Annotated in this window: 57 protein-coding genes; 33 read left to right on the top strand and 24 right to left on the bottom strand. The window is 36.5% G+C overall.

The window, feature by feature from the left end:
- The 20 genes from BT999_RS06225 to BT999_RS06320 all read right to left on the bottom strand — a co-directional run.
- Window positions 1-704, bottom strand: a 704-nt coding sequence (locus tag BT999_RS06225) for a DUF1045 domain-containing protein (protein WP_072696905.1), incomplete at its 3' end; no start/stop codon positions are given.
- A gap of 49 nt (window positions 705-753) precedes the next feature.
- Window positions 754-1,551 (bottom strand): phosphonate ABC transporter, permease protein PhnE, encoded by a 798-nt coding sequence (gene phnE, locus BT999_RS06230; RefSeq protein WP_084650615.1) that lies wholly within the window; start codon window positions 1,549-1,551, stop codon window positions 754-756.
- A gap of 69 nt (window positions 1,552-1,620) precedes the next feature.
- Window positions 1,621-2,625: a phosphonate ABC transporter substrate-binding protein gene (gene phnD / locus BT999_RS06235; protein WP_072696906.1), complete on the bottom strand. Its 1,005-nt coding sequence runs from the start codon at window positions 2,623-2,625 to the stop codon at window positions 1,621-1,623.
- A 44-nt stretch (window positions 2,626-2,669) separates the two neighbouring features.
- A complete protein-coding gene (gene phnC / locus BT999_RS06240; protein WP_072696907.1) occupies window positions 2,670-3,509 on the bottom strand; it encodes a phosphonate ABC transporter ATP-binding protein in 840 nt (279 codons plus the stop codon).
- 218 nt (window positions 3,510-3,727) lie between these two features.
- Window positions 3,728-4,276, bottom strand: a complete 549-nt coding sequence (gene phnN, locus BT999_RS06245) for a phosphonate metabolism protein/1,5-bisphosphokinase (PRPP-forming) PhnN (RefSeq protein WP_072696908.1) — start codon at window positions 4,274-4,276, stop codon at window positions 3,728-3,730.
- 74 nt (window positions 4,277-4,350) lie between these two features.
- On the bottom strand, window positions 4,351-5,544 hold the full coding sequence (locus tag BT999_RS06250; protein WP_072696909.1) for an alpha-D-ribose 1-methylphosphonate 5-triphosphate diphosphatase: 1,194 nt from the start codon (window positions 5,542-5,544) through the stop codon (window positions 4,351-4,353).
- On the bottom strand, window positions 5,537-6,253 hold the full coding sequence (gene phnL / locus BT999_RS06255) for a phosphonate C-P lyase system protein PhnL (protein WP_072696910.1): 717 nt from the start codon (window positions 6,251-6,253) through the stop codon (window positions 5,537-5,539). The genes BT999_RS06250 and phnL overlap by 8 nt, the downstream gene beginning before the upstream one ends.
- A gap of 55 nt (window positions 6,254-6,308) precedes the next feature.
- On the bottom strand, window positions 6,309-7,136 hold the full coding sequence (gene phnK / locus BT999_RS06260; protein ID WP_084650616.1) for a phosphonate C-P lyase system protein PhnK: 828 nt from the start codon (window positions 7,134-7,136) through the stop codon (window positions 6,309-6,311).
- A complete protein-coding gene (locus BT999_RS06265) occupies window positions 7,129-8,052 on the bottom strand; it encodes an alpha-D-ribose 1-methylphosphonate 5-phosphate C-P-lyase PhnJ (protein ID WP_084650617.1) in 924 nt (307 codons plus the stop codon). Before BT999_RS06265 ends, phnK begins: the two co-directional genes overlap by 8 nt.
- Before the next feature lie 29 nt (window positions 8,053-8,081).
- Entirely contained in the window at window positions 8,082-9,203 is a 1,122-nt protein-coding gene (locus BT999_RS06270; protein ID WP_072696911.1) for a carbon-phosphorus lyase complex subunit, read from the bottom strand.
- On the bottom strand, window positions 9,194-9,859 hold the full coding sequence (gene phnH / locus BT999_RS06275) for a phosphonate C-P lyase system protein PhnH (protein ID WP_072696912.1): 666 nt from the start codon (window positions 9,857-9,859) through the stop codon (window positions 9,194-9,196). The genes BT999_RS06270 and phnH overlap by 10 nt, the downstream gene beginning before the upstream one ends.
- A complete protein-coding gene (gene phnG / locus BT999_RS06280; protein WP_072696913.1) occupies window positions 9,856-10,350 on the bottom strand; it encodes a phosphonate C-P lyase system protein PhnG in 495 nt (164 codons plus the stop codon). Before phnG ends, phnH begins: the two co-directional genes overlap by 4 nt.
- A 398-nt stretch (window positions 10,351-10,748) precedes the next feature.
- The gene (locus tag BT999_RS06285) at window positions 10,749-10,985 is read right to left on the bottom strand and encodes a glycine zipper domain-containing protein (RefSeq protein WP_072696914.1); all 237 of its coding nucleotides are present in this window, start codon (window positions 10,983-10,985) and stop codon (window positions 10,749-10,751) included.
- A 43-nt stretch (window positions 10,986-11,028) separates the two neighbouring features.
- Entirely contained in the window at window positions 11,029-11,517 is a 489-nt protein-coding gene (locus BT999_RS06290) for a hypothetical protein (RefSeq protein WP_072696915.1), read from the bottom strand.
- A gap of 110 nt (window positions 11,518-11,627) precedes the next feature.
- Window positions 11,628-12,056 carry an aspartate 1-decarboxylase gene (panD, locus tag BT999_RS06295; protein ID WP_072696916.1) on the bottom strand — a complete coding sequence of 143 codons (429 nt, stop codon included), beginning with the start codon at window positions 12,054-12,056 and terminating at the stop codon, window positions 11,628-11,630.
- A gap of 137 nt (window positions 12,057-12,193) precedes the next feature.
- Window positions 12,194-13,450, bottom strand: a complete 1,257-nt coding sequence (gene qrcD, locus BT999_RS06300; protein ID WP_072696917.1) for a menaquinone reductase integral membrane subunit QrcD — start codon at window positions 13,448-13,450, stop codon at window positions 12,194-12,196.
- Between the two features lie 6 nt (window positions 13,451-13,456).
- Window positions 13,457-14,233: a menaquinone reductase iron-sulfur cluster-binding subunit QrcC gene (gene qrcC, locus BT999_RS06305; RefSeq protein WP_072696918.1), complete on the bottom strand. Its 777-nt coding sequence runs from the start codon at window positions 14,231-14,233 to the stop codon at window positions 13,457-13,459.
- A 2-nt stretch (window positions 14,234-14,235) separates the two neighbouring features.
- Window positions 14,236-16,305: a menaquinone reductase molybdopterin-binding-like subunit QrcB gene (gene qrcB, locus BT999_RS06310; protein WP_072696919.1), complete on the bottom strand. Its 2,070-nt coding sequence runs from the start codon at window positions 16,303-16,305 to the stop codon at window positions 14,236-14,238.
- A gap of 11 nt (window positions 16,306-16,316) precedes the next feature.
- A complete protein-coding gene (gene qrcA, locus BT999_RS06315) occupies window positions 16,317-16,973 on the bottom strand; it encodes a menaquinone reductase multiheme cytochrome c subunit QrcA (RefSeq protein ID WP_072696920.1) in 657 nt (218 codons plus the stop codon).
- Window positions 16,974-17,225: 252 nt separating this feature from the next.
- The gene (locus BT999_RS06320; protein ID WP_072696921.1) at window positions 17,226-18,461 is read right to left on the bottom strand and encodes a BaiN/RdsA family NAD(P)/FAD-dependent oxidoreductase; all 1,236 of its coding nucleotides are present in this window, start codon (window positions 18,459-18,461) and stop codon (window positions 17,226-17,228) included.
- Window positions 18,462-18,566: 105 nt separating this feature from the next.
- Between BT999_RS06320 and BT999_RS06325 the strand changes: the two genes are divergently transcribed.
- The 10 genes from BT999_RS06325 to BT999_RS06370 all read left to right on the top strand — a co-directional run bounded on the left by BT999_RS06325 (window position 18,567) and on the right by BT999_RS06370 (window position 27,167).
- Entirely contained in the window at window positions 18,567-19,232 is a 666-nt protein-coding gene (locus BT999_RS06325; protein WP_072696922.1) for a class I SAM-dependent methyltransferase, read from the top strand.
- 212 nt (window positions 19,233-19,444) lie between these two features.
- Window positions 19,445-20,911, top strand: a complete 1,467-nt coding sequence (gene guaB / locus BT999_RS06330) for an IMP dehydrogenase (protein WP_072696923.1) — start codon at window positions 19,445-19,447, stop codon at window positions 20,909-20,911.
- A 90-nt stretch (window positions 20,912-21,001) separates the two neighbouring features.
- Complete coding sequence (gene guaA / locus BT999_RS06335; RefSeq protein WP_072696924.1) at window positions 21,002-22,552, top strand: glutamine-hydrolyzing GMP synthase; 1,551 nt, start codon at window positions 21,002-21,004, stop codon at window positions 22,550-22,552.
- 124 nt (window positions 22,553-22,676) lie between these two features.
- Window positions 22,677-23,099, top strand: a complete 423-nt coding sequence (gene tatB / locus BT999_RS06340; protein ID WP_072696925.1) for a Sec-independent protein translocase protein TatB — start codon at window positions 22,677-22,679, stop codon at window positions 23,097-23,099.
- Window positions 23,100-23,311: 212 nt separating this feature from the next.
- Entirely contained in the window at window positions 23,312-24,052 is a 741-nt protein-coding gene (gene tatC, locus BT999_RS06345) for a twin-arginine translocase subunit TatC (RefSeq protein WP_072696979.1), read from the top strand.
- A gap of 63 nt (window positions 24,053-24,115) precedes the next feature.
- The gene (locus BT999_RS06350) at window positions 24,116-24,703 is read left to right on the top strand and encodes an imidazoleglycerol-phosphate dehydratase (RefSeq protein WP_072696926.1); all 588 of its coding nucleotides are present in this window, start codon (window positions 24,116-24,118) and stop codon (window positions 24,701-24,703) included.
- Window positions 24,700-25,347, top strand: a complete 648-nt coding sequence (locus tag BT999_RS06355; protein WP_072696927.1) for a hypothetical protein — start codon at window positions 24,700-24,702, stop codon at window positions 25,345-25,347. The genes BT999_RS06350 and BT999_RS06355 overlap by 4 nt, the downstream gene beginning before the upstream one ends.
- Window positions 25,344-26,078, top strand: coding sequence for a 1-(5-phosphoribosyl)-5-[(5-phosphoribosylamino)methylideneamino]imidazole-4-carboxamide isomerase (gene hisA, locus BT999_RS06360; RefSeq protein WP_072696928.1), 735 nt, complete (start codon window positions 25,344-25,346; stop codon window positions 26,076-26,078). Before BT999_RS06355 ends, hisA begins: the two co-directional genes overlap by 4 nt.
- An 87-nt stretch (window positions 26,079-26,165) precedes the next feature.
- Window positions 26,166-26,819: an endonuclease III gene (nth, locus tag BT999_RS06365; RefSeq protein ID WP_072696929.1), complete on the top strand. Its 654-nt coding sequence runs from the start codon at window positions 26,166-26,168 to the stop codon at window positions 26,817-26,819.
- A 105-nt stretch (window positions 26,820-26,924) separates the two neighbouring features.
- The gene (locus BT999_RS06370; protein WP_072696930.1) at window positions 26,925-27,167 is read left to right on the top strand and encodes a HypC/HybG/HupF family hydrogenase formation chaperone; all 243 of its coding nucleotides are present in this window, start codon (window positions 26,925-26,927) and stop codon (window positions 27,165-27,167) included.
- A 12-nt stretch (window positions 27,168-27,179) separates the two neighbouring features.
- Here BT999_RS06370 and BT999_RS06375 read toward each other — a convergent pair whose 3' ends face one another.
- Together BT999_RS06375 and BT999_RS06380 are read right to left on the bottom strand one after the other, a co-directional pair.
- Window positions 27,180-28,187: a glucokinase gene (locus BT999_RS06375; RefSeq protein ID WP_072696931.1), complete on the bottom strand. Its 1,008-nt coding sequence runs from the start codon at window positions 28,185-28,187 to the stop codon at window positions 27,180-27,182.
- 35 nt (window positions 28,188-28,222) lie between these two features.
- Window positions 28,223-29,368: a calcium:cation antiporter gene (locus BT999_RS06380; protein ID WP_072696932.1), complete on the bottom strand. Its 1,146-nt coding sequence runs from the start codon at window positions 29,366-29,368 to the stop codon at window positions 28,223-28,225.
- 566 nt (window positions 29,369-29,934) lie between these two features.
- Here BT999_RS06380 and BT999_RS06385 point away from each other — a divergent pair.
- Window positions 29,935-31,116: an iron-containing alcohol dehydrogenase gene (locus BT999_RS06385; protein ID WP_072696933.1), complete on the top strand. Its 1,182-nt coding sequence runs from the start codon at window positions 29,935-29,937 to the stop codon at window positions 31,114-31,116.
- Window positions 31,117-31,297: 181 nt separating this feature from the next.
- On the opposite strand, the gene BT999_RS06390 is transcribed toward BT999_RS06385, so the two are convergent.
- On the bottom strand, window positions 31,298-31,639 hold the full coding sequence (locus BT999_RS06390) for a carboxymuconolactone decarboxylase family protein (protein ID WP_072696934.1): 342 nt from the start codon (window positions 31,637-31,639) through the stop codon (window positions 31,298-31,300).
- 451 nt (window positions 31,640-32,090) lie between these two features.
- Here BT999_RS06390 and BT999_RS12510 point away from each other — a divergent pair, with 451 nt between their 5' ends.
- The 22 genes from BT999_RS12510 (at window position 32,091) to fabG (ending at window position 50,784) form a co-directional block, all read left to right on the top strand.
- A complete protein-coding gene (locus BT999_RS12510) occupies window positions 32,091-32,252 on the top strand; it encodes a hypothetical protein (RefSeq protein WP_178139323.1) in 162 nt (53 codons plus the stop codon).
- Window positions 32,224-32,409: a hypothetical protein gene (locus tag BT999_RS06395; RefSeq protein ID WP_072696935.1), complete on the top strand. Its 186-nt coding sequence runs from the start codon at window positions 32,224-32,226 to the stop codon at window positions 32,407-32,409. The genes BT999_RS12510 and BT999_RS06395 overlap by 29 nt, the downstream gene beginning before the upstream one ends.
- A gap of 73 nt (window positions 32,410-32,482) precedes the next feature.
- Window positions 32,483-33,706: a beta-ketoacyl-[acyl-carrier-protein] synthase family protein gene (locus BT999_RS06400; RefSeq protein ID WP_072696936.1), complete on the top strand. Its 1,224-nt coding sequence runs from the start codon at window positions 32,483-32,485 to the stop codon at window positions 33,704-33,706.
- A 5-nt stretch (window positions 33,707-33,711) separates the two neighbouring features.
- A complete protein-coding gene (locus tag BT999_RS06405; protein ID WP_072696937.1) occupies window positions 33,712-35,205 on the top strand; it encodes a phytoene desaturase family protein in 1,494 nt (497 codons plus the stop codon).
- Window positions 35,196-36,434, top strand: coding sequence for a beta-ketoacyl-[acyl-carrier-protein] synthase family protein (locus BT999_RS06410; protein WP_072696938.1), 1,239 nt, complete (start codon window positions 35,196-35,198; stop codon window positions 36,432-36,434). The genes BT999_RS06405 and BT999_RS06410 overlap by 10 nt, the downstream gene beginning before the upstream one ends.
- Window positions 36,427-36,681 (top strand): acyl carrier protein, encoded by a 255-nt coding sequence (locus BT999_RS06415; RefSeq protein WP_084650619.1) that lies wholly within the window; start codon window positions 36,427-36,429, stop codon window positions 36,679-36,681. The genes BT999_RS06410 and BT999_RS06415 overlap by 8 nt, the downstream gene beginning before the upstream one ends.
- Window positions 36,682-36,692: 11 nt before the next feature.
- A complete protein-coding gene (locus BT999_RS06420; protein ID WP_072696940.1) occupies window positions 36,693-37,466 on the top strand; it encodes a lysophospholipid acyltransferase family protein in 774 nt (257 codons plus the stop codon).
- Window positions 37,463-37,870 carry a hypothetical protein gene (locus tag BT999_RS06425; protein WP_072696941.1) on the top strand — a complete coding sequence of 136 codons (408 nt, stop codon included), beginning with the start codon at window positions 37,463-37,465 and terminating at the stop codon, window positions 37,868-37,870. Before BT999_RS06420 ends, BT999_RS06425 begins: the two co-directional genes overlap by 4 nt.
- A gap of 31 nt (window positions 37,871-37,901) precedes the next feature.
- Window positions 37,902-38,345, top strand: a complete 444-nt coding sequence (locus BT999_RS06430) for a hotdog family protein (protein ID WP_143145502.1) — start codon at window positions 37,902-37,904, stop codon at window positions 38,343-38,345.
- Window positions 38,346-38,354: 9 nt separating this feature from the next.
- The gene (locus tag BT999_RS06435; RefSeq protein ID WP_072696943.1) at window positions 38,355-38,975 is read left to right on the top strand and encodes an outer membrane lipoprotein carrier protein LolA; all 621 of its coding nucleotides are present in this window, start codon (window positions 38,355-38,357) and stop codon (window positions 38,973-38,975) included.
- A gap of 59 nt (window positions 38,976-39,034) precedes the next feature.
- Complete coding sequence (locus tag BT999_RS06440; RefSeq protein ID WP_143145503.1) at window positions 39,035-41,311, top strand: MMPL family transporter; 2,277 nt, start codon at window positions 39,035-39,037, stop codon at window positions 41,309-41,311.
- A 4-nt stretch (window positions 41,312-41,315) separates the two neighbouring features.
- Window positions 41,316-41,819, top strand: coding sequence for a hypothetical protein (locus BT999_RS06445; RefSeq protein ID WP_072696945.1), 504 nt, complete (start codon window positions 41,316-41,318; stop codon window positions 41,817-41,819).
- Window positions 41,816-42,181: a 3-hydroxyacyl-ACP dehydratase FabZ family protein gene (locus BT999_RS06450; protein WP_072696946.1), complete on the top strand. Its 366-nt coding sequence runs from the start codon at window positions 41,816-41,818 to the stop codon at window positions 42,179-42,181. The genes BT999_RS06445 and BT999_RS06450 overlap by 4 nt, the downstream gene beginning before the upstream one ends.
- A 3-nt stretch (window positions 42,182-42,184) precedes the next feature.
- Window positions 42,185-42,652 (top strand): acyl-CoA thioesterase, encoded by a 468-nt coding sequence (locus tag BT999_RS06455; RefSeq protein ID WP_072696947.1) that lies wholly within the window; start codon window positions 42,185-42,187, stop codon window positions 42,650-42,652.
- Window positions 42,652-43,998 carry a lipid biosynthesis B12-binding/radical SAM protein gene (locus BT999_RS06460; RefSeq protein WP_072696948.1) on the top strand — a complete coding sequence of 449 codons (1,347 nt, stop codon included), beginning with the start codon at window positions 42,652-42,654 and terminating at the stop codon, window positions 43,996-43,998. Before BT999_RS06455 ends, BT999_RS06460 begins: the two co-directional genes overlap by 1 nt.
- A 149-nt stretch (window positions 43,999-44,147) precedes the next feature.
- Window positions 44,148-45,410 (top strand): DUF2062 domain-containing protein, encoded by a 1,263-nt coding sequence (locus BT999_RS06465; protein WP_072696949.1) that lies wholly within the window; start codon window positions 44,148-44,150, stop codon window positions 45,408-45,410.
- Window positions 45,403-46,296 (top strand): lysophospholipid acyltransferase family protein, encoded by an 894-nt coding sequence (locus BT999_RS06470; RefSeq protein WP_178139324.1) that lies wholly within the window; start codon window positions 45,403-45,405, stop codon window positions 46,294-46,296. Before BT999_RS06465 ends, BT999_RS06470 begins: the two co-directional genes overlap by 8 nt.
- Complete coding sequence (locus tag BT999_RS06475; protein ID WP_072696951.1) at window positions 46,296-46,562, top strand: phosphopantetheine-binding protein; 267 nt, start codon at window positions 46,296-46,298, stop codon at window positions 46,560-46,562. The genes BT999_RS06470 and BT999_RS06475 overlap by 1 nt, the downstream gene beginning before the upstream one ends.
- Window positions 46,559-47,725, top strand: coding sequence for a beta-ketoacyl-[acyl-carrier-protein] synthase family protein (locus tag BT999_RS06480; protein ID WP_084650621.1), 1,167 nt, complete (start codon window positions 46,559-46,561; stop codon window positions 47,723-47,725). Before BT999_RS06475 ends, BT999_RS06480 begins: the two co-directional genes overlap by 4 nt.
- A gap of 19 nt (window positions 47,726-47,744) precedes the next feature.
- Window positions 47,745-48,767 carry a beta-ketoacyl synthase chain length factor gene (locus BT999_RS06485; protein ID WP_072696952.1) on the top strand — a complete coding sequence of 341 codons (1,023 nt, stop codon included), beginning with the start codon at window positions 47,745-47,747 and terminating at the stop codon, window positions 48,765-48,767.
- Entirely contained in the window at window positions 48,764-50,053 is a 1,290-nt protein-coding gene (locus tag BT999_RS06490; RefSeq protein ID WP_072696953.1) for an AMP-binding protein, read from the top strand. Before BT999_RS06485 ends, BT999_RS06490 begins: the two co-directional genes overlap by 4 nt.
- Before the next feature lie 2 nt (window positions 50,054-50,055).
- On the top strand, window positions 50,056-50,784 hold the full coding sequence (fabG, locus tag BT999_RS06495) for a 3-oxoacyl-ACP reductase FabG (protein WP_072696954.1): 729 nt from the start codon (window positions 50,056-50,058) through the stop codon (window positions 50,782-50,784).
- 206 nt (window positions 50,785-50,990) lie between these two features.
- On the opposite strand, the gene BT999_RS06500 is transcribed toward fabG, so the two are convergent.
- The coding region (locus tag BT999_RS06500) for an autotransporter outer membrane beta-barrel domain-containing protein (protein ID WP_143145504.1) at window positions 50,991-51,924 on the bottom strand (934 nt) is incomplete at its 5' end.

The raw sequence follows: 51,924 nt of genomic DNA on the forward strand, positions 1-51,924 counted from the left end.
AACACGGTATGAACTTTAAATTTATTATCTGTTTCTTCGCTTTGAACACAAAGAGTAATATTATCAATAAACAACGCTTGGTCTAAAACTTCTTTAAGGTAAGTTTGAAACACATTGAAAAAGATTTTATTCTTTTCTGTGTCAAGAATGCGTGAGGTTAAAGTGAGATGAAACCTGTATTCATCAGCCACAAAAGGATAACCAAAACGCTCTAAATATTCTAATTGTTTTAAACTTAAGAGTTGTTTTTTTCGGCGTATTAAATCAGCTTCTGATAATTCAGCTCTAAATTTATCAAATTCTTTTACAATATTAAAAGCAAAACAACTTATCTCTTCTTGTGCGTTTATTTCTGATTTTGTTAAAACAGCTGGTGTTAATCCGAGGAAGTTATCAATGTTTTTTAGATTCAGCTTAGGGCAGTAAACACTGCTTTGCTTTTTGCTAAATTCTTCTAATGCGAGGCATAACCCCTGTTCCGTCATATTATCTTTTAAATAAAAAGGAGCTTTTAGAGTAGCGTGTAGACCATATTTGCGTGGTTCTTCCGTTGCTATTTCTAATTCTTGTTGAGATATTTCTTTGAAACAATGAAAAGGCACTGAGGTATTTGAAAAAATATCTCGCCCCAATAGACCGTTAGCTAAAGCTGAGAGTAAGGTCTTTTGTTGGGGAACAAAATAAAGGGCATAACGTTTGGGCATAGGTTTATTCAATAATTATTGTTAAAAGTTATCAGGGCGTTAAGTATATTTATACAAAATATTTGCGTATGCGTTGAGAAATCATATCAAAAACAATAACAACGACGATAATAATAAACATAACGGCAGCAGTTTGGGCGAAGTAAAATCCACGAATAAGCTCCCATAAAATAACACCGATACCGCCAGCTCCAACCATACCAACAACAGTAGCCGATCTTATGTTTGATTCAAAGCGATAAAGTGTAAAAGAAATCCATAAAGGCAATACTTGTGGAATAACTCCATAAATTACTTCTTCAATGCCGACAGCACCTGTGGCTCTAATGCCTTCTACCGGTTGAGGGTCTATCGCTTCTACCGCTTCAGAAAAAAGCTTGGCTAAAACGCCGGTTGTATGCACAAATAAAGCTAAAACACCGGCAAAAGGCCCTAAGCCAACGGCTACAACAAAAAGCATAGCAAATACCATTTCATTAATAGCGCGACAAGCGTCCATCAAACGCCTGACAGGTTGATAAACCCACCAAGGTACAATATTTTCTGAGCTTAATATCCCAAAGGGAATAGCGAAAATTACAGCCAAGACAGTACCCCAAATAGCGAGTTGTATAGTAATTAACATCTCTTCTACATATAATTCCCAATCACGAAAATCAGGTGGGAAAAATTCTTTTGCAAGATGTGCCATGTTACCGGCATCATTAAACAAAGCTAAAGGGCGAATATCTGCCCCATTATATGCCCAAGCTAAAATTGTAAAAAATATACCCCATAAAAACAATTTTGAATAAGAAAATTTTTGAGCATTCATAGTTGTTAACATCTTTTTTTCAGTAGTCGTCATTATTTAAAGTCCTTTAAACTAAACAGCTCCTATAAGTTATATAAGAGCTGTTTTGTTACAATCTGTTATTTAGCTTTTACCAAGTTCTTTTAAGCGTGCGTTTAATTTATCTAAAGCAAGGTCAATTTCTTTAATTTTAGCTGCTTTTTCTTCAGGAGCCATTTTAGTGTCGCCTTCATATTTTAATTTAGTTTTAAATAGTTCGAGCTGACGAATAGGGAGAGAGTGGTCGTTTGTAGCGGCTTTAAATGGTGCCCATTCAAGTTTTTTAAGAATTTCTTTGTCTTCTGCATATCTCTTATCTTTACCTTCTACTCCAAAAGTTATGAAAAAGTTTTTAATTTTTTCTTTTACGTCGGCAGGTAAGTCTTTACGATATACTAAAGGATCGCTAGGAATTAAAGGAGAAGTCCAGATTTCTTTGATTTCGGCTAATTTGGCTGGTTGTCTGTTACCAATATTGGTTAAAGTTTCGTTGTTACAAGTAGCGACATCAACTTGTTTGTTCGCAACAGACAAAGCATTGGTTTCGTGGTTTGCACTTAAAGTACGTTTAAATATTTTTTTAGGGTCTACGTTATTTTGAGCAAAAACATAATAACCAGGCACTACAAAGCCAGAGGTTGAGTTTGGGTCGCCATTGCTAAAAGTAAGATTTTTTGCATTCTTAAGAACATCTTCAACTGAATTTAAAGGAGAGTTTTTATTAACAATCAGTTTAGCATAATATCCACCTACGCCGGCTACGTCCATGCTTTGTGCGAATATTTCGCCATCAGCACGGTCAACAGCTTCAATAGCTGATTTGTTACCAAACCAAGCTAATTGTACTTTACCGTATTGCATAGCTGTAATAATACCGGCATAATCAGGAGCAAAAAAAGCATTTATTTTATAGCCAGTCTCTTCTGCCATTCTTTTTAAAAGAGGCTCCCAGTTCTGCTTAAGGTTTTGAGATGATTCGGTACTAATAATACCAAAGTTTAATTCCTTTATCTCTTTTGCAATAGCGATACCGGAAAAAACAAAAGTTGCTACTAAACAGACAATAGAAAATATCACACGTTTTAACATAGTTACTCCTTAATTAAGTACTATAATTTGGTTAAAAGAAGAGATTACACAGCTAATAAAGATAGCTCGTGTTTAGCTTTTAAACGCTCAAAAGAAGAAGATTCATTATTATCGACTGCTGATGCGAACATTTCTTCACTAGCAGCACCATAAATTTCTTTTAAAAAAGCTGGTGTTAACGCACTCGAATCACCATCATAAACAACCTTGCCGTCTTTTAAAGCAATAGTTCTAGGGCAGTATTTTATTGCGTAATCTACTTGGTGTAGAGTAACAAGCACTGTAATACCATCACTTTTATTAATATCAGCGAGTATTTCCATCACCTTACGAGAAGATTCAGGATCAAGAGAAGCGATAGGTTCATCAGCCAACAATAATTTTGCATATTGTACTAAAGCCCTAGCTATGGCGGCTCTTTGTTGTTGTCCGCCTGAAATTTTTGATGCTCTGTTAAAAGATTTTTCTACGATGCCCACTCTATCTAAAGATTGGAACGCAAGTTCTTTTACATCATTAGGAAATAAACCCAAACAGCTACGCCATAAAGGCAGTCTGCCTAAAGCACCAAGCATGACATTTGTGTGAACTGATAAGCGTTCTACCAAATTAAACTGTTGAAAAATCATACCAATATCTGTGCGACTTTTACGCACTGTTTTTGAGATTTTCCCACCTTTTTGGATGTTTTTACCTAAAACGCTAATACGCCCATTATCTTTATCTCCAGCCATAATGCCGGCAATATGTCTTAATAATGTCGATTTTCCTGAGCCTGATGCACCAATTAATGCGACCATTTCTCCGGCTTTAATGTTAATATTGACGTTATCAAGGCCTTTGTGAGAGCCAAATGTACGAGAAAAATTACTTATTTTAATCATTGTAGTTACCTTTTTATAGTCAGATTAGTTTTACGAATTTCCGTATTCAGCTTAAAAAACTTTTTTTAAGTTACGGAGTCATAAACATAACGAATTATGTTTTTAATCTTTTCTAATAAGGAAACTACAAGATGATTGTTACGGAATTTTGTCAGCTTTATTGTTTTTGTGTTCTTAAAGGTATTTTTTACAAAATATATGCTAAATTATTTACTGATTTATTCTAAGGCTTGTATAAATAATTGTTGTGCGTCTTTGAGTTCGCCGGAATTATCAATAGTTATAAGACGCTTCACATTAGAGAGGTTTAAACGCTGTGTTTGCATTCTTTCCCTTATGCCTTCTAAGTCTTCACGCCCTCTTGACATTAAGCGGTCTTTTAATACTTCCGGGCTGGCGGTTATAAGAATAAGCGTTAAGTTAGGGTACTTTGCGATAGCAGTGTTTAAATAGTTGCGAGAACCATTTAGAATCACTGTGTCGCCATTTTGTAGCCACCCATCAATCTCTTTGCTTATTCCATAACTTAAACCATGACTTTTCCAACTCATGCTAAAAAAGTTATCTTGTTCCAATTGTTCAAATTCGTCCGCAGATACAAAGCGGTTGTTTTCGTTTTTTACATCTGCAGGGCGAGTAATATACCTGCGGACAAATTTGAAGTTTTGTTTATCTTTGCTTTTTTCAAAATATTCTTTGGCATAATTTAATAAGCTGTCTTTACCAACACCTGAGGCTCCTACCACGTATACTAAGCAACCTTTCATTTTAACCCTCTGTGAATTGGAGATATATTAACTGTAAATTGGAGATAATATTAACAATGCTTTATAAAAAAATATTAAATAACTCTTATACCATTATTCCAGACAGTGCGAACTTCCGGTAATTGATAAGGATATGAATCATTTGTTTGTTTTTGATTACAAGCGACTCTTACCAAGTCTGCTTTTTTTCCTTGGAGAATTTCTCCTCGGTCGTTTAAGCCTACTGCTTCTGCCGGGTTTTTAGTAATTAAATTAATTGCCGTTGGCAGGTCAAATACATTTTCTTCATATAAAATAAAGGCAGCAGGTAAAAGGCTATGCGGTGCGTAATCTGAAGATAAAATACAGAGTGCATTTTCTTTAGCTACAGCAAGAGCCGAGATATTGCCGGAGTGAGACCCCCCACGCATAATATTAGGCGAACCCATAATGGTTAATAACCCTTTATCTACAGCATATTTTGCTGCCTGCATAGTTGTGGGGAATTCGCTTATTTTGATACCCGCACTAATTGCATCATCAATATGACTAGTACACGCATCATCATGGCTAGCTAAAATTATATTGTTTTGTCTACAAAAAGCAATAATTTGTGCTTCATGTTTTTTAGCATAATGTTTTTGAATTTCTTTTAACTCAACAACTCGCTCTTGAAACTCTTCGTCAGTCCACTGAAAAGAAGATTGATAATAAGTTCTATAATTTTCTTCATTCGCAAATTGTCTTTGACCGGGGGTATGATCCATTAAAGAAACAAGACGTAAGTCCGGCTCGCTGATGAGTGCATTAAAAAGTTCCGGCATTTGAGGGTCAGAAACTTCACAACGCAGGTGTAAATAATGATTAACTCTTGTCCCTTTATGTTCTCTAACTTCATTCAGAGCCTGTATTGACATCTCCAGCATTTTACTTCTTTGTTTTTTGGAGTGATATTCACCTACAGACAAAGAATCTAATACGGTAGTCATACCGGCGGCGGCGAGTTGAGCATCATGAGCTAAAAAAGCATTACGAGAAGAAGACCATAAAACTCCGGCTCTTGGCTCTAAGTGTTTTTCTAGGTTATCAGTGTGTAGCTCGACTAAGCCGGGAATTAAGTAATCGTTTTCCATATCTTCTATGTGGCAATTTCCATTGACTTTAGAGATATGGTTTAGAGTACCTTCTCCTACTTCTTTAATAATACCATCTTTAACAATAACATAACCGTTTATAACATTTTGTGGCGTAACCACTTTAGCATTAATAAAACAAAGTTCTTTAGGCATAACTTACCTCTGATTGCATTTCAAAAATATCATCTGCGACAGCGTCTCTTACTTCAGCATCATGGAAAATCCCTATAACTGCCGTACCATTAAGCTTGGCTTCTTGAATTAATTCAATAACCGTTTGGCGGTTTAAAGCGTCTAAAGAAGCTGTTGGTTCATCGAGCAACAAAATAGGATAAGAGCGGATAAACCCTCTGGCTATGTTGATACGCTGTTGTTCGCCACCTGAAAAAGTAGCGGGAGCTAAGTTCCATAGGCGTTTAGGTATTCTGAGCCTTTCTAAAAGTTGAGCGGATTTTTTTAGTGCGTTTTCATAAGTTTCGCCTTGGGTCGTTAGCTGTTCGGCTACTATATTTAAGCTGGATACTCTGGGTATAACTCTTAAAAACTGGCTAACATAACCCATTGTGTCTTTTCGTATATTTAAAACTGTTCTTGGCGTTGTTGAAACTATATCTGTATAATCGCCTTGATGCTTAATTAAAATTTTACCCGAACAAGGTTTGTAGTTCGCATATATCGAACGCAAGAGCGTTGATTTTCCCGCTCCTGATTGACCATGTAAAGCGAGGCATTTTCCTGCGAAGGCTTTTAGATTTAGATTTGTAAAGGCATTAATTTTAATACCACCTTGTGTATGCAGAATAAACTCTTTATAAAGCTTTTCTACAATCACACTAGGTTTTAATTCATTATTTTCTAACATTGTTTTATCTCTTAAATATTATATAGCTATTTTAAGTTGATTGATTAAAAAGTTTTTAGCCCTGTAAAATAGAAGAAACCAAGAGCTGAGTGTATTCATGATGTGGATCATCAAGCACTTGATCAGAAAGTCCGCTTTCTATAACTTCGCCTTTACGCATAACAATTAAGCGGTGGGCTAAAAGCCTTGCCACTGCTAAATCATGGGTTACTAAAACTACAGATAAATTCATATCTCTTACTAAGTTACGCAATAAATCCAAGATTTTTGCCTGAACGGAAACATCTAAACCGCCTGTTGGTTCGTCCATAAAAACCAAACGTGGGTTTGAAACCAAGTTGCGGGCTATCTGTAAACGCTGTTGCATACCGCCTGAATAAGACTTTGGAGTATCATCAACACGATCAGCTGCAATTTCTACTCGCTCCAGCCAGTTTAAAGCTGTTTTGCGTATATTTCCATAATGCCTGTTGCCACATGCCATTAAACGTTCGCCAATATTACCACCGGCACTAACCTGCATACGCAGACCATCTCTTGGGTTTTGGTGTACAAAGCCCCATTCTGTTCTTAATAAAGCTCGTTTAATATGTTCACTTAATGCATTAATATCGTATTCTTCCATGCCATTGGAATAGATAATTTTACCTGTTGTCGGTTTAAACTTACTGGATAAGAGATTAAGCAGGGTACTTTTTCCTGAACCTGATTCTCCAACTATTCCAATCACTTCACCCGGATATAAATCGAAAGATATATTTTTACAGCCCAGGCGTTTTCCATAATAATATGATACATCTTCTACTTTTAAGAGTATATCATTGTTTAAATTAGCCTGTTGTTGAGGTTTTGTTTCTGTTTGAATGTTTAAGCTGTTAGTCATGTTTTCCTCTTTGGGCTTCTTCTAAGCGTGTAGAGCAGTAATCAGTATCAGAACAAACATAAATGCGAGAGCCATTGTCATCTGTGATTATTTCGTCAAGATAACTGTCGGTTGCACCACATATTTCACAAGGTTTATTCCATTTTTGCACTTCAAAAGGGTAATCTTCAAAATCAAGACTTTTCACATCGGTATAAGGCGGAACTGCGTAAATACGCTTTTCTCTGCCTGCTCCAAATAGGTGAAGTGCCGGACTTTGATGAATTTTATCATTGTCAAATTTTGGGATAGGAGAAGGACTCATAATATAACGATTATTTACCAGAACAGGATAATCGTAACTTGTAGCGATTTCACCATGTTTAGCAATGTCTTCGTATAATTTAACGTGCATTATTCCGTATTCTTCAAGGGCGTGCATCTTGCGAGTTTCTACTTCGCTAGATTCTAACCAGCGTAAAGGCTCGGGAATAGGGACTTGGTAAACCATAATTTGCCCTTCTTTTAAAGGCAGTTCGGGAATTCTATGGCGTGTTTGTATTATTGAAGCATCATCTGTTTTTGTAGTAGTTTGAATATCGGCGACTTTTTCAAAGAAGGCTCTTATAGATACAGCGTTAGTTGTATCATCAGAGCCTTGATCTATAACTTTTAAAACATCGCTTTTTCCTAAAATTGCCACTGTTATTTGTATTCCACCTGTTCCCCAACCATAGGGCATGGGCATTTCTCGCCCGCCAAAAGGCACTTGATAACCGGGAATGGAAACCGCCTTTAAAATAGAACGGCGTAACATTTTTTTTGTTTGTTCATCAAGATAAGCAAAGTTATAACCAGAACTTATGTTATTTTTTTTATCTTGGTTATCTGTGATTTTTATATTTTTTTCTACGTTATCTAAGGTAACATTAAGCATAGTTTATTCTCTATCTATCTTTAATATGATTATTTATTTGTGGCATTCAAAGCTCTGACCAGCGAGAGTTCAGCCTGAAAGTCAACATAGTGAGGCAGTTTTAAATGCTGTACAAATCCGGAAGCTTCAACATTATCGCTATGATATAAAACAAACTCTTCATCTTGTGCCGGGGCTTTGATTTCTTCTCCTAAATCTTTTGATTGCAAGGAGCGGTCAACTAAAGCCATGCTTATTGTTTTGCGTTCGTTTTCTCCAAAAGCTAAACCATAACCTCTTGTAAAATACGCTTCTTGGCTTTTGTTGTTCTGAAACTTATTCACGGTTTCGCATTCTGTAATGGTTATTTCTCCCACAACCACTTCAAAACCAAGCTCTTCGGGAATAAAACTTACTTCTATAATACCGATACGAATTTCACCGACAAAAGGGTGGGTTGAGCCAAAACCACGCTGAGTAGAATAAGCTAACGCCAATAATAAACCCTCGTCTGCACGAGCTAAGTTTTGTAATCTCAAATCACGACCGGCAGGCAGGGTTAAAGGGTCTCTCGTTAAGTCTTTAGCTTCGCTGTTTTCTGCTTGTTGATGAGCATTAGGCGTTTGTAATAATTTTTCTTTTTCTAAAAATGAAAGCACTTTAGGATAATTGTTTTCTTCCAATAAAGGTTCAAGGCTGTTTATATCTTTTTCAAGGCCTGCGTTATTTTGATTGCCAGAAGACTCTTTGGCAGACTCTTTGCTTGTTTGCATTAAGTTCATATCAAGGAGGCGATGAGTATAATCAAAAGTAGCCCCTAAAACTTGACCGCCGGGAATATCTTTATAAGTAGCCGAAATACGTCTTTTTATTTGCATAGCTTCTGTGTTTAGAGCTTGGGAAGTTCCAAAACGCATTAAAGTCGTTCTATAAGCACGCAATAAAAATATCGCTTCGACTAAATCTCCACGAGCCTGTTTAATAGCCAGAGCCGCCAAGTTTTTATCATATAAAGAACCCTCCGCCATGACTCTGTCTACGGCTAAAGAAAGTTGTTCTTTTATTTGTTCAATTTCTAATTCCAAACTTGTTAAAGCTCCACGACGTTCTTTGGCTAACAATTCGTGAGCTTTTTTAATCGCTTTTTCTCCACCTTTTACAGCTACATACATGTTGATACCTCTTGAACTTGTTTGTCTTCTGAATCAGATCCTTGAATTCTTGTGCTGCGTGGTAGCCCTAAGATATTTATTTTGTATGTATCTGTTTCTTTATTGCTGTCAACAAATAAAATATCTACTCCCAGTGGGTAGCATTCTTCTTGGTCTTTTCTATTTTTCCAAAAAGAGCATGGCAAGTTAGGAAAAGAATAACTGATGGCTTCTTTTATGCCGGGGCCGCTAAAGCTTATTAGCTTATTAGCTTTATTCTCTTTGTTGTTTAAGTCGGTTACAATCAATAAAGTTGCGGACTTATCAGGATATTCCAAAGAGCCTTGTTTAAAACTTTCTAAAGCAGGCATAGTGAAGGGATCATTAATAATGACAAAATCAGCCTCATTCGCATTATCTACTAATTTTGCTCCACAATAAAAACGTATGTAATTTTCCAATTCTGCTTTATTAGGGCTATCTTGTATCCAAACAGTAGTATCCATATCGCATAGAGTGAATAAAATAGGATTAATTGGAGCATTGTTAGCATCACAATCAACAACCGAGTTAATCTGTTGGCTAATTAAAGGGCGAGAGAGAGCCTCTAACACAACCCTAAAAACCTGTTGAGAATAAAGGGATAAAGAGTTTGAATGCTCTATAGTTATACTCATTCGTCTTCTCCTCTTACCATAGTGAAAAAGTCTACTTTGGTTTCAGCTATTTCTTTTGTCATCTGTTGTTTTTTATTTTTTTGTTTTAGGTTTAGTGGGCTGATTAGCTTTGTTGATAATATCTTGTTAAAGCTTTCTATTTGCATTAAAGCGTCATATACTGCCGCTAATTCGGCGTGTCTTTGGCTATCTCCTTTAATAAAGGCGTAGCCTGTGGTGCTTTGCTGTTCCCAGGTTAAGCTAACGATACAACGAGTAACCAATAGTTCGCCCATGTTAAACGTATGGCTTTTGTCGCCGGTTTTAGCCTTAAGCATAATTAAGCCGGCTTCCGGTGCTTTTAAATAATGATAACTTAAAGTATTTGGTAATAATGAGATTGCGTCTTCTAAATCCTGTAACTCAGCACAAGATAAAGTTGCCATCCATTTTTGTCTGAGTTGTATATTTATATTGCCTTTTGGGCTTGATAAATGTAATTCTTCTTTCATCTTTTTTTATTGCTCCTAAACAATTAACCTTATTAAGATTAAATATGTTGTTCGGCTATCTATTACAGATGAATGTTACAAAATATCTCTCATTTTATGTTTTTTCTGCGACAATAATTTCAATATAAGTTGTTTTTAATGATAATATTTTGTATTAATTAAAGAAGTGCAGCTAGTTAGCTGTGTTGTTTGATTTTGAAATTAGAATGATTTAATTATCTTGTTAGTTTCAATTTGTTTGTAAACAGTCTTGAATTTATGCTTGAATTATGATCAAAATTTCATGAATTGTAAAAAAAACGTTTATTATTACAACATTTTTATTACAGTAAAAGAAAAAAGGCCTAGGAGTTTTTCCTAAGCCTTTTTAGTTTTTTTAGTAAGGTTGAGCTTTAAAGTTAGCGTCTGTGTTGCTGATTATTCCCATGAATGCCACCGGCGAGTCCGCCTAAAGCACCACCAACGGCAGCACCAACACCAACACTTCCACCTGAAACAGCAGCTATTCCGGCTCCGGCGGCTGCTCCTCCGGCGGCTCCACTTAAGGCACCTTGTTGAGTTTGATTCATCTCTGTACAAGCTGATATTGCTAATAAGCTTATTAAACTTAAAATCATCATATTTTTTTTGAACATAATATTTACCTGCTTTAACTTCTTATGATTAATTATTTACTGTTTATTTGTGAATAGGGGTTTTGGGTGAGGTTTTGGGTGGAAAATGGCGTGTACGAGGTTTTGTTTTTTCAGCGGCGAGAATATCATTTACCTTTGGTTGAACCATATCATACCATAATACTTGAAGAACAGTAACGTTTATATCACCTGGGTTAGTTTTAATATGGTTTTCAACAGTTTCGTACATTTGTTTAACAGTTACACCATCAAGAGCCTTTGACCAAGTTCCGATTAAGCTTTGTCTAAAGGGAACAGGCTTTTTGCCTTGCCATTCTTTTTCAAGCTCAAGCATACTGACAAAACCCAATAAAAACGCATAACGCTCGTTTTGAGTAGAGTCTTGCCACATTTTTAAAGTAACCTGTGGAGCAGTAACAGTTTCAATACCTGCATTGTTTGTGTTGGCTGATGCGACTTTGTTTAGTCCAAGAGCAAAAGGCATTGCAACCAACAAGGCAACACCGAGCAGTTTTAAAAGACCTTCTTTCATTATATCCCTCCTAGCATGATTTGTAGACTTCGTGTGTAATCAGAACAATATCTTCATTAAGGTTAACATACATAATATTATTTTACAAGTATATAATGTGCTATAGTTTTTTATTCTTCGTTATCTGTTTCGGTTAAAATATTAAAGTTAAAGTCGTGGTTGTTGTTTTTATATACATTATATTGCATCACTTCTGATATATTGTTGTTTTCATCAAAGATCAAAACAGTTGGTTTAATATCATAAAGTTCTTTGGGATTTGTAATATACATTGATGCACTAATTATAACTTCGTCTCCGGGTTGACAGGTACGTGCGGCGGCACCGTTTAAAATGCAACAATTTGAACCCTCTTCTCCATAGATTACATATGTTGAAATGCGGTTTCCGTTTGTTTTATTCCAAATATCTACATACTCAAGGGGATAAATTCCCGCCTTGCGACAATGAACGGGGTCAAGAGTTATAGACCCTCTATAATTTAGGCTTGCATCGGTTATTTTTATACCGTGTAATTTGGCACGGATAATTTTAATCATAAATTTTACCTTTTAAAAATATAAATTATATAAATAAGATATATTTATAAAAAAAGACAAGTCAAGGCATAAAACTAAAGACGCATAAGTTTTGCAACCTATACGTCTTTAGTGGAAATAATATAAATAATGAAATATTATTTATTTAATTTACGTTCTTGTGGGAATATTGGTAAATAGCGATAAGAGAGCGATAATATTAAAGCTCCGTAGGCTAAAATCATAAAACTTGCTGCCCATTCAACCCAGTTTGGGTTATAAAAAGCCCAATTATCAAAAGGCATCATTGGAATAGCCAGAGTTTGGACTGTTTGTACATAACGGTTAATCGTTACGCCAATACAAACCAAAATTGCGGCGGTGTATAGCAGAGTAGGGTTTTTGCGTATTTTTGCGTTAAACAACATATAGCAAGGTACAACGCCACAAATGATCAGTTCTGCAAATAATAGCCAACGTCCATAAATCCAACCGTAAAACATATCGTTAAAAGTAAAACCATGACGTGGTAAAATATTATTAGCCCAAGCCCAAGTATCCATAAACTTAAATACTAAGTAGATTAATAACATTGTGCCTGCGATTTTTGCTAATAACTCTTTGATATTATATTCAACCAACTTTTTCCCGGTAATTTTTTCCATTAAAGAACAAATTAAAATGGTGAAAGTTGGTCCGGAAGCAACGGCGGATAAAATAAACAAAAAGAAAGTCCAAGGCCAGATAAAGAAACCTTCACGAAACGCATATGAACGTCCAAATAAAACACCATACATACCGCCCAAAGAACCTTGGTGGAAGGTAGATAAAAAGGCACCGATTCCGGCAAACAAAGGCATTACAACGTGTAAGTTATGAGCCAAATGGTGATAAAGCGGAATACGGTTTATTTGTTTTTGTTCAAAAACAATTGGAAGATATTCAATAATCAAAACTAAACAATAGCAAGTAATACAAAAGATAACTTCTGTGAGCATGGAGTGAACGTTTGCGTGCCAATAACCAAACCAAGCACGCAAGGGTTGTCCTATATCAAGAACTAAGACCAACATTGCTCCGGAATAACATAAAAAACCAACGATAACTGTTAAATTTATTATGTTTTTTAACGGATCAATATTGAAAATATAGCGTAATAAACCGGTAAAAAAAGCTCCTGCTCCGAGTGCAATTACTGCAAGGTCAAAGGTAATCCAAAGACCGAATCCGAAATAATCGTCTAATCCTGTTGTGCCGAGACCTTGGCTTAATACGAGAAAAGCTGCGTATAATCCCCATAAAAATATAAGAGAAATACCGCCCATCCAGGCTAAAAACTGTGTTAATGAACAGCGTGTACAGCCCTCAGGAAAAAATCTGGCATCAGCAGGGAGGTTGTAGTTAGTTGTTTCCATATATATCTACCCCCTGACCTTTGAATTTAATATGTCATGATCGCCCAATTTTCTTACCCATTCACGAGAAGAAAGGTAATATACTTGGGTTTCTATCCCTAGTTTTGATAACAATCTGAATGCGTTAGGATTTTTAACCAGTTCATGTATTTTATGTTCCGGGTTATTTATATCACCAAAGACGATTGCGTTGTTGGGGCAAGCTTCCGTACATGAAGTAACATAATCGCCGTCGTTAAGTTTTTCCGGGTCTCTGCCTTCAACAATGGCTTTATCTTTCGCCTGCATAAAACGATGATGGCAAAAAGTACATTTTTCAACAACACCGCGTGGGCGAACAGAAACATCAGGAGTCAAAGTTTTATCCATTCCAACCGGCCACTTAGGGTCAAACCAGTTAAAATAACGAGCATGGAAGGGGCAAGCCGCCATGCAATATCTGCAACCTATACAGCGTGGATAAATCTGGCTAACGATACCACCTTCTTCACCCTTCTCTGTTGCGATAACCGGACAGACAGAAACGCAAGGAACTCCGTGAGACCCGCCACATTGTTGACAAGGACGAGGCAAATAAGCAATATCGTGATCCGGATATGCCTTTTCGTTGGAAAGTTCGTAAACTAAAAGCCAGTTTAAGACGCGTGTTTTATTTGAAGCATCGGCTACGGGAGCAAGATTGTTTTCCGCTTGGCATGAAACCATACAAGCCCCACAACCTGTACATTTATCGAGGTCTATAGCCATACCCCATTTGACTTTAAATTCTTTTACTGATGACATGGTTAACCTCTTTCAGCTTTAACGCCGGTTTGAGTCCAAGTTGTGATATTCGTTCCCGGCTCTGTGTTTATTGACATTATCTCCATCGGATTATAGCCTTTGTTTTGGCTAAATTCATCAAATGCAGAGTGTCCAAAACCAAGTTTTATGCCAATAGCGTTATTAACTATGCCCTCAAAGAGATGTACTCTTGCTCTAAGGTTTTGTTCCGGGTTGTTTGTATTGGTTATTTTTATCGGGCTACCTTCAATAAAACCTAATCTGTCAGCAGTTGTTTTATTTAAAAATACAAACATCTCCTTACCTTTCAATTGGTTGGCAGGGATAGTTTTTGTGTTGAAAGGAGGAATTCCCGTTACTGAGACACCCATATTTAAAGTAAACTGAGGAGCCAAGACAAGTTCTTGAGGGTCTTTAGCTTTTTGAGGTGTTATGCTTTTAATAAGGTCGGCGTTAAGCTCTAAAGCTTCGTTTGTTGTCTGATTGTCTATAAAGGCTTTTCCTTGTGCTAATTTTTTAGGGTCAGCACCAAGAGAGTCGATTTTAATTTTTATGGCATCGGCAAGGCTTTTTACATTAAGGCTATAGCCTAAACTTCCGGCTGCTTTTATTAAAATCTCATCAAAAGGACGAGCATCTACAAGAGGCGTTTTTAATACAGGCGTAGTTAAACTGTAAAACAGAGAATTTGCACCAAAAGGAGCATAAGAATCATCGATTCTTTCAAGCCCCATTGGAATAGGGAAGACTAAATCGCAAAGTTCGGCAGTTTCATTTAAGAATGTGCTAAACGAAACTTTAAACTCGACCTTACTTAGAGCTTCTTTAACTTTCGCAGTATTCGGTAAGGCAAAAGCTGGGTTTGCTTCATAAAACAGCATGGCTTTTGGCATTTTTCCACTATTCATATAAGCCACAAGGTCTTTTTGTAACAAGTCTTGAAGCTTAGTCGCACCACTCATAATATCGGCTTTATTGGCAACAGACTTAATTCCGCCATCAGCGTTTAAACCAGATAACATCAAGTTAAGAGTAAAGCCCAAGACAGATGGAGCCGTTCCGCCACCTTGACTAAAACCTGAACCGCAAATTATCAGAGGTTTTTTGGCTTTGCTTAATTCCAAAGCTATTTCTTTAATCTTTTCGGCAGGGGTTTCTGTGAGTGCTTGTACTTTTTCCGGGCTATATTCTTTAGCTAAAGCCTTAAACTCATCAAAACCTTGAAGGTCGGCATTTTTCCCAAGAGCAATCAGTTGATTGGCGATTCCTAGGGCAAGTATTGCTTCTGTTCCCGGTTTTAAAGGTAACCAGACATCAGCCCCGGCGGCGGTATTATTTTGCATAGCACCGGCGAAAACATACTTTGCTTTAACATCAGAACTTCCGTTTTCGGAACGTTTTGCAAAAGCCCTGCGGTTACTGACGACTGTTCCCCATGATTCCAAGATATTCGCACCGATTGCCAAAACGTAATCGCTGTTTTCTATGTCGTAACAAGGAATTCCTTTTCCGCCCATAAGAGACCACGCTTTAGTTACATTGGCGTTTTCGCTTGGCATTAAAAAGGTGTCTTGAGAACCTGTTGCGTTTACAAAAGCTGATAACAGTTCTGTTATGCTACTTGTTTCATCACCTGAAATTGCGACAAGCGAGCTTTTGGCTTTTTGTAATTCTTTGGTTAAAGTATCAAAAGCTTCTTCCCAAGTTACTCTAACGAGCTTTCCATCAGGACCGCGTTTTAAAGGAGATTGAACCCTTGAAGGAGAGTAGAGCATTTGTACTTCGGCTGCTGCCAAAGAGGTTAATCCGCCACCTAAAGGGTGTTCTTGGTTTGGTAAAGTTCTTACAGGGCGGTCGTCAACAAGACGCACCATGTATGACAAATTAGACGGACAATATTTACTTACAGTTGGTACAAAGTTATTTGCTCCGGGAATATTTGAAGGTATCCAAGGCCAGTTTTGAGTCCAGATACTGACATCATCAAGTAAACTCCAAGGAACAGGGGTAACGGTAATTCCGGCACCGGCACCGGCGAGAAATTTAATAAAAGTTCTTCTGTTTAAACCCATTTCCGGCCCCCTTATTTATGACAAGTAAAGCATGCATTGTTTGCACGCGCACTGTTTTTAATTTTTGAGTCTCGCAAGTGTGCCGGACGTGCATGACATTCTTCGCATTGCCACATTTTCATTGTTTGAGCACTGTAACCTGTAAGTTTGTTTTGTTTATAAGGTAAATCTTTACCTATAGGGTGGCATGTTGAACAAAGTTCTTTTTCGTCCATTTGTCTATGACAACGTACACAGTTTTCTAGTTTATGTGCAGCATGGCTGAAGAATACATTATCAGGTTGCGTTTGATGAAAAATCCAAGGTACTTCTTTACCTTTTTCTACAAAGTTTTGAAAATAATTACGTTCAGCTTCGCTTTCGCCCATAAGAGAGCTGTGGCAACTTTCGCAGTTAGCTTGAGTTGGTTTTCCGGCAAAAGAACCATCTTCTCTAAAAGCATGACAACTGCTACATTCGAGACCTTGACCTTCAACGTGGGTTTTGTGAGTGAATTCGACCGGTTGTTCTTTTTGACTAAACAAAAGACCCGGAAAAATAAACCAACCAAAAACCAGAGCAACAACAAAACCAACAATAATCGGAGCTTGTCCACAGCATTTTGACGCAGTGCAACAAGGTTCTTTTTTATTGTTGGAAGGTGTACAGGAATTATTTTTTCCTTCCATACCCTTCACCCCTTTTAGTTAGGTAAAATTATAAATACATGAATCTTTCTCATAACTCGTTAATCTCTAAACTGAATTACAGTAAAATGTCAAGTGAGTATAACGGCATAAGATTAAACACTTAGCTTTTGTTCGCTTAATTAACTTAATTTTTTATATATTTTGTTAAATAATATTTTAATTGCTTAAGTTATAAAAATCACATTTACGCTGTGTTGCTTAAATAACAAAGATATACGGTAAATTAAGATGTTATAAAAACTCTGTAGCTGCAAAGCCACAAGCAAACGCCCAATGAAGGTTATATCCGCCAAGTTCTCCGGTTACATCAAGGATTTCTCCGCAAGCGTAAAGGCTTGATACTATTTTACTTTCCAAAGTTTGTGATGAAAAATACTTTGTGTCTGCACCGCCTGTTGCTGCCTCTGCTTTTTTCATTCCTAAACAGCTTGATGGGTTTGCTTGATATGCGTGTATGCGTTGTGTGAGGATATTTATTTCATTTTTAGATAGTTCTGCTATTTTTTTATGTGCGATACTTGTATCTATAAGTTGTTCTACTAATCTTTGGGGCAATAATTTAGCTAAAAAATTTAGTGTTTTTTGTGTGCCTTGTCTTTTTTTTGTTGTTTGACTGGAATCTCTTTCTTGGCTAATCAACTCTAAAATATTTTGTGAAGGTAAAAAGTTTATTAAGATTGCCATTTCCGATTTCCATTTTAGTGAAATTTGCAGGCAGGCAGGACCGGATATTCCGTTATGTGTAAATAATAAATCGGTATGATATTCTTTGTGTAAGGCCTGTTCTTTTTTAGGTAAAAGCCGCGTATCTATTTTAATTTTTACAGGCAACGAGATACCCTGTAAGCCTTTTAGTTCCCAATTATCAGGCATAACAAACGGGGTGAGGACTGGTTTGAAAGGAATTATTTTATGTCCAAAGCTTTTTAATAACTCAACGCCCTTTGAGCTTCCTCCTATTTGAGGGTAGGCGGGGCTACCTAAGGCTATAATTAACTTTTTGGCATAAATTTCAGTATGTTCAAGTTTGACAATAAAACAATCATTATTCTGTTCTTTTTCCACAGCGATAATGTTTTCATTGAGAGCGAGTTTTGTGCCTTGTAAAATTGCACATTGTAACATGGCATCTCTAAGTTGTTTTGCCGGTTTTGTTAAAAATAATTGTCCGTGTTCTCGTTCTTCAAGTTCAAATCCGAAATCACAAATAAATTTTTGTATAAACTCAGAGTCATAACGTGTTAAAATAGATTTGGAAAAATGTTGGTTTTCGCCGTGATAGTTTTGATAAGATATGTTGCGGTTGGTAACATTTCCAAAACCACCTCCGGCGATACAGAGTTTTTGTCCGACGCTTTTGTTGTGATCAACCAAAAGGGTAGAAAAACCTTTCTTGCTACTTTGTATGGCAGACGTTAAACCTGAGGCTCCGCCGCCTAAAATAACAAGGTCAAAAGTTTTTGGCATATATATAAAGTCCTTGTTGTGATATAAATTAATTTGTAATTGCTTAATAAAGCCTGTATCTTTTGAAAAATATTTATGGTTTTATTAATGGGTCAGGTGAAAGTTATGTATAATGATGCTTATAAAAATATAGCGAAATATTATGATTTTTTTACAAATCGTCTTTTAACCGAGTTGCGAAAGCAAGTTGTTTATATATGTAATAAATATTCTTTTCAACAGATTCTTGATTTGGGTTGTGGAACGGGGAATTTGGCTTTTCAGTTAGTAGAAGACAAAATTAAAACCATCGGCGTTGATGCCTCTTTGGCTATGTTAAAAGAAGCTCAAAAAAAAATACTAAAAAATAAAACAGGGCTAAATTTTCAAGAGAGTTTAAATAATAAACCTATTTTTTTAGGTTCAGACATAACCAAACTTCCCTTTAAAGACAATAGTTTTGATCTTGCAATAATTTCCTTGGTTTTGCATGAAACAGAAGCCGATATTGCTAAGACTATTGCGGAAGCCTTGAGAGTTTCAGATTATATTTTATTGGCAGACTATCATCTTCCTGAAAGAAATTTAGAAGTTCCGTTTTTTTATTTTGTTCATTTTATAGAAAGGATAGCAGGAAAAACACACTATTTTAATTTTAAAAGATTTATGAAAAAGGGCGGTTTACAAGGACTTATACAAAGGATTTGCATAAAACATAATTTAATAATTTGTGAAGATATAAGTATATGTTATGGCGTGTTGGGTGTTGTTGTTTTAAAGAAAAAAGCTTAGATTTTGGCGTTAATACTGCTTTTATAAAGAGTATCAACTTTATTTTTATGTATACTTGACAGATCAGGTAAAGCAAGCATAAAAAGAGTAGCTAACAAGCTTAAAAATGATTTTTGAAATTTTTATAAACTATAAGAACTTTTAAAATCTTTATGACTTGTTGGCGTATAGGTATGATTAGTAATTGTATATAACCAGTTTTGGAGTTTTTCATGGACACCCCCCTTATAACTAGAGGTTTAACGTTTGATGATATTTTACTTGTTCCGGCTTATTCGGAAATAACGCCGGATCTTGTTAATGTTGGTACTCAGCTGACAAAAGAAATATCTTTAAATATCCCATTTATTTCAGCAGCGATGGATACGGTTACGGAATCGTCCATGGCTATATCCCTAGCAAGAAACGGTGGTGTTGGAGTTATTCATAAGAATATGTCGATAGAACAACAGCGTCTTGAAATCGAAAAAGTGAAAAAGAACGAAAGTGGCATGATACTCGACCCCATTACGATAAAACCTAATGATCCAGTCGAACATGCCCTTTCTTTAATGAGTGCTTATCGAGTTTCGGGTTTGCCTGTTGTTGAAAACGGAAAGCTAGTTGGTATTTTGACTAACCGAGATGTGCGTTTTGTTAAAAATGCCTCAGCGATCAAGGTTAAAGAGGTAATGACAAGCGAAAATCTTGTTACCGTTCCTATGGGAACTACCCTTGATACCGCCGTTGAACATATGCATAGAAGGCGAATAGAAAAGCTTTTGGTGGTTGAACCGACAACGGGTGAGCTTCGTGGTTTAATTACCATGAAAGATATTGATAAAATAATTAAATACCCCAATGCCTGTAAAGACTCTCACGGTCGCCTCAGGGTTGGTGGAGCAATAGGAGTCGGTACTGACGGTTTAGAAAGAGCAGAAGCTCTACTCGCCGGAGGAGCCGACTTTTTAGTTCTTGACTCTGCTCATGGGCATTCGTCAAATATCTTAAAAGGGATAAGAGCCGTTAAAGACGCTTTTCCTAAAGCACAATTGATTGCCGGTAACGTCGGAACTTACGATGGGGCAAAGGCGGTTTTGGAAGCAGGGGCCGATACGGTAAAAGTTGGTATAGGGCCGGGTTCTATTTGTACTACGCGTATTGTTGCCGGTGTTGGTGTTCCGCAAATTACGGCAATTATGGAAGCTGTTAGAGCGGCAAAAGAACTTGATCGTTGTGTTATCGCCGATGGTGGAATTAAATATTCCGGAGATGTTGTAAAGGCATTGGCGGTTGGTGCAAACACGGTTATGATTGGTTCTTTATTCGCAGGAACGGAAGAAAGCCCAGGTGAGACAATACTTTATCAAGGGCGTACCTATAAAATATATCGTGGAATGGGTTCTATTGATGCAATGAAAGAGGGTAGCGGAGATCGTTATTTTCAAGATAAATCAAAAAAACTCGTTCCCGAAGGAATAGTTGGGCGTGTTCCTTATAAAGGACCGGTTACGGACAGTATTTATCAGCTTGTTGGCGGAGTACGTTCAGGAATGGGCTATGCCGGAGCAGCTTCTTTAAAAGAACTTAGAGAAAAGGCTCGTTTTGTGGAAATTTCATCGGCAGGGCTTAGAGAAAGTCATGTGCATGATGTTATTATTACAAAAGAAGCCCCTAACTATAGAGTTGAAAATAACTAATATTCCGTTCAAAAAGTATAAAGTTAATATGTTGAAATAAAATAACAAATAATCACAACTATTATGTTGTTTAAATAAAAAGAGTTTTTTATGAGTAATAAAGTAATAATTCTTGATTTTGGTTCTTCTACCAGTCAAAACTTAGCCAAAAAGGTTAGAGAACTTGGCGTTTATTCCGAACTTCATCATTGTTTAAAAACAGTTGAAGAAATTAAAGCCTTAAATCCGTCTGCTTTAATTATTACAGGCGGTGTGGAAAGTTTTAAAGACGGAGATATTCCGCCTTTAAATCCTGAATTTTTAAAGCTTGGAATTCCTGTTTTGGGTGTTGCTTTGGGACAAAACGTTATTGCTAACGCTCTTGCTTCTTCAAGCGATAAAGCCAATTTATTCGAAGTGTTGTCTTGTTCCAAAAAAATAGAAGAAAAAGTGAGTGTAAAAAAAGACTCTTTACTTTTTAAAGGTGTTGAAAAAGAGTTCCATGCAGTTGTTTCTCTTGCTGAAAAACTTAAAAAAGTTCCAAGTGGTTTTGACTTGCTTGCCTCAGGTTCTGAGGTTTCCGTGCTTGCTTTGGAATCAGCAGGGCAAAATATTTATACGGTTCAATTTAACCCGGAACAGTTGATTCCTGAACTTTGCGATAAAATCGTTTCAAACTTTTTATTTGAAATCGCAGGCTTACAATCAACTTGGAGTATTCCGCTTTTCACTCAAAAAGCAATTGAAGATTGTCGTAAACAAGTTGGCGACGGCAAGGTTGTTTTGGGTCTTTCCGGCGGTATCGATTCTACGGTTGTTGCGGCTTTGTTACATAAAGCCATTGGTGAAAGATTACATTGTATCTTTGTTGATCACGGTCTTTTGCGTAAATTTGAAGCCGAAGAAGTCGTAGCCTCAATTCGCAGGTTTTTACCCGGTGTTAATCTTAAATTGGTTAATGCACAAGATCGCTTTTTAGATCAACTTGAAGGTGTTGCAGAGCCGGAAGAAAAACGTAGAATTATCGGGCGTATTTTTATTGAAGTATTTGAAGAAGAAGCTCAAGCCGTTAAGGGCGTTGGCTTTTTAGCTCAAGGTACAATCTATCCTGATGTTATCGAGTCTTTTTCAGCTAAAGGAAAGGTTATAAAAACCCACCATAACGTGGGCGGTTTGCCTGAATATATGAAACTTGAACTTGTTGAGCCTTTGCGTGAACTTTTTAAAGATGAAGTGCGTAAGGTTGGTGAAGTTCTTGGTTTGCCTGAGGAATTGGTTTGGAGACATCCTTTCCCCGGTCCCGGAATAGGAGTTCGTCAACTTGGTGCTTTAACTCGTGAGCGTTTGGATATATTAAGAGATGCCGATCGTATTTTATACGAAGAAATGTGGAACTTTGGTTGGTATCGCAAGGTTTGGCAATCTTTTGCCATTTTATTAAACCAACAAAGTACAGGTGTGCGTAATGATGCCCGTACTTATGAAAATGTTATTGCAATACGTTGTGTTGATAGCGTTGATGCCATGAGTGCCACTTTTTCACCCTTGCCTTATGATTTACTTGGAAAAGTTTCTCAGCGTATTATTAATGAGGTAAAAGGCGTTAACCGTGTTGTTTTTGACATTTCGGTAAAACCACCAAGCACTATTGAGTGGGAATAAGCTTGATTTATAAGAGTATTAATGTCAATAGTAGTTAACTTTTTGTTTGAAATTTATTAATAAAATTTAACGTGCTTTGGCATTAATACTCTTTTAACTATTTTCGTTTAAAGTTGGTAAAATTATGTTTGGAATTGGTTCTTCCGAGTTGTTAATTATTTTAGTTGTCGCACTTCTTGTGCTTGGTCCCGAACACTTGCCTAAAATAATGCGTACCGTTGGTAAGGTTATGGGCGATTTTCGCCGTATTACGACTGATTTTCAACGCACTATTAACACAGAAGTAGCGGTTGACGAAGAAAAAAGGATAAGGCGAGAAGAAAAAAAAGCTAAACAAGCCGCAAAAGAAGCCGCCAGAGCTGAACTTTTAGCAGAACTAAAAGCCGAAGCCGAAGCCAAAGAAGCGGGGCTTAATAGTAGTGTTGTTACTGACAAAGATGAGACAGAGACTCAAGATTCAACAATTTTGAAAGATAATAGTTTAGAAGAAAAGAGCAATAAATTAAAAACATCAGAAACAACTACCGACAATTCAGGAGCTGTTTAAATATGTCTGAAAAGAAAAATTCTGATGATAATACCGAAATTTCAACTACTTCTCAAGATTTAGAAACACAAGCCTTGAGTCAAAGCTCAGATGCTGATGAATCAGAAAAAGAGCGTTTTGAACAAACAGGTTCTTCTACTGATCTAAAAGAAATAGAAGCAGATGATGAAGATGATGACGAAGAGGAAGAAGAGGAAGAAGCTCAAGAAGGCATGACTCTTCTTGATCATTTAAGAGAACTTAAAAAGCGACTTTTGCGTGCTTTTATGGCGATTGGTTTGGGCTTTTTACTTTGCTACAGTTTTGCCGAACCTTTATTTAATTTTTTAGTTCAACCTTTACTGGCTGTTTTACCGGAAGGGGGCAAGATGATTTATACCGGTCTTCCGGAAGCTTTTTTTGCCTATCTTAAAGTAGCTTTTGTTGCCGGTTTATTTGTTGCTTCTCCGCTTGTTTTTTATCAAATTTGGGCGTTTATTTCTCCCGGTTTATATGATGAAGAAAAACGCTATATTCTTCCCATTGCCTTTTTTTCTGCCTTCTTTTTCATTTCTGGCGGAGCTTTCGCTTATTATGTAGTTTTTCCTTTTGCTTTTCCGTTCTTTCTAAGTTATTCTTCCGAGACAATTGAAGCACAGCTAAAAATGGACGAATATTTAAGTTTGGCTTTGCAAATGCTTTTTGCTTTTGGTTTGATTTTTGAACTTCCTCTTTTTGCGTTCTTTCTTTCAAAAATGGGTTTGGTTACTGCCAAAGCTATGCGTCGTTTTCGCCGTTATGCTATCTTAGTTAACTTTATTGTTGCGGCAATTTTAACTCCGCCTGATCCTATCTCTCAACTGGCAATGGCTATTCCTATGCTTGCTTTATATGAGGTTAGTATTTGGGTAGCTTATTATTTCGGAAAAAAAGAAGAAACCCCAGAAGAAGACCCAAAAGAAGCCCCAAAATAAATCAAAGATACAAAGAATAATTCATCAAACGTTTAATGATTTACTGAAAAAGAAGCTAAAACTATGAGAACAGCTAAAATAAAACGCAAAACAAAAGAAACAGATATCGAACTTGTTTTAAAACTCGAAGGTTCGTCTCTTATCAAGATTAAAACCGGTTATCCCTTTGCCGACCATATGCTTTATTTAATGGCTTTTTGGGGTGGTTTTGGTTTAGAGTTGACTTGTGTCGGTGATTTAGAGATAGATGCCCACCATAGTCTCGAAGATATTGGGCTTGCCCTTGGTAAGGCTTTAAACACGGCGTTAAGTGATAGGAAAGGAATAGCCCGAATCGGTTGTGCCAAAGTTCCGATGGACGAAGCCTTGAGTGAGGTTGTGATTGATTGTTCGGGAAGAAGTTATCTTGTTTTTAACGGACAAGAACATTTACCCGACTATTTTGCCGGGCAAGAAAAAGATGTTTGGCGTGAATTTTTTAAATCATTCGCAAGTGCTGCCGGTATTAATTTGCATATTTCTATGTTTTATGGTCAAAATGGACATCATTTACTTGAGTCTGTATTTAAAAGTTTAGGGTTAGCTTTATCTCAAGCCGTTATGTGTAAATATGATATAATCATGAGTAGTAAAGGGAGTATTGAATTATGAGAATGCAAGTAAAGGCTTTTTTTCTTTTAAGTCTTATGATGTTGGCGTTAGTTTCAGCGTGTGCTAAAAGGTCGGCTCCGGTAAAAGCCCAACCCAACAACTTAACTCTTGGCATTGCCGGTTTTTTTCAACCTCAAAGTACGGCCGATTTATTTGCCGGAACTTTGCCTGAAAATTATCAAATTATTAACCCCTCAGCCGTTGGAAGCTTGGACGGTGTTTTTGATAGGGTATTGTCTTCCGAACTTAAACGTTCTTTTGTAAATAGCCAAAACTCAAGAGCTTGTGAAGCAGGTATCAATAGAAGCGATAGAGGGCTTAACTCTGCTCTTAAATACTGGGTGGAAGTCGGAAAGTGTATGAACGTAGACATACTGCTTGTACCTATGGTTTTGCGTTGGCAAGAACGTGAAGGCGGAAACGCCGGAGTTGTGCGTCCTGCTTCTGTTATCTTAGACTTCTTTTTAATTGATGTAAGAGACGGAACTTTAATCAGTCGTTCACGTTATGATGAGACACAACTTGCCTTGTCTGACAACTTACTTGATATTAGACGCTTTGTTCAACGTGGCGGAAAATGGTTAACCGCAACTGAATTATCTGAAGAAGGTATGCGTCGTGCTATAAAGGTTATGGGTTTATGATAATTTTTCCAGCGATAGATTTACAAAATGGTAAAGCCGTGCGTTTGAAAAAAGGAGTGGCAACAGACAGTACCGTTTTTTCCGATGACCCTGTTCAAACAGCAAAAGAATGGGTGAGTCAGGGGGCTAAATGGTTACATATTGTTGATCTTGACGGTGCTTTTAGCGGAGAACCGGTTAACCTTGGACTTGTCAAAAAAATAGTAAATGCTATTTCTATTCCTGTTCAACTTGGTGGTGGAATCAGAGATTTGAAAACCGCCAAGGCTTATCTTGATGCCGGAGTTAATCGTTTAATTATTGGAACTGTTGCTTTGGAAAACCCTGAATTGTTTTCCGAATTGTGTAAAACTTTTCCGGGGCGTATAGGCGTTTCTTTAGATTGTTCTAATGGCGAACTTAAAACAAAAGGTTGGGTTGGGGCGACGGGTTTAACCGTTGAAAAAACTCTGCCAGCTTTGTTGGCTCAAGGGGCTTCTTTTGTAATTTATACAGATATTGAAAGAGACGGAATGCAAACAGGGGTTAACCTTACTGCGATGCAAAATCTTTTGAATATCTGCAATGTTCCAGTGATTGCCGCCGGCGGTGTTGCAAGCCTTGAAGATATTAAACGTCTTTATCCGCTTAGTAAAAATACGAGTTTTAGCGGGGCTATTAGCGGACGAGCTATTTATGAAGGTACTTTAAATCTTAAAGAAGCTCAAAGTTGGATCGACGCTCAAAACTAGTTAACGAAAAATAATAGATAATTAAAGTTGCTTCACTATTAACAACAGTTTAATATGAGGCAACTTTTTTAATTTGTGAGTTTTAATATGGCGGTTATTTCTTTAAAAAATAAAAAACAAAAAGCGAGTTTGGTTTTAGCCGAGCTTAAAGCTTTATATCCTGAAATAGTTAGACATTTAAAAGCAAATAATCCTTGGGAATTGCTTATTGCTACAATTTTGTCGGCACAATGTACCGACGCAAGGGTTAATCAAGTAACGCCATTTTTATTTGAACGTTGGAAAACTCCGAGTAAAATGGGTAAAGCAGATTTGACAGAACTTGAAAAAAGTATTTATTCCTTAGGGTTTTATCTAAATAAAGCGAAAAATATTCAAGAGTGTTCACGCCTTTTAGAGTCTAATTTTAATTCTCAGGTTCCTAAAACGTTAGAAGAACTGATTACCTTGCCCGGAGTAGGCAGAAAAACAGCGAGCGTTGTTTTATGGAATGCCTATGGTATAAACGCCGGAATTGCGATTGATACTCATGTTGCTCGAATCTCTTGGCGTTTGGGTTTAACGAGTTCTCAAGAACCGATTAAGGCAGAAAGAGAATTGATGTTAATTTTACCTCAAAAAGAGTGGGGCGTTTATAACCATCGAATGGTCTCTTTTGGACGAGATGTTTGCACTGCCAGAAGTCCAAAATGCTTAAAATGTAGTATGCAAAATTTTTGTGTGAAAAATGGGGTTGTGTAAAAAATTTATTGAAAGTATAATCAACGCTTGTTTTATTAAGTATTTTCACTTGAGTTTAATTTATAGTTAAGACTATTAAGAATATTAATATGTTGAGGTGATTTTATGTGTCTTGCCGTTCCCTTACAAGTAGCTTTAATTGAGTCTGAAAGTGTTGTGCGTTGCCGAGTTGGCGAAGGTGATAACTTTTTATCTGTTTCTACCCAGCTTTTGCCTGACCAGCCTGTTGTTGGTGATTATCTTATTATTCATGCCGGTTTTGCCATGCGTAAACTTGACCCTCAAGATGCCGAAGAAACGCTCAAACTTATGAGAGAAATGGTTGCCGCTAACGAAGCCGCACAGTAGCTATTGTCGTTTTTATAAAGAGCTTAGGGCGTAAACAGCCGCACCCAATAAACCCGTGTCATATTCCGTACATAAATAAACTGGAGTTTGCTTTAACATTTTGGCGTGGGCCTTACAGTCGTAAAAACTGTCGATAAATGCTTGCTGTGTTATTATGCAAGGATTTTTTACTCCAACTCCTCCTGTAAGGTATAAAGCACTCCACGCATTAGTGCTTAAAACATAATTTCTACAAGCACGCCCATAAAAGCGAGCAAATGTTTCTAATACCTTATTATCTTTGTCAAAACTCTTTACAACTTCCGAGGCTGATAATTTTTCATTGTAAAAATATTGATGTAATAAACTTAGACCCAACCCGGAAACAATATCATCACCAATTAGTATTCGCTTTTGGGTTTCTTTTTTCATAAACTCGGCGAAACGAATTTCTTCTTCGTTTTCAAACGAAAAGCTTGCGTGGCCGCCTTCAGAGGGTAGATAGTTAAAGGTGTTTTTATTTGGAACAAGTAGGCACATACCAAGCCCCGTGCCTGCTCCTATCACAGCGATGGGGTCTTTGCTTTGTTGATTTTTTTCTTCGCCCCATATCAGTTTGGGTTTGCTTATCTTTGGCGTTAAACAGGCAAAGGCTTGTGCCACAAAATCATTGATTAAAATAAGGTTTTTTATTCCGCTTGAATTTATACATTCTGTTGTATCAATATTCCACCCGTTATTTGCCATATTTGGTGCAAAGACCTTCTCGTTATGCACTAATCCCGCTATAGCAAAAACAGCCAAATCAATTGGTTTATCATTTTTATTTTGAGATAAAAAAAACTCGCCGTCTTCTGTTTTTTGTTTGGCAAGAGAAGAGAGCAGGGCGTAACAGTCTTTATAATCTTTGGTTTGCAAATAAAGTTTTTTGTTAAAATTAATATTTAGGTTTTTATAGTCGCAATTTATTATATTTTTATCAAAATCAACAGTAGCAAAACGACAATTAGTTCCACCTAAATCAGCAACTAATATTTTCATAAGTTACCCTTTTTATAGTTTTAAATTTGTTTTCACTAAGGGAAAAATACAAGCAATAAATATACAAAAAACATGATTAAATGCACACACCCTTCCAACATCGTCGTTGGTTTTCCTGAAAAAGTTCGTATGCTTAGGAGTAGTGTTAAAGCAAGAATTATCATATTTGGTCCTGATAATCCGAGCAACACAGGTTGTTTTATTAATACACCAATTAACAGTACAACGGGTACAGTAAGTCCCATCGTTGATGTGGCAGCACCTAAACACAGGTTTACAGCACGTTGTAGTTCGTTAGCAGTCGTAGCTCTCAGCGAAGCTATTCCTTCCGGAGTAAAGACTATCATAGCAATTATAATTCCCCCTAGTTCAGATGGGGCATCTAATCTTAATAAGCCTATTGCTAGGATAATACCTAGTGTTTTTGATAAGATTACAATAGGAAATATATGCAGAAGCAAGAGGAATATATGTTTAGCTATTGTTGATCGAGAAATAGTTTTTTGTTGAGGGTGTTCATTGTTTATAGTCTGTGCATTTATAATCGCAAGGTCTTTTTCCACCGGTTGGTCTTGTGGGTTTGGCATAGGTGTGAAAAATTCATTATGTCTACCTGTCTGTAATATTAAAAAAGTACCATATAAAATAATAGTAAAACTGGCGATTAATACTGCTTGTACTGTAGATAGAGAACCATCTTGTGTGGAAGATGTAAAATTAGGCAATACAAGAGCTAAAACTGAAAGAGGTAGCAGAACAACTAAATATGCACCAGCACCCTGTATGTTGTAGTTTTGCTCTTTATGACGTATTCCTCCTATCAATAACCCTAAGCCAACAACTCCATTTAATACGATCATTAATACCGCAAACATTGTATCTCGCCCAAGCGTTGGTGGTGCTGTTGATCCAAGCATAACTGCTGCGACAAGCGCGACTTCAATAATTACAATAGAAAGAGTTAAGACTAAAGTACCATACGGCTCTCCGAGCATTTCAGCTAGTTCTTCCGCTTCATGTACAACGCCAAAAGCAGCCCAAATTATTACACCTAGTATCCATAAAAATTCCAATGATAAAATTATAGGATTCGATACAAAACCCATTAACCTTGTGCCAAAAATAAGAAAAATAATAACAGTACCCCAAGCACTGAGGTGGTTTATGCGCGATTGAAACATAATTACTCCGTTGAGCTATATTGCTTTATTGATATATTAATATTTAGCCAATGTAAATGTAATCACGAATTATATCATGAATATAAACTATTATATCGTTATAAAAAAATATTATAACAATAATGTTGTTAAAAGGTAATATGTATATTGAGTTTTATTGCACAAGTTTTAGATGTATTTATGCCATTTTTTATAAAATACACTATAAAACAAAAAAACATTGTATTTATATAAATATGTTAATAGGTATATATTTTTTGCAAGCTTTGTTTGATAATCTACATATTGTCTTAAGTAAAAATATTTTATAATAAAAATTAACATATTATAGTTTATTTACAATAGTGAAAAAAAGAACTTTAATCAGTGCATTGACACATTAATGAGTTAGGTATAACTTTTCCTCAGAGTAATTCAATCTAGATTGACAAATAAATGTTCCAAATTTGGTTACATGCAACTAAGTAGCTTTAATGTTCAATAGAACTATTAATGCGACAATGTTGTTATAAGTTTACATTTTTCTATTTTTTAGTTGTAATCTTTAACCTTTGCGAGGTGGCATTATGTCAACACTTGGTCAACTTAACTACTTTTTTATTCCTTCTGTTACTCTTATCGGAGTCGGTGCCAGTAGTCATATTCCAGAAAGATTAACTATGGTTGGTGCAAAAAAACCATTAATTGTAACCGATAAGGGTATTGTTAATGCCGGTATTTTGAAGATGGTTACCGATGTTCTTGATGCTAAGAAAATGTCTTATGCAGTTTTTGATGAAACCATTCCAAACCCGACTGATAAGAATGTTCATGACGGCGTTGAGTTTTATAAAAAAAATAAGTGTGATAGTCTTATCACCCTTGGTGGTGGTTCTTCCCATGACTGCGGAAAGGGCGTTGGCTTAGTTGTTTCAAATGGTGGTACAATTCATGATTTTGAAGGTGTAGACGTTTCTAAGAAACCTATGCCTCCTTATATTGCTATTAATACCACTGCCGGAACAGCTTCTGAAATTACTCGTTTTTGTATTATTACTGACACTAAACGTAAAGTAAAAATGGCGATTGTTGATTGGCGTGTAACTGCTAATGTTGCCATAAACGACCCTGTATTAATGGTTGGTATGCCTCCTTCACTCACAGCGGCAACCGGAATGGACGCATTAACTCACGCTGTTGAGGCTTATGTTTCTACTGCGGCTAATCCTTTGACTGATGCTGCGGCTGAAAAAGCTATAACAATTATTGCTAATAGCTTGCGTAAGGCGGTTGCAAACGGCAAGGATATGCAGGCTCGTGAAGATATGTGTTTTGCACAATATCTTGCAGGTATGGCATTTAACAACGCCAGTCTTGGCCATGTTCACGCTATGGCTCACCAACTTGGTGGTTTTTATGACCTTCCACACGGTGAATGTAACGCTATATTATTGCCTTATGTGTCTGAATATAACCTTATGGCACACCTTGAGCGTTATGGCCGTATAGCTGAGCTACTTGGAACTTGCACTTGTGGTTTGAACAAGCGTGATGCTGCTATGAAGGCTATTGAAGCTATTCGCACTTTATCAACAGACGTTGGTATTCCTGCCAGCATTTCAGATCTTGCTAAACGCTATAAAAAGACTGTTAATGAAAAAGATATTGATATTATGGTTGGTAATGCACAAAAAGACGCTTGTGGTTTAACTAACCCTCGTACAATGACAGATCTAGCCGTAAAAAATATCTACAAAGCTGCTTGGTAAACTAAGGGTTTTGTAAAACAGTTTGAATGCTACAATTAATTAAATAAAAAAAGAATATCCATCGATAGTGTTCGGTGGATATTCTTTTTTTTATAGATTTTAGTACCAGTTATAAATAAAGACTTTTGGTTAAGCTTATATATTAAACGAGTAACTATGTTTTAACATCATGATATAAATACTATTTTTTAAATGAATCAAAGGCTTCCAGCGCACGAGATGAAAATACAAGGGCTGCTCCTGCGTTTAAGCCAATGGCTACTCCTAGAGCTTCTACAAGCTCTTCTCTTGTCGCACCTGCTTCTACGGCGGCGTTAGCATGAATAGCTATACAAGTATCACATCTGGTTGTGCTCGCAACCGCTAGGGCTATAAGTTCACGTGTTTTTGGATCAAGAGCTCCATGCGTTGCTCCTGATTCTTCGAGGGTTTTTATACCATCAATGATTTTTTTATTCCCTTTTGCGAGTTGTGTGATTGCGTGTGTTGCGTTTTTTATTAGGTCTTTCCAGTCAATAAGCATAGTCTTCTCCTGTCGGTTAGAGTGTTTTAGCTTTAAAATAAAACTATTTAACTATTTAATAAGCTTAGATATAATTTGAAATATGTATAAGCTTTTTTTACTGGATTGATTTTTAATATATATATTAAGTTTAACAAGTTTCTTAACAATAGTAAAATAAATACTTTAAAATGCTCCATAATGGTTGAGGTTTTAAATAAAAACTTCTTAAAGAAACTGAGTGGCAAGCAAGTTTGTAACATATTTATTTTTAAAGTAATATGATAAATATAGAGATTACAACATTAGTGTGTTTAGATAATTTATTGATTTTATTAGCGTTAGAATGATATTGTTGTATTGTTTCGTTACTTTGATATGAGTTAGATTGACAACTCTGGTTTTTTTGAATAGCCTCAGATTATATTTTTCTGTTAACAATTTAGAAAGATAAATATTTGGAGAATGTATAATGAGATATTTACTACTTGTAGTTTTTTCTATTATGTGTCTTACTTCTGCATGTAGCTGGGTTGGTAAAAACACCGGCAAAGCAGTAGCAAAGGTTGAACGCAAGGTTGATTCATTAGAACAAGGCTATAAAGATGGCTATCAACAGGAGCAAAAGAAATAAAAAGTTTTGTGTTGAACTTATCTATATGAAACCCGAAGCTCAAACATGGTTTGTAAACAACCAAGCCTCTTTGAAAGAAAAATATGCTACTGCATTGCAAAAAAGAAATGAGAAGGGTGCTTCTGTATTACCTGCAAGTTATGGGGTAACAAAATAACTTGATTGCCCCCTTTCTTATTGTTATGTAAATTTTTTTGATATTTTTGTTTTTATCGATTAAGGATTGTTATATGTCATATCGTGTTGTGATTACAGGCATTGGGGCTGTTTCTACTCTTGGTCATAACTGCGACGAGATAACGCAAGCTTTGTTTAACGGACACTCAGGCATAGGCATAGACCTTGATCGAAAGAGCCTTGGTTTTTTGTCTCCTCTTACGGGAATTATTAAACCTTTTACTCCAAAATATAATTTACAACGTAAACAAAAAAAAACAATGCCTGATTTTGCTCAATGGGCTTATGAAGCAGTAATGCAGGCATTAGAGATGAGCGAGATTGCTCTTGAGGATTTAGAAAACCCTCAAAGCGGTATTATTTTTGGTTCTGATTCAAGTGCCTTGGCGGCAATTGTGCAAACAGACAAACTATTGCACTCAAAAAATACTACCAGCATAGGCAGCGGACTTGTTTTTCAAAGTATGACTTCATGTATAAGTATGAACCTAAATACTCTTTTACGCACTCAAGGTGCTTGTTGGACTATTAGTGCCGCATGTTCAAGTAGTGGGCATGCAGTAGGGCAAGCAGCCGATCTGATTGCTTTAGGTAAACAAGAAAGAGTAATTTGCGGTGGAGCTCAAGAAATCAATTGGCAATCTATGTGTAGTTTTGATGGGATTGGTGCGTTTTCTCAGCATGTTCAACAACCGGAAAAGGCATCTCGTCCTTTTGATTCTAAAAGAGATGGTCTTGTCCCTAGTGGAGGAGCGGCGGCAATAATACTTGAACGATATGACGCTGCTAAAAAACGTGGTGCAAAAATTTTAGGTGAAATTATAGGATATGGCTTTTCTTCCGACGGAGAAAATATAGCAACTCCAAGCTCAAGTGGACTTGGAAGAGCTATGAAAATGGCTTTATCTCAAGGTCAAAAGTCTGTTTCAGATGTGTCTTACTTGTGTGCTCACGCCACCTCAACAAGGGTTGGCGACGCCATGGAAGCGACAAATATTAAAGCTGTGTTTCGAGATACTGCCGTTCCTATATCTTCTCTTAAAGCACTGACAGGACATGAACTTTGGATGTCTGGTGCCTCGCAAGTTGTATACTCGACATTAATGGCAAAAGCGGGATTTATTGCTGCGAATGCTAACTTTATAGAAGCAGATAAAGAATATTCCGATCTGAATATTCTAAAGGAAAATTTGCCGTATCCTCCAAAAATTGTTCTCTGTAATGCAGCAGGCTTTGGCGGAACAAATTCTTCCTTATTGATAGACTTTAATTTTTAAATATTATGGCAAAACTTTGTACGATTATCGGCGGTGGTATTACCGGCATGACTGCGGCTCTTATTCTTGCGAAAAAAGGATTTGAGGTAAATCTTGTTGAAAAAGCACCGGTGCTTGGTAGTACCTTACGAGGTTTTACAAGGCAAAATATATACTTTGATACCGGTTTGCATATTACCGGTGGCATGTCTAAAAACGGTCTTTTAAAAGCATTTTTAGAATATTTGTCAATATCAGGATTGTCTTTACATCAATATGATTCTTCGGCTTACTTAAATATTCTTTGTTTAGAAACACAAAAACAAATTCCGTTACCTTCCGATATTGGTATTTTAGAAGAATCGTTATTACAATCTTTTCCAAACGAAGTTAATGCGATAAAAACTTTTATTAATGACATGCTTTTGGTTTGTAATTCATCAGTGTTTTTAAACTTCCGAAATGTATTGTCTCAGGATAGTAATATTACTCGTTTTTTTTCTTTATCGCTTGCTGATTATTTAAAAAATTTAACCCAAGATAAAACATTAATAGCGGTTCTTTCCGCACATTGTTTGTTGCATGGGGTTTCTCCTTTAGATGTGTCTTTTTCTCACCATGCTTATATTATGGGCAGTTATCTTGATGGTGCGTATAATTTTATCGGAGGTGGAAAGTCTTTTGTAAAGGCTTTTGAAAAAGAGTTGGTAAACTCCGGGGTTAAAATAATATGTAACGATGGTGCTTCGTCTGTTTTACTTGATAAAAACTCTAAGCTCAAAGCCGTGGTTTTAGAGTCGGGTCGTGAAATAATAACCGACTCACTTTTATTTACCGCACACCCGTCTTTATTGCCAACTTTGTTTCCATCAGGTACTTTTAAACAATCCTTCGTTAGTCGTATGGAAAATTTGGAAGACACGCTCTCGGCTCATATATTGTTTGGCGTTGTAAAAGCTCAAGGTGATGAAAATATTGGATTATTATCAAAAAGTTCAACTATCGTATTGCCTGAAAATGCTGTTGAAAATTTTTTTATTGATGCAACAAGACAAACTAAACTACCTTTATATATTGCCCGCTCTCAAGCTCATGAAAACAATGTTGATGGAATTTCTATTATTACAAGTGGTGCAATATCTCAATATTCTTCATGGAAAAACTCTTTGTTGCGTAAGCGTCAAGCAGATTATTATATTGCCAAACAAAAGATGTTGGAAAATATCCGTACACAAGCTATCGAGGCTTGTCCTTTTTTAAGTGGTTTAGAAATTATTGATGGTGCTACCCCTTTAACCTTAAGAGATTATATGCACACTCCAAACGGCAGTTTATACGGGGTTGCACATTCTTTACGACAATTTTCACCCGCACCGGTTACCAGATTGCCGGGAGTATGGATTGCCGGGCAGTCTGTGGTTGCTCCCGGAGTTTTGGGAGCGATGATTTCTGCTTTTTTAGTGTGCGGATATATGATGAAGACTGATAATTTACTACAGGAAGTAACTACATGTGTGTAAAACGCGTAGTAATCACCGGATCAGGCGTTGTTTCTCCTTTTGGTGTTGGAGTTAAACAACTGAATGACGGTTTGAGACAGGGGAAAAGTGCTATACGTCGTATTTCTGAGTTGGAACAGATCAAAGGTGTGAATACTGCCGTTGCCGGAATTGTTGAACACTTTGACAGTTCGGCTATATCGAGAAATTTACGCAGGGCTATGTCAAAAGCGGCTCAATTTGCATGGTTAGCGGCTCAAGAAGCTATTGTTTCCGCAGGTTTGGAACTACCTTTAAATAATAAGTCAATAGGTTTAATTACAGGTACGACAACGACAAGCGTAGAGAATATGGAACAATTTTTTTGCGATTATTTAAAGAGCCATAGCGTGGAACAAGTTACGGCTATGTTGTTTTTTCGTACTATGGGACATTCAGTCTCTGTGAACTTAGCACACGGACTTGGTATTTGTGGAAGGGTTTTATCTCTTTCGGCGGCTTGTTCAACGGGGTTGCAGGCTATCGGAACAGGCTATGAAATGATTAAAAACGGTGAACAGAAAATTATGTTGTGTGGAGGTGCGGAAGAGTATCACCCTTTAACCTCTGCAACTTTTAGTATTATGAATGCTGCCTCTGAAAAATACAATACAAGTCCTGAAAAAACTCCTCGCCCTTTTGACCTTAATCGTGATGGAATTGTTTGTGCTGAAGGTGCCGGAATAGTTATATTGGAAGATTTAGAGTCGGCACAAAAACGCAACGCACCGATTTTGGCGGAAATAGTCGGTTTTGCTACGAATACAGATTCAGAAAATCTTGCGTCTTCTTCGCCTGAATCTATAATTGACTGTATGCGATCAGCTCTGGAAAATGCGAGACTTTCCGTAAAAGATATAAGTTATCTAAATGCACATGCAACAGGAACTCTTCAAGGTGATTCCGCTGAATTTGAAGCTATTAACCATCTTTTTTATGATACAGACCTTTTTGTCTCTAGTTTAAAAGGACATCTTGGACACACAATGGCCGCTAGTGGGGCAATAGAAATTTCTGCCTGTCTTGATATGTTGGAACGCCAGTGTCTTATTGCAACAAAAAATCTTGATCACCCTGAAAAGTCTTGCCAAACAACTAAGGTCAGATTATTACAACAAAACACCCCGCAAAAAGTTTCTTATATTATGAAAAACAGTTTTGCGTTAGGTGGTATTAATTGTTGTTTAATAATAAAGGAGTATCATGACTGATAATGATATTATAACACGGGCAAATACTGCATTGGCGGAAGAGTTTGAACTTGAGGTATCAAGTTTTGTTCCTGAAGCTCTTTTCAAAGAAGACTTGAATCTAGATAGCCTTGATGCCGTAGATATGGTTATTGCTTTGGAAAAAGAGTTTGGAGTCAAAATAGGAAAAGATCCACAACTTTCTTCTATCAGAACAGTCAATGATTTACATCAATACTTGCTTAAGAAAAAAGCTGAGTTGAGTTAAATTGTGCATCAATGAAAATATTATATAGTCTGCATTGTATAGTATTAACAGCGGTCTTGCATATCGGCTTATTGTTGCTTATTGCCCTTGCTCTAGTTTGGGGGCCTTTTGCTTATTGTTATTTTCGCTTTGCTTGTTCTTTTTCTGTCTCTAAATCTATACAACATATTATTTGGTGGCATGGAAAAACTTGGGCTTGGTTAGTACAACTATTTATTCCTGTTACCGTGATTAATAAAAATACGGATATGCCTGATTGTTGTATTGTCGCTCTAAATCACCAATCATTTTATGACCCATATTGCATAGCTTTTACCCCTATTCGCTCTCTAGTTTTTATTGTTGGAAATTGGCCGTTTAGTATTCCGATATACAATGTTTTTATGATTAAAGCAGGATATTTAAACAGCAGCAAGCTTTCTTCGGAAAATTTATTAAGTAGAGCAAAAAATTTGTTGGACGAAGGTACCAGCGTGGTTTGTTTCCCGGAAGGTACACGTAGCAAAGACGGAAAACTTGGGCGTTTTCACGGTGGCATTTTTCATTTGTCCGTTGCAACAATGAAGCCTATTGTTCCGATTTGTATAGATGGAACAGGGCGTTTGTTAAGAAAGGGGGCTTTTCTTTTACGTCCGACAAATATAACAATTACTATTTTGCCATCTGTTGACGCCACTGCTTTTTTACAGTATAATGAAAAAGCATACTATATGTTGCGTAAACATGTTAAGCTGTTAATAGAAAATGAATTACAAGCCAACCAAACAGAGAGGAATAAAAAATGAATCTTTCCAAATCTACTTTTACTTTATTAAGCGTTTTGATTTTATTGACTATAATGCTCACAACCGGTTGTCGCAGAAATGCACCCGTTATGAACTTTACTGACTCTAGTGTTGCGACACTTTCTGATAATAAGTCTTTGGAAAAGGTTGGAAAGGCTATAGTTGCCGGTGCTAGTGGTCTTGGTTGGCAAACCTCAAAAACAACTCCGGGTGTTATTACCGCCACTTTATATATTCGTAACCATGTCGCAGTTGTTGAAATTCCTTATACCGCACATTCTTTCTCTATTGTTTATAAATCTAGCACGAACTTGCAATATAAAGATGGAACAATTCACCCACAATACAACAATTGGGTGCGTAATTTGCATAATGCAATTATGTCTGAAATGGCAAGAATATAAAGTAATTATTGCACTATTTTAGTAGTGTTTTTTGATACTAACAACAATGATAACTTTACCCGTTCAAGCTGTGCAAGTTTTACCGCATCGTAATTCTATGTGCTGTATAGATACTCTTGTTGCTTGTGATGAGAATAGTGCTACTGCTTTGGTTTGTCTTAATGATGATTTTATTTTTATAGAAGGAAAACATCTTAACCCGGCGGCTTATATTGAGTTAGCGGCTCAAACTGCCGGTGCGATGATGGGTTTTTTGGCACAGGCTCAAGGGCGTTCACCTTTAGAAGGCTTTTTGGTGGGAGTGCAAAATTTTACTATTCATCATATTGCTTCCGTTAATGATATTCTCACGATAAAGGTTTTAATTAATTCTGTTTTTGAACAGATAACAGTATTAGAATTTCAAATATACAAAGATAATATCTTGTGTGCTGAAGGTAATATTAAAGTATATTTGCCTAATACATCTCAGTAGGCTATGCTGATGCGTTCTTTTTTAATTTTATTATGTCTGTTGTTTTTTTCACCATTTTCTTGTTATGCTGGTTCTCCGCTTGAACAAGCTGAGTTGACAAAGCTTTTAAAAGCACATTCGCCACAAGTACAATCATTTTCTTGTGATTTTACTCAAACTACTTCTGTTCCCTTGCTTGAAAATGCAATTGTTTCAAAAGGGCATTTGTTTTTCTTGGCTCCAAATTCCATAAAATGGGAGTATACCTTTCCTTTTAAAGAAGGTTTTGTTTTACACAATGGTATTATAAACAGATGGACTGAAGACAAACCAACGCCACAAAGTTCTGTTGCTTCTAAAGATGTTTTAGGGAGTTTTCTCGGAGAACAGTTTATTATGTGGGTGCAATTTGATGTATCTCGAATTTTGGCAGATTATTCCGTAATTCTGATAAGCGAAAAACCCTTAACACTTGAACTTGTTCCGACAAATCCACAAATAGGAGAAGTTGTTAAATCGCTAACAATTTCTTTTGTCTTAAACGGTCTTGCCTCTAATGTTTTACTAAAAGAAAAAAACGGAGGAGAAACACGTTTGGAATTTTTTAACCACGAGCTAAACAATTCTCTTGTGAACAAGGTTTTTCAGTAGTGTTTAGACTTCTGGTCGGTGAAATATATCAACGCTGCATACCTTTTCGCAGGCTTCTTTTGAGTTTTTCAGGAATCGTTTTTATACTATCTTGTTTTGTCTCATCATTTTTGTTGGTAAAAGAAGATATTCTGGTGCTTCTACCTAATTCTCCGCCTGAACTTGCCAAACAGTTTTCTTTGTTAAGATCAGCACCATTTATGCGATATACGGTTATTACGGTCAGTAACGGTGATAATGACCCTGTTCCAATAATGAAAGAACTTGAAGAAAAACTTGATAGTTCAGGCATCATTGTCTTAAAAAATAATACCCAGTCTATTAGCAACAAAACAATTATTTCTGCTCTTCGGTATATACCGTCATTATTACCGGAAAGAGTGTATCCGGACGAAATATCTCAATTGATTTTTGAAAAATCAGACCTTACTTTTAAAAATTATATAAACGGACTACGTTCTTTAAAAGGTGTGTTTTTTCAATCTGTAATGAGCCATGATCCTTTTGCTTTTTATACTCTGTTGAAAGATAGTTTGGAAAGCTTGCGACCTGTGCCTAATACTCAATTGAAAGACGGTTATATTTTGTCTGATGACGGAAAATATGGTATGTTGATAGTTACGGCAAACACTCATATGAATGATTCGTCAGCGGCGAATGTATTTATGACTACTATAAATAATATTGTTACAACGCTTCCCCAAAACGTATCTGTTATTGTTAGCGGAGCTCACAGGCATACATATGAAAACGCAAATATTATTCAACAAGATTTAAAAAAAATAATTCCTTTATCTTTGGTTTTGATAGTGGGGCTATTTATCGTTTTTTTGCGTTCCTGGAATTTTTTGTTGTTACTGTGTATTCCGATTATGTCTTTAGCTGTGGCGAGTGCTTTTACCGGATTGTTTTTTAGTTCAATATCGGGAATAGTAATTGGGTTTGGTGGTGTTGTTTTGGGTATTACGACTGACTATGCCGTGCATATTTATTATGCTTTGCAGGGGGATCAGAGTCAACGCATAAATAACCTGAATATTCAGGGAAAAACTCTTACTCTGGCGGCGTTAACAACGGTAATATCTTTTTCGGTATTAAGTTTTTCCAATATTCCTGTTCTTTATCAACTGGCTGTTTTTGCTGCTTTCGGGTTAATCTTTGCGTTATTGTTTGCTTTATTTGTTTTTCCTCATATTGTTCCTGTCTGTTCCAAAGATGATAAACAGGTTTATTCAAAAATAATATGTCAATATAACAAACCAACTCTTATCTTGGTTTGGCTTGTTTTGTTTAGCGTAGGTTTGTTTTTGTGGAAAGATATTAAAATAGACGGAGATATTCGTTCGCTTGGTTACCAAAGCGAAGCTTTGTTGCGTGATGAACAAAAAACAAAAATGATTTGGGGTAATATAAAAGATAGTATTTTATTGTGTGTTTCCGAAGCTACATTAGAAAAAGCGTTAGAGAAAAATGATAGTGTTTATAAGTTGCTTTCAACCAACGATACATCTATGCACGTCATTGGTCTTGCTTCTATTTTACCTTCACAAAAGACACAACTTAAACGCCATCAACTTTGGAAAGAGTTTTGGGAACAAAAGAAAGAACCTGCTTCTAAAAAGCTCATATTACTCGGAGAAAAATATGGTTTTGTGAAAAGTGCCTTTCAGCCTTTTTTAGATTTTCTTGATTCCAAACCGCCATTATTAACTTTGGATACATTACATGAGCTTGGCGTAGACAGGTTAACAACAATGTTTATCAACTCAGAAAATAATGTTTTTAGAGTATATACCTTAGTCGAAAATATATTAGAGTTACCTGAAAATCTTAAAACGGAATTAAAAAAAGAAAATGTGGAATTTGTGTCTGCGTTAGAATTTCGCAAGCTTTTGGGCGAAGAGTCAAAGAAAGAAATAGTTAAACTTAGCATATGGACATTTTCGTTGTTGAGCTTGTTGGTTCTTTTTTTGTTGCGTTCTTTGACAAAAACTGCCGTTGCGTTACTACCGCCAATGTTGAGTGTGCTTGGAATCTTGTTATATACAAATATTAGTTCTGTTCCCCTTAATTTGTTTAATGTTGTGGCATTCCCTTTGGTTATGGGGCTTAGTGTTGATTATGGAATTTTTATGGTATATAGAACCACAGAACAAAACAATACGAAGAAAGCAGTCGCCTTGTCAGCACTTACAACAATTGCTACTTTTGGTTGTTTAGCCTTTGCCAGACACCCAACCTTGCATTCATTGGGAATCACGGTGTTTTGTGGTATGAGTATTTCTCTTTTAACTGCACTTTTTCTAATACCCGCTTTAGAAAAAAAGGTGAAATAACTTTATGTTTTTTAATAAAAAATGTAATTTTCTTTTGTGGTGTTGCTTGTTTTGCCAACTTGCTTTAAGTGTTTTTTTAAGCGGTTGTGCTGTAAACAATGACTTAAATACACCGAATACACCCAAAGAAGCTCCGCTTATTGTTAACGGAAAAATTTTTCGTCAAAAAATAAAGGTAAATATTGCTAACAATAAAGAAGAGTTAGCTTTTGATGGTATCTTATATCTTGATTCTGATAACAAACTCGCCCGAGTGATTGGACTTGCGTCTATGACAACTTTGTTTGATATTGTTGTAACCCAAGACTCTTTTTATGTTCGCTCCATGCACCCCGGAATGAAGCGTATTAAGGGTTTGGAAAGATATGTGGCGGAATGTGTTCAGGGGCTTTGGCTTTTATCCGATAATAAAGAAAGCGTTGTTGAAGAAAGACAGATTTACACAGATTTCAATAAAAAATTTACAGTATCAATAACAAGCAAGATTGAAAAACAGGTGCAACAGTGAGTATATCAGGGTATATAAAACATAGTCAGTTGGGTGATATTAAAATAACAGACGAAAATAACAACGTAGGAAACTTTTGTTTTCAAGAAGATAGTCCATATTTTGACGGACATTTTCCTGATAACCCTGTGTTGCCGGGCGTTGTTCAAGTGATGTTGGCGGTTTATGTTGCGTCAGTTGATACAAATTTAAAATTAACCAATATTAAACGTTGTAAATTTATGCGTATGATTCGCCCTAAAGAAGAAATAAAGGTTGTGGTTTTTAAAGAGAAAAAAGGCGAACAAAGACTTGCCAAAGCTACCTTGATGATAAAACAAGAAATTTGTGCCACGATAACCTTTGTTCTTGGTTTGAGTTAAAATATGCTAAAAAGATTTCCTTATTTTAAACCTGATTCACCTGATAGTCCACCGCCTTTGTGCTGTAGTGTAAGCCGAAAAGTCAGATTTGAAGAGATTGATCCGCTCAATATTATGTGGCATGGAAGGTATCCGAGTTATCTGGAAGATGCAAGAATAGCTCTTGGAAACAGATATAAAATTGGATATATGGATTTTTATCGCTATAAAATTATTCTTCCGATTAAACAAATGCACATTGACTATCTTGCACCGCTTACCTTTGGTGAAGAGGTTAATATAACCGCCAGATTACATTATAGCGAAGCTGCGAAATTAAATTTTTCTTATGAAATACATGATAGCAATAACTTGCTCTTAACAACAGCATACACGGTACAGCTTCTTTTACAGGCAGAAAATAACGAGCTTTGTTTGGCCTTACCTGATTTTTTTGTGCAGTTTTGTGAAAATTGGAAAAAAGGTCTGTAATGAACATATTACTTATTTCCGTTAATACGGAAGAAGCCCCTTATCCTGTATATCCTTTGGGAATGAGTACTGTGGCTTCTGCTCTCGAGAAAGGTGGTCATAGCGTTTCTCAGGCAGATATGTTGTATGCCAAACAGAATAAATCAGAATATTTAGATAAGAAAATAAAAGAATGTAGCCCTGATGTAATAGGTATCTCTTTAAGAAATATTGATAATGTTGATTATTTTACATCTGAACAACATTGGCAATTAGATTCGTTACGTCTTTTAATTGAAAAAATACGTTTACAGACAACAGCAGCAATAATTTTGGGGGGTGGCGGTTTTTCGATTATGCCCGAAAAGATATTAGAATATTGTAACGCTGATTATGGAATTGTGGGTGAGGGTGAGTTAAGTTTTTGTATTTTATTGGAACAGCTTGAAAAAAACGAAAAGATTTCCAAAATCTTTAAAAGCGATATGCGTTGTAAGGGGGTAGAAATGAATTCTCCCTTATATGACGATTTGTTGTTAGATTTTTATGCACAAGAAAGCGGAGTTTTAAATATTCAAACTAAAAGAGGCTGTCCAAACAACTGTTTATATTGTACTTATCCAATGCTTGAAGGTAGAGTGGTTCGCCCGAGAGAAATAGAGGCAGTTATTGAGGATATTAAGTATATAATACATAGACATAAAGGCTGTGAAATCTTTTTTACCGATGCTGTGTTTAATGATCATAACGGACATTGGTTGACGCTTGTAGAGGCAATGGCAAAAGCTGGTCTTGTTATTCCTTGGACAGCGTTTTTTGAACCAACAGGGCTATCTAAGAGTGAACTTAGTTTGTGTATGCGTACCGGCTTAAAGGCTGTTGAATTTGGAACAGATGCAACAAGCGACGCAACATTAAAGGGTATGAAAAAACGTTTTAATTTTGAAAGTGTTTTAAGCTCTACGAACTTGTGTAATTCGCTAGATTTACCTTCTGCCCATTTTGTTATTTTTGGAGGCCCAAAAGAAACGGAAGCTACTTTAAAAGAAGGTTTAAATAACCTTGATTTACTTACAAACAGTTTAGTCTTTGCTTTTTTAGGTATTCGTATTTATGAAGAAAGTCCTTTGATGCGTTATGCTGTTAACGAAGGTACGATAGAACCTCAAACAAACTGCTTACAACCTCGCTATTATTTTTCACCTCATATAAATGAAGCTGACGCCACTATCATTATAAAAAACCATTTTAGACGCAATAAACTAAGGATATTTCCTCCGGAAAAAGGTCAGGAAAAAATCCATGCTTTACGCAATCTTGGTTATCGTGGTGTATTATGGGATCAGCTTGTTATGCGTAAAAAATGATTTAACTCTTTTGCTTGCAATAACTTCTTCTTGCGTTGACAAAACAATAGGCTTTAGTTAGCATTCTTAAGAGTATTATGCTTTGGTCTCTATAAACAAGGCTAAAAACTATAACATAACTTCACACCCTTAGGAGTGTAGGATGCAAAATGCCTTTGCATAATCAATCTTGTTCCGCTAGTTCTGTCTTAATTGTTATTCCTGTTTATAATCATTCCCAAACCTTACGCAGTGTTGCTGAACGTGTTCTTTGCGAACATCATAATTTGTTGGTCGTTGATGATGGTAGCACCGATTTACCTCCTTTAATTAATAATCAATTTTCAAAAGAACACCCTTTATATGGGCTTAATCTTAATTTTATAAGGCATGACTCAAATAAGGGTAAAGGTGCGGCGATATTGACGGCGGTTAAATACGCAAAAACAATCGGAGCGAGCCATATTATTACTATTGATGCTGATGCACAACATGACCCCTCAGATATCCCTTTGTTTTTAGAAGCAATTAATAAACAACCTCAAACAATTTTTATAGGTGCAAGAAATTTTAACGTTCAAAACATTCCTTTTTCTTCTCGTTTTGGCAGAGCTTTTTCAAACTTTTGGTTTAAAGTACAAACATCTCATAAAACTCAAGACAGCCAATCAGGGTTTAGAGCTTATCCCTTGATAATATTTGACTATATTTCTTTTATGGAAACAAGATACAGCTTTGAAACAGAAGTTCTTGTTAAAAGTGTATGGGCGGGTTTTTCGGTTGCTGATATTCCGATTTCAGTATATTACCCGTCAAAAACAGAGCGTATTTCTCACTTTAAAGCCTTTCAAGATAATCTTAGAATTTCTTTGTTGAACACATATTTGACTTTTCGCTCCATTTTACCTTGGCCTCATAAACAGTATGCAGTGAAAGAAAATGGTGTGGTTACTTTGTTGCGTCCTATGCAATCTTTAAAGCTATTGTTACAAAGAGATGAAACACCATTAAAGTTGGCGTATTCCGCTGCTGTTGGAATGGGTATCGGTACACTGGCGATCTTTGGGTTACATAGTATTCTTATTATTTTGATTACCGGTGGGTTGCGTTTAAGCAAAATTATGGGTCTTAGTATAAGTCAATTGTGTATGCCACCTATAGTTCCGTTATTATGTATTGAACTTGGATATTTTTTAAGATACGGGGCGTTTTTAACCAATGTTTCTTGGGCTGAATTAGAAGTTAATCTTTTAGACAGAGTGTATGAATGGATTCTTGGTTCTTTAGTGTTGGCACCCGTGTTAGCAGTCATTATGGGCTTAGTTGTGTGGATTATCTCAAAACATATACAAAACAATTTAATAGAAAAAGCAAAAGAACCCACTATAGAAAATAATGATTGTGTTCAATCGGAAATTAAACCCTATGAGTAAGCGGTGGTCTAGCAAAAGCCTTGGTAGCCGTTTTCAACACGCTGTCTTTTATTATTCGATAGCTTGGGGCGGGTGGTTTTTGGCTTATTGTCTTTTGTATTGCGTTGTGTTTTGGTATAGTTTATTTCCGAATATTCAACGTCGCAGTTATCCGTATTTAAAAAGACGTTTTCCTAATGTTGGTTCTTTTACCTTGTGGACACACACATTACGACTTTATTTGACCTTTGGAAAAATTCTTGTAGACAGGGCAAGGGCAGGCATTTTAAAATATTGTGAGGTTAAAGGAACAAAAAATGATGAAGAAAAACTTAAAGCAATAATAGCGGAAGGTAATGGGGTTATTTTGCTTTCGGCACATATAGGCTGTTGGCAACTGGCTTTAACCTCTTTGTCTTTATTGAGTAAAACTCCGGCTCATATTGTTATGTATCAAGATAACGAAGATAATGACAAACATTATCACGAACACTCCGGCACGACTTCGCCTTTTTCTGTAATTAACCCTCAAGATGGAATAACCGGATCTTTGGAGATGTTTACTGCACTAAACAAAGGACATATAGTCGGTTTTTTAGGTGATCGCCTGTTTGGTAGTATAAAACATACAATAAAAGCAAAGCTGTTGAACGGAGATATTTTGATTCCCAAAACACCATTTATGTTGGCGGCAACAACCGGAGCCCCTATTGTTGTATGGTTTGCTCATCGCACGGGTATAGGACAAGGAGAAATTCATATATCAAAAGTATTACGCATACCCAAAGGAGCAGGGCGTAATTTACAAGAGAAATTTGCTCAAGATTATGTTGCCTTATTAGAGGTTGAGATTCAAAAATATCCATATCAATTTTTTAATTTTTTTAATATTTGGGAGCTACCTTAATGTATAATATCGATGAAATAAAAGTTAAATTAAAAAAAGCGATTATAGACGAGTTACAGCTAGATGATATTTCTTTTGAGGATATTAATGATGCAGAGCCGATTTTTGGCGAGGGTATAGGGCTTGACTCTTTAGATGCGGTAGAGCTTGTTGTTTTGGTTCAGCGTCATTTTAACATAGTCATGAAAGATGTTGATGAAGCCAAAAAAGCCTTTGTCTCTATTAATTCTTTAGCCGAATATATTGTACACAAACAACAAGCATGAGTAAGAATATAGTTAGCGTGGCGGCTATGTCGTGTATTACTGCTGCCGGAACAAATTTGGCAGACACTTTGATAGGTATTGATAATAATACAACAATACCTATTGTACCTACTTGGTATGAAACGTCAGAAAGCCCGGTGTTTCAGGCAAACATTTCTTTTGATCCGAGCATTTTATATTCGCGTACAGTTTTGTTGTTGGAACATTCCGTTAATCAGGCTTTTTTAGAAGTTAGCTCGTTGTTTGAACAATTAAAAGACTTTTCAGTTGGAGTATGTATAGGCACTTCAGTCGGAGCGTCTCTTAATTTTTATAAGAGCTATAGAGCATTAAAAGAAAATAAAGCCCCTTTGTTAGATGAGGTGTTTTCATTTTCTATATCCAATCCGGCTTTGGCATTAGGGCATATCTTTAATTGCACAGGACCAACAACGACAATTACCAACGCCTGTTCTTCCGGGACTGATGCGATAGGTGTTGGAGCAGATTGGATAATAAATGGACTATGTGATGTTGTTATTGCCGGTGGAGCTGATGAATTATCAGAAATAAGTTATACGGGTTTTTCTCGCTTAATGATTACCTCCCCTGAACCCTGTAAGCCTTTTGATAAAGAGCGAAAAGGGCTAAACCTTGGAGAAGGTGCGGGAATTATGATACTTGTTTCGGAAAAAGTAATAAAACAACTTAAATTGATACCAAAAGGGTATATTCTCGGATATGGAACTTGTACTGATGCACATCACTTAACAACGCCTCACCCGGAAACTATTGGTTTAAAACAATCTGTTAATATGGCATTGAAAAGTGCAAATATCTCATCGGAAAAAATTTCTTTTATAAATGCACACGCAACCGCAACCCCTACCAATGATTTAATAGAAGGAAGATGTTTAAAAGAACTTTTTCCAAATGTTCCTATAGTAGCAACAAAAGGCAGCACCGGACATACATTAGGAGCCGCCGGAGCAATAGAAGCCGTATTAACTTTAGCACATCTAAATAGAAAACAATTACCTAAAACTCCAAATTTTTTTGTCAAAGACCCTGAAATAGGAATTAGCCCTACGACAGAATCAATTTTTATCACAGGCAATATAGGATTATCACAGTCTTTGGCTTTTGGTGGCAATAATTCCGTATTAATTATCTCAGGTGAGTAATCACTAAAAAAGAATGATTATGAATGAACAACTGGTTATTGAAAGCATAGGTGTACTTGGAAGTTTCGGACACGGAATTGACGCTTTGTTTAATGGTCTAAAGCAAGATGTTACCATCTCGGATTCTATGACGGAAGGTGCGAACTTTAATGCGAATGTTCCAGAAATACTCACTGATACTTCTATAATTCAAGAGTTTATACACCCCAAAAAATTGCGTCAGGTAGACCATTTTACACGTTTAGGCTTATTAAGTATCTTTTACGCTTTAAAGAATGTTGGTCTTTCCAGTGAAAATTTACAAGATACCGGTATAATTTTAGTTTCCGGTTATGGTCCGATAAAACGTACTTTTGACTTTTTAAACTCTATCGTTGAATTTGGTCCAAAGTTGGCATCTCCTTTGATGTTTTCTCTTTCTGTTCATAATATTCCAACAGCTACTATAGCCTTGTTGTTAGGACAAAAAACTCCGTATACTACTATTTGTCAGCCAAAGGGAGCAGTCTTGTCAGGTTTGCAAACAGCAGAGTTATGGCTTAAACAAAGGCGAGTTAAAAAAGTATTGTTGGTTGCGATAGACGAATATAACACTATTTTTCATAATTTGGCTTATCAGCTGAAGCTTAACTCTTCGTTGAACACACTAGAAAACCCAAACGCTTCGTTGCCTTATGTTTTGGGTGAATCAGCCGTGTGTTTTTATTTGTCATTGGAGCAAGAAGAGAACTCTCATAAAACGATAATTACAAATTTTAGAAAAGAAAATATTACTTCCCAAGAACACTTAAATAATTTTTTAGGTTCTGATTTTCCTGTTTGTTGGATTGGAAAAAAAACGTTTCAAATAAACAATCAACTTTTGAGTTGTAATAATACAGCATTATTACAACTACCAACAGCACAAGCCTTAAGCATAGCCTTAATGGCATCTAATATTGATGATAACGCGTTGTGTTGTGAAAAAAACATACAATGTGTGGAATATTGCTTAGACTCAACCTGTTATTCCGTTAATATAAAAAAAGGTGTTCGGCAATGAATACTTCCCACTTTTTGGCTGTTATCGGTAGCTTTATGGGAATTGTGCCTTTATTGAGTGAACAAGTAGAACAGGCCAGACAGGCAGAGCAGATAGAACAGGCCGGATCTGTGTATTTTAGTGGTGCTTATAGTCAAAAACTATCAGCATGTTTATGTGCTTTAAGTGTACAAGAAAAAGAAGACTTAGCCGTCAAATTACTTATATTTTTTGATATTAATCCTAAACTATATAAAACGCTTGTATCAAAATTGATAACCCAAAGTAATATTTTAGACTGGGCGGAGCTTATTTTTGAATGTTGGCAAAAATCAGGACAAACTTTTTGTTTTTCCAGTTCAGGCAGTACCCATCTTGCCACAAGACACAAACATTCTTTTTCTGCTCTATTGGAAGAAGCCAGGAGTATAATTAAAGAAACACCGAAGATATCTCGCGTGATCTCTGTCATGCCTGTACATCATGTCTATGGTTTTACTTTTTCTATTATCTTACCTTTGGCGTTATCTGTTCCATCTTATGCTTTTGCACCAATGCCGACAGAGGATTTTTTTAATGCTTTGTCTCCTGACGCTGCGGTTATTGCTTTTCCTTTGTTTTTAAAGAGTTTTAGCCGAATGCTTGAATTACAACCACCCAAAACACAAACGTTACCATCATTGACGATTTTTACCGCCACTGCTCCTTGCCCAAAAGAAATTATAAGTTTTTTATCTTTGAAAAATAAGTTTAAGGTGGTGGAAGTATATGGTTCTACGGAAACAAGTGTGATTGGAATACGTCTTTCACCAGCACAATATTATAATTTATTGCCTTGGTGGAACAAAATAGACAAACCGAAAAATACAATACTGCTTATAAGAAATTCTCAAGAATATCCTTTAGAAATTAATGCTCCTGATATTTTAAACTTTATTTCAGAGCGTAAATTTGAACCTTTGATGCGTCATGATAAAGCCGTACAGGTTGGGGGAGAAAATGTATATTTACAGAAAGTTGAAGCTATACTGCTTAGCCACCCTGATATAAAAGACTGTGCCGTTCGTCTTATGTTGCCAAAAGAAGGGGATAGGCTTAAGGCTTTTATTGTACCTCTCAATAACACAAAGGAATGTTTAAAGAGGCTTAGCGGGGTAACGTTTCGTGTTTGGTTACATAAAAATTTATCCTCGGCAAGTATTCCAAAGCATATCACCTATGGAGTTTCTGTTCCTCTTAGCACGACAGGTAAGCGTTGTGATTGGTCTATAACTACAAATATTAACACAAAAAATTTATTGGAGTAGCTATGAAAACACAAAAAATTGCATTGATAACCGGCGGAAGTAAGGGGATAGGCAAGGCAATTGCTCTTGAATTGGCAAAAGAACAATACACTGTTTGGTTAAATTATCTTACTGATCACAATGGGGCAAAAGAAACACAAAATATTATAGAACAAAACGGTGGTTCTTGTAAGTTATTGCCTTTTGATGTCTCAAACCTTGGAGAATGCCAACAGTCTTTATCTCATTTATTGGAAGAGGAGACCCCTTTTGCGTTAATTAATAATGCGGGATTTTCCAGAGATGGCATTTTAGCAATGATGAGCGAGGAAGATTGGACAAAAGTCATTAATGTACACCTGAATGGATTTTATAACCTAACCGCTACAGTATTGCCATTCATGTTGCGTAAACGCAGAGGGCGTATAGTTAATATCTCGTCAACATCAGGTGAAACCGGTGTTGGTGGACAAGTAAACTATTCTGCTGCAAAAGCCGGATTAATAGGAGCAACTCGTTCTTTGGCGGTAGAGGTAGCAAAGCGTAATATTCTTGTAAATGCCGTAGCACCGGGGTTTATTGATACAGAAATGACAAAAAATTTACCCAAAGAACAAATATTGCCGTCTATTCCGCTTGGTAGGTTTGGCACTCCTGAAGAAGTTGCACAAGTCGTAGCGTTTTTATGTTCAGAAAAAAATAGTTATCTTACAGGGCAAGTTCTCTCTGTAAATGGGGGTATTTATACTTAGTGCTTAAAACTGTTCGCTTTCTCACAAGTATGGACAAAAATGCGTTTTGAACAACAGCTTGATAAAATTATTGCCAGACTAGAAAATACTGAAAAATCTTAAAAAACTAATACAAGACCATTACAAAGCTAGGTTTTATAATGGTCTTATAATTATCTTATAATGTTTTGAATTAAAAGTTAAAATGAATATTCTTAAACTAAACCTTAAAACTCATACTTCATTTGCAAGCTACCGCTTACGCCTTCGCGCATTCCGGTGTAGCCTTGTAGTCCAAGGTCAACGCTAAAGTCGTGATTAACCATAGGTTTAAGGATTATACCGAGTTCGCCGACGCCTGTTCCGCCTTTGAGTTCAGGGGCTTCGATACTACGTCCATAGGCGGTTGCGTTTGCCTTACCGTCAAATTCATAATCATAGGCGGCACCGACATAAGGAGTTGCGTTTTTGTCGATTTCATAACTAAAACGCACGCCATTTCTCCAGCGGTGCGAATCAGCGTCTTCAAACTTTATTGGGTCGCCGGCGACTGTTACATCATCGCCGTTTTGGTGTGTCCAAAAATATTTAGTAGAAAAGTCTAAATCGGCTTTTTCTGAGAGTTGCCAAATATAGCCAAGCCCCGCGTGAGCACCGTAATAGACAGAACTAGAGTCATAAGAAACATTAATCGGACCGCTAAACGCTTCAAAATCGTTACTGCTAAAGTCTGTGCTGACATGACCGACTCTCAAAGAAGCCTCGGTATAAAGCCCCTCTAAAAAGCCTTCTGTTAGGCTATAGCGAGCCAAAATACCGCCACCATAATATTCTGTGTCGCCGCTACCATCAATAGAGGCTCTACCCGAAAAACTGTTGTGGCTGTCATAATTTCCGAAGCCCACTTCAAAAAACGCACCCAAGAGCAGTGAGTTTTGAGCGATTGGGGCGTTCCAACCCAGACCGGTCATAAGTGAAAAACTGTCAACATCGCTGTGGCTACCTGTGTTATAGCGAGAACTACCCGCGCTCATCGCACCAAAAGAGGATAAATTACCCGCTCCCGCCGCATTCGCACTGCTTAAAGCACTGCCCATACCTTGTCCCGCCGCTAAATCCGCCCCTTGGTTTATAAAGGCGACGCCGGAAACAATACCCTCA

This window comes from Desulfovibrio litoralis DSM 11393, from assembly GCF_900143255.1.
GTDB classification, from domain to species: Bacteria; Desulfobacterota; Desulfovibrionia; order Desulfovibrionales; family Desulfovibrionaceae; genus Frigididesulfovibrio_A; species Frigididesulfovibrio_A litoralis.

Excerpts from the sequence above, each read along its gene's own strand:
- qrcC (WP_072696918.1), bottom strand. The coding sequence starts at position 14,233 with ATGTCATCAGTAAAAGAATTTAAAGTCAAATGGGGTATGGCTATAGAC.
- BT999_RS06480 (WP_084650621.1), top strand. The coding sequence starts at position 46,559 with ATGAGTAAGAATATAGTTAGCGTGGCGGCTATGTCGTGTATTACTGCT.
- phnN (WP_072696908.1), bottom strand. The coding sequence starts at position 4,276 with ATGAAAGGTTGCTTAGTATACGTGGTAGGAGCCTCAGGTGTTGGTAAA.
- phnD (WP_072696906.1), bottom strand. The coding sequence starts at position 2,625 with ATGTTAAAACGTGTGATATTTTCTATTGTCTGTTTAGTAGCAACTTTT.
- phnH (WP_072696912.1), bottom strand. The coding sequence starts at position 9,859 with ATGAGTATAACTATAGAGCATTCAAACTCTTTATCCCTTTATTCTCAA.
- BT999_RS12510 (WP_178139323.1), top strand. The coding sequence starts at position 32,091 with ATGAGATATTTACTACTTGTAGTTTTTTCTATTATGTGTCTTACTTCT.
- tatB (WP_072696925.1), top strand. The coding sequence starts at position 22,677 with ATGTTTGGAATTGGTTCTTCCGAGTTGTTAATTATTTTAGTTGTCGCA.
- BT999_RS06460 (WP_072696948.1), top strand. The coding sequence starts at position 42,652 with ATGAACATATTACTTATTTCCGTTAATACGGAAGAAGCCCCTTATCCT.
- BT999_RS06465 (WP_072696949.1), top strand. The coding sequence starts at position 44,148 with ATGCCTTTGCATAATCAATCTTGTTCCGCTAGTTCTGTCTTAATTGTT.
- BT999_RS06420 (WP_072696940.1), top strand. The coding sequence starts at position 36,693 with ATGAAAATATTATATAGTCTGCATTGTATAGTATTAACAGCGGTCTTG.
- BT999_RS06455 (WP_072696947.1), top strand. The coding sequence starts at position 42,185 with ATGCTAAAAAGATTTCCTTATTTTAAACCTGATTCACCTGATAGTCCA.
- BT999_RS06415 (WP_084650619.1), top strand. The coding sequence starts at position 36,427 with ATGACTGATAATGATATTATAACACGGGCAAATACTGCATTGGCGGAA.
- qrcA (WP_072696920.1), bottom strand. The coding sequence starts at position 16,973 with ATGGAAGGAAAAAATAATTCCTGTACACCTTCCAACAATAAAAAAGAA.
- BT999_RS06395 (WP_072696935.1), top strand. The coding sequence starts at position 32,224 with ATGGCTATCAACAGGAGCAAAAGAAATAAAAAGTTTTGTGTTGAACTT.
- phnL (WP_072696910.1), bottom strand. The coding sequence starts at position 6,253 with ATGTTAGAAAATAATGAATTAAAACCTAGTGTGATTGTAGAAAAGCTT.
- BT999_RS06265 (WP_084650617.1), bottom strand. The coding sequence starts at position 8,052 with ATGCTTAATGTTACCTTAGATAACGTAGAAAAAAATATAAAAATCACA.
- qrcD (WP_072696917.1), bottom strand. The coding sequence starts at position 13,450 with ATGGAAACAACTAACTACAACCTCCCTGCTGATGCCAGATTTTTTCCT.
- BT999_RS06405 (WP_072696937.1), top strand. The coding sequence starts at position 33,712 with ATGGCAAAACTTTGTACGATTATCGGCGGTGGTATTACCGGCATGACT.
- BT999_RS06250 (WP_072696909.1), bottom strand. The coding sequence starts at position 5,544 with ATGCCTAAAGAACTTTGTTTTATTAATGCTAAAGTGGTTACGCCACAA.
- BT999_RS06425 (WP_072696941.1), top strand. The coding sequence starts at position 37,463 with ATGAATCTTTCCAAATCTACTTTTACTTTATTAAGCGTTTTGATTTTA.
- tatC (WP_072696979.1), top strand. The coding sequence starts at position 23,312 with ATGACTCTTCTTGATCATTTAAGAGAACTTAAAAAGCGACTTTTGCGT.
- phnK (WP_084650616.1), bottom strand. The coding sequence starts at position 7,136 with ATGACTAACAGCTTAAACATTCAAACAGAAACAAAACCTCAACAACAG.
- BT999_RS06400 (WP_072696936.1), top strand. The coding sequence starts at position 32,483 with ATGTCATATCGTGTTGTGATTACAGGCATTGGGGCTGTTTCTACTCTT.
- BT999_RS06370 (WP_072696930.1), top strand. The coding sequence starts at position 26,925 with ATGTGTCTTGCCGTTCCCTTACAAGTAGCTTTAATTGAGTCTGAAAGT.
- BT999_RS06410 (WP_072696938.1), top strand. The coding sequence starts at position 35,196 with ATGTGTGTAAAACGCGTAGTAATCACCGGATCAGGCGTTGTTTCTCCT.
- BT999_RS06290 (WP_072696915.1), bottom strand. The coding sequence starts at position 11,517 with ATGAAAGAAGGTCTTTTAAAACTGCTCGGTGTTGCCTTGTTGGTTGCA.
- guaA (WP_072696924.1), top strand. The coding sequence starts at position 21,002 with ATGAGTAATAAAGTAATAATTCTTGATTTTGGTTCTTCTACCAGTCAA.
- BT999_RS06355 (WP_072696927.1), top strand. The coding sequence starts at position 24,700 with ATGAGAATGCAAGTAAAGGCTTTTTTTCTTTTAAGTCTTATGATGTTG.
- BT999_RS06390 (WP_072696934.1), bottom strand. The coding sequence starts at position 31,639 with ATGCTTATTGACTGGAAAGACCTAATAAAAAACGCAACACACGCAATC.
- BT999_RS06270 (WP_072696911.1), bottom strand. The coding sequence starts at position 9,203 with ATGTATGTAGCTGTAAAAGGTGGAGAAAAAGCGATTAAAAAAGCTCAC.
- BT999_RS06380 (WP_072696932.1), bottom strand. The coding sequence starts at position 29,368 with ATGTTTCAATCGCGCATAAACCACCTCAGTGCTTGGGGTACTGTTATT.
- phnG (WP_072696913.1), bottom strand. The coding sequence starts at position 10,350 with ATGAAAGAAGAATTACATTTATCAAGCCCAAAAGGCAATATAAATATA.
- BT999_RS06475 (WP_072696951.1), top strand. The coding sequence starts at position 46,296 with ATGTATAATATCGATGAAATAAAAGTTAAATTAAAAAAAGCGATTATA.
- BT999_RS06470 (WP_178139324.1), top strand. The coding sequence starts at position 45,403 with ATGAGTAAGCGGTGGTCTAGCAAAAGCCTTGGTAGCCGTTTTCAACAC.
- phnE (WP_084650615.1), bottom strand. The coding sequence starts at position 1,551 with ATGACGACTACTGAAAAAAAGATGTTAACAACTATGAATGCTCAAAAA.
- BT999_RS06325 (WP_072696922.1), top strand. The coding sequence starts at position 18,567 with ATGTATAATGATGCTTATAAAAATATAGCGAAATATTATGATTTTTTT.
- BT999_RS06485 (WP_072696952.1), top strand. The coding sequence starts at position 47,745 with ATGAATGAACAACTGGTTATTGAAAGCATAGGTGTACTTGGAAGTTTC.
- panD (WP_072696916.1), bottom strand. The coding sequence starts at position 12,056 with ATGATTAAAATTATCCGTGCCAAATTACACGGTATAAAAATAACCGAT.
- hisA (WP_072696928.1), top strand. The coding sequence starts at position 25,344 with ATGATAATTTTTCCAGCGATAGATTTACAAAATGGTAAAGCCGTGCGT.
- nth (WP_072696929.1), top strand. The coding sequence starts at position 26,166 with ATGGCGGTTATTTCTTTAAAAAATAAAAAACAAAAAGCGAGTTTGGTT.
- qrcB (WP_072696919.1), bottom strand. The coding sequence starts at position 16,305 with ATGGGTTTAAACAGAAGAACTTTTATTAAATTTCTCGCCGGTGCCGGT.
- BT999_RS06350 (WP_072696926.1), top strand. The coding sequence starts at position 24,116 with ATGAGAACAGCTAAAATAAAACGCAAAACAAAAGAAACAGATATCGAA.
- phnC (WP_072696907.1), bottom strand. The coding sequence starts at position 3,509 with ATGATTAAAATAAGTAATTTTTCTCGTACATTTGGCTCTCACAAAGGC.
- BT999_RS06285 (WP_072696914.1), bottom strand. The coding sequence starts at position 10,985 with ATGTTCAAAAAAAATATGATGATTTTAAGTTTAATAAGCTTATTAGCA.
- BT999_RS06445 (WP_072696945.1), top strand. The coding sequence starts at position 41,316 with ATGTTTTTTAATAAAAAATGTAATTTTCTTTTGTGGTGTTGCTTGTTT.
- fabG (WP_072696954.1), top strand. The coding sequence starts at position 50,056 with ATGAAAACACAAAAAATTGCATTGATAACCGGCGGAAGTAAGGGGATA.
- BT999_RS06490 (WP_072696953.1), top strand. The coding sequence starts at position 48,764 with ATGAATACTTCCCACTTTTTGGCTGTTATCGGTAGCTTTATGGGAATT.
- BT999_RS06375 (WP_072696931.1), bottom strand. The coding sequence starts at position 28,187 with ATGAAAATATTAGTTGCTGATTTAGGTGGAACTAATTGTCGTTTTGCT.
- guaB (WP_072696923.1), top strand. The coding sequence starts at position 19,445 with ATGGACACCCCCCTTATAACTAGAGGTTTAACGTTTGATGATATTTTA.
- BT999_RS06320 (WP_072696921.1), bottom strand. The coding sequence starts at position 18,461 with ATGCCAAAAACTTTTGACCTTGTTATTTTAGGCGGCGGAGCCTCAGGT.
- BT999_RS06385 (WP_072696933.1), top strand. The coding sequence starts at position 29,935 with ATGTCAACACTTGGTCAACTTAACTACTTTTTTATTCCTTCTGTTACT.
- BT999_RS06435 (WP_072696943.1), top strand. The coding sequence starts at position 38,355 with ATGCGTTCTTTTTTAATTTTATTATGTCTGTTGTTTTTTTCACCATTT.